This window comes from Methylobacterium sp. 22177, assembly GCF_052045615.1.
GTDB lineage: Bacteria > Pseudomonadota > Alphaproteobacteria > Rhizobiales > Beijerinckiaceae > Methylobacterium > Methylobacterium radiotolerans.
Window position 1 is genome coordinate 1 of the sequence record NZ_JBQEPK010000034.1, and the last position, 54,808, is coordinate 54,808.

Annotated in this window: 52 protein-coding genes and 1 pseudogene (1 of these 53 cut by a window edge); 29 read left to right on the forward strand and 24 right to left on the reverse strand. The window is 73.0% G+C overall.

What is annotated here, in order from left to right:
• Positions 1 to 445 precede the first annotated feature (445 nt).
• From ACTJK8_RS24025 to ACTJK8_RS24045, 5 genes are all read left to right on the forward strand, one after another.
• Entirely contained in the window at positions 446 to 928 is a 483-nt protein-coding gene (locus ACTJK8_RS24025; protein ID WP_012321045.1) for an Hsp20 family protein, read from the forward strand.
• Positions 929 to 1,060: 132 nt separating this feature from the next.
• The gene (locus ACTJK8_RS24030; protein ID WP_043074484.1) at positions 1,061 to 1,579 is read left to right on the forward strand and encodes an Hsp20/alpha crystallin family protein; all 519 of its coding nucleotides are present in this window, start codon (positions 1,061 to 1,063) and stop codon (positions 1,577 to 1,579) included.
• A gap of 151 nt (positions 1,580 to 1,730) precedes the next feature.
• The gene (locus ACTJK8_RS24035) at positions 1,731 to 2,150 is read left to right on the forward strand and encodes a hypothetical protein (RefSeq protein ID WP_029361625.1); all 420 of its coding nucleotides are present in this window, start codon (positions 1,731 to 1,733) and stop codon (positions 2,148 to 2,150) included.
• A 16-nt stretch (positions 2,151 to 2,166) separates the two neighbouring features.
• The gene (locus tag ACTJK8_RS24040) at positions 2,167 to 2,511 is read left to right on the forward strand and encodes a hypothetical protein (protein WP_043074483.1); all 345 of its coding nucleotides are present in this window, start codon (positions 2,167 to 2,169) and stop codon (positions 2,509 to 2,511) included.
• 24 nt (positions 2,512 to 2,535) lie between these two features.
• The gene (locus ACTJK8_RS24045; RefSeq protein WP_440762619.1) at positions 2,536 to 3,213 is read left to right on the forward strand and encodes an NADH dehydrogenase ubiquinone Fe-S protein 4; all 678 of its coding nucleotides are present in this window, start codon (positions 2,536 to 2,538) and stop codon (positions 3,211 to 3,213) included.
• Positions 3,214 to 3,288: 75 nt separating this feature from the next.
• Here ACTJK8_RS24045 and ACTJK8_RS24050 read toward each other — a convergent pair whose 3' ends face one another.
• From ACTJK8_RS24050 to ACTJK8_RS24060, 3 genes are all read right to left on the reverse strand, one after another.
• A complete protein-coding gene (locus ACTJK8_RS24050) occupies positions 3,289 to 4,329 on the reverse strand; it encodes an aldose epimerase family protein (RefSeq protein ID WP_440762620.1) in 1,041 nt (346 codons plus the stop codon).
• A gap of 4 nt (positions 4,330 to 4,333) precedes the next feature.
• Positions 4,334 to 5,605 carry a nuclease gene (locus ACTJK8_RS24055; RefSeq protein ID WP_440762621.1) on the reverse strand — a complete coding sequence of 424 codons (1,272 nt, stop codon included), beginning with the start codon at positions 5,603 to 5,605 and terminating at the stop codon, positions 4,334 to 4,336.
• Between the two features lie 208 nt (positions 5,606 to 5,813).
• Positions 5,814 to 6,689 carry a hypothetical protein gene (locus ACTJK8_RS24060; RefSeq protein ID WP_041372759.1) on the reverse strand — a complete coding sequence of 292 codons (876 nt, stop codon included), beginning with the start codon at positions 6,687 to 6,689 and terminating at the stop codon, positions 5,814 to 5,816.
• A 305-nt stretch (positions 6,690 to 6,994) separates the two neighbouring features.
• Between ACTJK8_RS24060 and ACTJK8_RS24065 the strand changes: the two genes are divergently transcribed.
• The 3 genes from ACTJK8_RS24065 to ACTJK8_RS24075 all read left to right on the forward strand — a co-directional run bounded on the left by ACTJK8_RS24065 (position 6,995) and on the right by ACTJK8_RS24075 (position 9,526).
• Positions 6,995 to 7,948, forward strand: coding sequence for a lipid kinase (locus ACTJK8_RS24065; RefSeq protein WP_012321037.1), 954 nt, complete (start codon positions 6,995 to 6,997; stop codon positions 7,946 to 7,948).
• On the forward strand, positions 7,945 to 8,715 hold the full coding sequence (locus ACTJK8_RS24070; protein ID WP_440762622.1) for a TerC family protein: 771 nt from the start codon (positions 7,945 to 7,947) through the stop codon (positions 8,713 to 8,715). Before ACTJK8_RS24065 ends, ACTJK8_RS24070 begins: the two co-directional genes overlap by 4 nt.
• A 91-nt stretch (positions 8,716 to 8,806) precedes the next feature.
• On the forward strand, positions 8,807 to 9,526 hold the full coding sequence (locus ACTJK8_RS24075) for an ABC transporter substrate-binding protein (protein ID WP_440762623.1): 720 nt from the start codon (positions 8,807 to 8,809) through the stop codon (positions 9,524 to 9,526).
• 231 nt (positions 9,527 to 9,757) lie between these two features.
• Here the strand turns inward: ACTJK8_RS24075 and leuS are convergent, their stop codons facing one another.
• Complete coding sequence (gene leuS, locus ACTJK8_RS24080; protein WP_440762624.1) at positions 9,758 to 12,343, reverse strand: leucine--tRNA ligase; 2,586 nt, start codon at positions 12,341 to 12,343, stop codon at positions 9,758 to 9,760.
• Positions 12,344 to 12,801: 458 nt separating this feature from the next.
• Between leuS and ACTJK8_RS24085 the strand changes: the two genes are divergently transcribed.
• A complete protein-coding gene (locus tag ACTJK8_RS24085; RefSeq protein WP_174805109.1) occupies positions 12,802 to 13,509 on the forward strand; it encodes a YggS family pyridoxal phosphate-dependent enzyme in 708 nt (235 codons plus the stop codon).
• Positions 13,510 to 13,523: 14 nt separating this feature from the next.
• Here the strand turns inward: ACTJK8_RS24085 and ACTJK8_RS24090 are convergent, their stop codons facing one another.
• The gene (locus ACTJK8_RS24090; RefSeq protein WP_012321032.1) at positions 13,524 to 14,081 is read right to left on the reverse strand and encodes a L,D-transpeptidase family protein; all 558 of its coding nucleotides are present in this window, start codon (positions 14,079 to 14,081) and stop codon (positions 13,524 to 13,526) included.
• 378 nt (positions 14,082 to 14,459) lie between these two features.
• On the opposite strand from ACTJK8_RS24090, the gene ACTJK8_RS24095 reads away from it, so the two are divergent.
• From ACTJK8_RS24095 to holA, 9 genes are all read left to right on the forward strand, one after another.
• Positions 14,460 to 15,146: a response regulator transcription factor gene (locus tag ACTJK8_RS24095; protein ID WP_012321031.1), complete on the forward strand. Its 687-nt coding sequence runs from the start codon at positions 14,460 to 14,462 to the stop codon at positions 15,144 to 15,146.
• Positions 15,147 to 15,211: 65 nt separating this feature from the next.
• Positions 15,212 to 15,703, forward strand: coding sequence for a Crp/Fnr family transcriptional regulator (locus ACTJK8_RS24100; protein WP_024828972.1), 492 nt, complete (start codon positions 15,212 to 15,214; stop codon positions 15,701 to 15,703).
• 36 nt (positions 15,704 to 15,739) lie between these two features.
• A complete protein-coding gene (gene dapD / locus ACTJK8_RS24105; RefSeq protein ID WP_012321029.1) occupies positions 15,740 to 16,615 on the forward strand; it encodes a 2,3,4,5-tetrahydropyridine-2,6-dicarboxylate N-succinyltransferase in 876 nt (291 codons plus the stop codon).
• 25 nt (positions 16,616 to 16,640) lie between these two features.
• A complete protein-coding gene (locus ACTJK8_RS24110; RefSeq protein WP_440762625.1) occupies positions 16,641 to 17,495 on the forward strand; it encodes an alpha/beta fold hydrolase in 855 nt (284 codons plus the stop codon).
• Between the two features lie 161 nt (positions 17,496 to 17,656).
• Positions 17,657 to 18,544 (forward strand): acid phosphatase, encoded by an 888-nt coding sequence (locus ACTJK8_RS24115; RefSeq protein ID WP_440762626.1) that lies wholly within the window; start codon positions 17,657 to 17,659, stop codon positions 18,542 to 18,544.
• A 130-nt stretch (positions 18,545 to 18,674) separates the two neighbouring features.
• Positions 18,675 to 20,906, forward strand: a complete 2,232-nt coding sequence (locus tag ACTJK8_RS24120) for a TonB-dependent siderophore receptor (protein WP_440762627.1) — start codon at positions 18,675 to 18,677, stop codon at positions 20,904 to 20,906.
• A 107-nt stretch (positions 20,907 to 21,013) separates the two neighbouring features.
• Complete coding sequence (locus ACTJK8_RS24125) at positions 21,014 to 21,973, forward strand: AEC family transporter (protein ID WP_024828976.1); 960 nt, start codon at positions 21,014 to 21,016, stop codon at positions 21,971 to 21,973.
• 166 nt (positions 21,974 to 22,139) lie between these two features.
• On the forward strand, positions 22,140 to 22,685 hold the full coding sequence (gene lptE, locus ACTJK8_RS24130) for an LPS assembly lipoprotein LptE (protein WP_012321023.1): 546 nt from the start codon (positions 22,140 to 22,142) through the stop codon (positions 22,683 to 22,685).
• 6 nt (positions 22,686 to 22,691) lie between these two features.
• Positions 22,692 to 23,729 carry a DNA polymerase III subunit delta gene (holA, locus tag ACTJK8_RS24135; protein ID WP_024828977.1) on the forward strand — a complete coding sequence of 346 codons (1,038 nt, stop codon included), beginning with the start codon at positions 22,692 to 22,694 and terminating at the stop codon, positions 23,727 to 23,729.
• 6 nt (positions 23,730 to 23,735) lie between these two features.
• Here the strand turns inward: holA and ACTJK8_RS24140 are convergent, their stop codons facing one another.
• The 5 genes from ACTJK8_RS24140 to mnmG all read right to left on the reverse strand — a co-directional run bounded on the left by ACTJK8_RS24140 (position 23,736) and on the right by mnmG (position 28,853).
• A complete protein-coding gene (locus ACTJK8_RS24140; RefSeq protein ID WP_012321021.1) occupies positions 23,736 to 24,470 on the reverse strand; it encodes a class I SAM-dependent methyltransferase in 735 nt (244 codons plus the stop codon).
• Between the two features lie 40 nt (positions 24,471 to 24,510).
• Entirely contained in the window at positions 24,511 to 25,404 is an 894-nt protein-coding gene (locus tag ACTJK8_RS24145; protein WP_440762637.1) for a ParB/RepB/Spo0J family partition protein, read from the reverse strand.
• A 61-nt stretch (positions 25,405 to 25,465) separates the two neighbouring features.
• A complete protein-coding gene (locus ACTJK8_RS24150; protein WP_012321019.1) occupies positions 25,466 to 26,323 on the reverse strand; it encodes a ParA family protein in 858 nt (285 codons plus the stop codon).
• Entirely contained in the window at positions 26,320 to 26,955 is a 636-nt protein-coding gene (gene rsmG / locus ACTJK8_RS24155) for a 16S rRNA (guanine(527)-N(7))-methyltransferase RsmG (RefSeq protein ID WP_012321018.1), read from the reverse strand. The genes ACTJK8_RS24150 and rsmG overlap by 4 nt, the downstream gene beginning before the upstream one ends.
• Positions 26,952 to 28,853: a tRNA uridine-5-carboxymethylaminomethyl(34) synthesis enzyme MnmG gene (mnmG, locus tag ACTJK8_RS24160; protein WP_116656693.1), complete on the reverse strand. Its 1,902-nt coding sequence runs from the start codon at positions 28,851 to 28,853 to the stop codon at positions 26,952 to 26,954. Before mnmG ends, rsmG begins: the two co-directional genes overlap by 4 nt.
• 406 nt (positions 28,854 to 29,259) lie before the next feature.
• On the opposite strand from mnmG, the gene ACTJK8_RS24165 reads away from it, so the two are divergent.
• A complete protein-coding gene (locus ACTJK8_RS24165; RefSeq protein WP_012321016.1) occupies positions 29,260 to 29,409 on the forward strand; it encodes a hypothetical protein in 150 nt (49 codons plus the stop codon).
• A gap of 55 nt (positions 29,410 to 29,464) precedes the next feature.
• On the opposite strand, the gene ACTJK8_RS24170 is transcribed toward ACTJK8_RS24165, so the two are convergent.
• Complete coding sequence (locus ACTJK8_RS24170; protein ID WP_012321015.1) at positions 29,465 to 29,686, reverse strand: heavy-metal-associated domain-containing protein; 222 nt, start codon at positions 29,684 to 29,686, stop codon at positions 29,465 to 29,467.
• Between the two features lie 67 nt (positions 29,687 to 29,753).
• The gene (locus ACTJK8_RS24175) at positions 29,754 to 30,626 is read right to left on the reverse strand and encodes a MipA/OmpV family protein (RefSeq protein ID WP_043074471.1); all 873 of its coding nucleotides are present in this window, start codon (positions 30,624 to 30,626) and stop codon (positions 29,754 to 29,756) included.
• Positions 30,627 to 30,866: 240 nt separating this feature from the next.
• Here ACTJK8_RS24175 and ACTJK8_RS24180 point away from each other — a divergent pair, with 240 nt between their 5' ends.
• Positions 30,867 to 32,396 (forward strand): EAL domain-containing protein, encoded by a 1,530-nt coding sequence (locus ACTJK8_RS24180; RefSeq protein WP_083460973.1) that lies wholly within the window; start codon positions 30,867 to 30,869, stop codon positions 32,394 to 32,396.
• Positions 32,397 to 32,423: 27 nt separating this feature from the next.
• On the opposite strand, the gene ACTJK8_RS24185 is transcribed toward ACTJK8_RS24180, so the two are convergent.
• The 5 genes from ACTJK8_RS24185 to bla all read right to left on the reverse strand — a co-directional run bounded on the left by ACTJK8_RS24185 (position 32,424) and on the right by bla (position 36,585).
• Positions 32,424 to 33,710, reverse strand: a complete 1,287-nt coding sequence (locus ACTJK8_RS24185; protein ID WP_440762628.1) for an OprO/OprP family phosphate-selective porin — start codon at positions 33,708 to 33,710, stop codon at positions 32,424 to 32,426.
• A gap of 117 nt (positions 33,711 to 33,827) precedes the next feature.
• Complete coding sequence (gene panC, locus ACTJK8_RS24190; protein WP_440762629.1) at positions 33,828 to 34,676, reverse strand: pantoate--beta-alanine ligase; 849 nt, start codon at positions 34,674 to 34,676, stop codon at positions 33,828 to 33,830.
• Positions 34,677 to 34,773: 97 nt separating this feature from the next.
• Positions 34,774 to 35,130 carry a hypothetical protein gene (locus tag ACTJK8_RS24195; RefSeq protein ID WP_024828984.1) on the reverse strand — a complete coding sequence of 119 codons (357 nt, stop codon included), beginning with the start codon at positions 35,128 to 35,130 and terminating at the stop codon, positions 34,774 to 34,776.
• A gap of 67 nt (positions 35,131 to 35,197) precedes the next feature.
• Positions 35,198 to 35,695: an aminoacyl-tRNA deacylase gene (locus ACTJK8_RS24200; protein ID WP_063110098.1), complete on the reverse strand. Its 498-nt coding sequence runs from the start codon at positions 35,693 to 35,695 to the stop codon at positions 35,198 to 35,200.
• 11 nt (positions 35,696 to 35,706) lie between these two features.
• A complete protein-coding gene (gene bla / locus ACTJK8_RS24205; RefSeq protein ID WP_440762630.1) occupies positions 35,707 to 36,585 on the reverse strand; it encodes a class A beta-lactamase in 879 nt (292 codons plus the stop codon).
• Positions 36,586 to 36,706: 121 nt separating this feature from the next.
• On the opposite strand from bla, the gene mnmE reads away from it, so the two are divergent.
• Entirely contained in the window at positions 36,707 to 38,032 is a 1,326-nt protein-coding gene (mnmE, locus tag ACTJK8_RS24210) for a tRNA uridine-5-carboxymethylaminomethyl(34) synthesis GTPase MnmE (protein WP_024828986.1), read from the forward strand.
• An 80-nt stretch (positions 38,033 to 38,112) separates the two neighbouring features.
• Here the strand turns inward: mnmE and ACTJK8_RS24215 are convergent, their stop codons facing one another.
• Together ACTJK8_RS24215 and ACTJK8_RS24220 are read right to left on the reverse strand one after the other, a co-directional pair.
• On the reverse strand, positions 38,113 to 38,592 hold the full coding sequence (locus ACTJK8_RS24215) for a hypothetical protein (protein ID WP_012321006.1): 480 nt from the start codon (positions 38,590 to 38,592) through the stop codon (positions 38,113 to 38,115).
• Positions 38,593 to 38,788: 196 nt separating this feature from the next.
• Complete coding sequence (locus ACTJK8_RS24220) at positions 38,789 to 40,411, reverse strand: ABC-F family ATP-binding cassette domain-containing protein (protein WP_012321005.1); 1,623 nt, start codon at positions 40,409 to 40,411, stop codon at positions 38,789 to 38,791.
• Positions 40,412 to 40,605: 194 nt separating this feature from the next.
• Between ACTJK8_RS24220 and ACTJK8_RS24225 the strand changes: the two genes are divergently transcribed.
• A complete protein-coding gene (locus tag ACTJK8_RS24225) occupies positions 40,606 to 40,866 on the forward strand; it encodes a hypothetical protein (protein WP_012321004.1) in 261 nt (86 codons plus the stop codon).
• A gap of 136 nt (positions 40,867 to 41,002) precedes the next feature.
• Here ACTJK8_RS24225 and ypfJ read toward each other — a convergent pair whose 3' ends face one another.
• Both ypfJ and ACTJK8_RS24235 read right to left on the reverse strand, forming a co-directional pair.
• Entirely contained in the window at positions 41,003 to 41,914 is a 912-nt protein-coding gene (gene ypfJ, locus ACTJK8_RS24230; RefSeq protein WP_024828987.1) for a KPN_02809 family neutral zinc metallopeptidase, read from the reverse strand.
• A 155-nt stretch (positions 41,915 to 42,069) separates the two neighbouring features.
• A complete protein-coding gene (locus ACTJK8_RS24235; protein ID WP_440762631.1) occupies positions 42,070 to 42,969 on the reverse strand; it encodes a uracil-DNA glycosylase in 900 nt (299 codons plus the stop codon).
• Between the two features lie 237 nt (positions 42,970 to 43,206).
• On the opposite strand from ACTJK8_RS24235, the gene ACTJK8_RS24240 reads away from it, so the two are divergent.
• The 4 genes from ACTJK8_RS24240 to ACTJK8_RS24255 all read left to right on the forward strand — a co-directional run bounded on the left by ACTJK8_RS24240 (position 43,207) and on the right by ACTJK8_RS24255 (position 50,130).
• Complete coding sequence (locus ACTJK8_RS24240) at positions 43,207 to 44,880, forward strand: electron transfer flavoprotein-ubiquinone oxidoreductase (RefSeq protein ID WP_029360011.1); 1,674 nt, start codon at positions 43,207 to 43,209, stop codon at positions 44,878 to 44,880.
• A gap of 328 nt (positions 44,881 to 45,208) precedes the next feature.
• On the forward strand, positions 45,209 to 47,077 hold the full coding sequence (locus ACTJK8_RS24245) for a tetratricopeptide repeat protein (protein WP_012321000.1): 1,869 nt from the start codon (positions 45,209 to 45,211) through the stop codon (positions 47,075 to 47,077).
• Positions 47,078 to 47,245: 168 nt separating this feature from the next.
• Entirely contained in the window at positions 47,246 to 48,196 is a 951-nt protein-coding gene (locus ACTJK8_RS24250; protein WP_440762632.1) for an OmpA family protein, read from the forward strand.
• Positions 48,197 to 48,456: 260 nt separating this feature from the next.
• Entirely contained in the window at positions 48,457 to 50,130 is a 1,674-nt protein-coding gene (locus ACTJK8_RS24255; protein ID WP_012320998.1) for a formate--tetrahydrofolate ligase, read from the forward strand.
• Positions 50,131 to 50,211: 81 nt separating this feature from the next.
• Here the strand turns inward: ACTJK8_RS24255 and ACTJK8_RS24260 are convergent, their stop codons facing one another.
• Complete coding sequence (locus ACTJK8_RS24260) at positions 50,212 to 51,579, reverse strand: 8-oxoguanine deaminase (RefSeq protein WP_440762633.1); 1,368 nt, start codon at positions 51,577 to 51,579, stop codon at positions 50,212 to 50,214.
• A 216-nt stretch (positions 51,580 to 51,795) separates the two neighbouring features.
• On the opposite strand from ACTJK8_RS24260, the gene ACTJK8_RS24265 reads away from it, so the two are divergent.
• Positions 51,796 to 52,314, forward strand: a complete 519-nt coding sequence (locus tag ACTJK8_RS24265; RefSeq protein ID WP_043074459.1) for a MarR family winged helix-turn-helix transcriptional regulator — start codon at positions 51,796 to 51,798, stop codon at positions 52,312 to 52,314.
• The gene (locus ACTJK8_RS24270; RefSeq protein WP_012320995.1) at positions 52,311 to 53,018 is read left to right on the forward strand and encodes a response regulator; all 708 of its coding nucleotides are present in this window, start codon (positions 52,311 to 52,313) and stop codon (positions 53,016 to 53,018) included. Before ACTJK8_RS24265 ends, ACTJK8_RS24270 begins: the two co-directional genes overlap by 4 nt.
• Before the next feature lie 27 nt (positions 53,019 to 53,045).
• Here ACTJK8_RS24270 and ACTJK8_RS24275 read toward each other — a convergent pair whose 3' ends face one another.
• Positions 53,046 to 53,276, reverse strand: a complete 231-nt coding sequence (locus ACTJK8_RS24275) for a hypothetical protein (protein ID WP_012320994.1) — start codon at positions 53,274 to 53,276, stop codon at positions 53,046 to 53,048.
• A 101-nt stretch (positions 53,277 to 53,377) separates the two neighbouring features.
• On the reverse strand, positions 53,378 to 54,202 hold the full coding sequence (locus ACTJK8_RS24280) for a 2-keto-4-pentenoate hydratase (protein ID WP_440762634.1): 825 nt from the start codon (positions 54,200 to 54,202) through the stop codon (positions 53,378 to 53,380).
• A 407-nt stretch (positions 54,203 to 54,609) separates the two neighbouring features.
• Here ACTJK8_RS24280 and ACTJK8_RS24285 point away from each other — a divergent pair.
• Positions 54,610 to 54,808: pseudogene (locus ACTJK8_RS24285) on the forward strand (TonB-dependent siderophore receptor) (it continues 2,159 nt past the right edge of the window).

A 54,808-nucleotide genomic window follows, 5' to 3' on the forward strand; every position in this document is an offset into this window, starting at 1 on the left:
GAGCGGATGGAGATCGAGGGCATCGTCGGCCCGGCCAACCACGCCGGCAAGCGCGAGATCCTCGTGGAGGAGGCGGTCGGCTGAGAGCGGGGCCTGTCGCGTCCGCGGCGCCCCCCTCCCCTGCCGCCTGGGCAGGTTCGAGGCGCTGTCTGTGACGGAGCGCCCCTCGCCCCGGCGAGGGCGGGGCCACGCTCTCTCGACCTGACGCGCGTGCCGACCGGGACCGCGGGCCTGTGCAGCCCGCAGCTCAGGGGAGAGGCCGCACGGGGCGGGTCGCGGTATTCGACCACGCCTGCCCGACCCGAAAAAATCTCGCCCAGCGCGGAACCGATCGCTCGCCCGCACGTTACGCGCGTGCGAGGCCTGGAGACGGGCTCGCTCTGAGGGCGCCGGACACGGTGTCCGGTGCTGCTTGTAGTCACGTTGCTCGTCGGAGGATGTGGTTATGAGGACGTACGACGTTTCGCCCCTGTTCCGGTCGTCCATCGGGTTCGACCGTCTGTTCGAGCTGCTCAACCAGGCCGACCGCGTCGAGCCGTCGACCGCCTGGCCGCCCTACAACATCGAGAAGGTGGCCGAGGACCAGTACCGCATCACCATGGCGGTCGCGGGCTTCACGCCCGACGAGATCGAGCTGACCCAGCAGGACACCACGCTCCTCGTCTCGGGTCAGAAGGCCGCCCAGGAGGGTGAGAAGCACTACCTCTACCGCGGCATCGCGGCCCGCACCTTCCGCCAGACCTTCAATCTGGCCGAGCACGTGAAGGTCGTGGGCGCGTCCCTGGAGAACGGCCTGCTCACCGTCGCGCTGAAGCGCGAGGTGCCGGAGGCGCTGAAGCCCCGCCGCATCGCCATCGGCGGCACGACGGCCGCGTCCGGCCAGGACAACGCCCCGGCGCAGATCACCCGCGAGGCCAAGGCAGCCTGATCGGCAGCCTGATCCGGTGTCCCGGGCCGCGCGCCCGGCCACCCCCTTATCGACACGGATGACATCCCTCACGGGTCCGCGGACCCGCGGGCCCGTTCCCACGACTGCACCGCATTCGATGGAGCGAGGACCATGAGCGTGAGAGATCTGATTCCCTGGAACCGCACCAGCACCCCGGCGCCGACCGCCCTCGCGCAGGGGTCGGCCAGCCCCTTCCTGACGCTGCACCGGGAGATGAACCGCCTGTTCGACGACGTGTTCGGCGGGTTCGGCAGCGTGCCGAGCCTCGCGGGCCGCGGCTTCGGTTGGCCCCAGGTCGAGCTGGCGGAGGCGGACGGCGCGCTGCGCGTCTCCGCCGAGCTTCCCGGGCTCGACGAGAAGGACGTCGAACTGCTCATCGCGGACGGAGTCCTGACTCTGAGAGGCGAGAAGCGCGCGGAGACCACCGACAAGGACCGCGGCTATTCCGAGCGCAGCTACGGCCGCTTCGAGCGGTCGATCGCCCTGCCCGTGCCGGTGGAGGAGGAGAAGGCCGAGGCGACGTTCCGCAACGGCGTCCTCACCGTGACGCTGCCGCGCGCCGCCGAGGCGCCGGAGCGCCGCCGGCGCATCGCCATCAACGGCGCGGGCGCGCCGGTCGCCAAGCACTGAGCCGGTCCTGGGCCGGTCCTGAGCCGGTCCTGGGCCTGTCCTGGCGGCGGCCGCCCCCGCGGCCGCGGACACGAACGCATGACGCGACGGCCGGCGGCCCCGACCAGGACCGACGGCCGCTCCAGCCTTTGCTCACGATGAGGAGGGTCGCATGCAGCCGATCGATACGAACCACGTCCAACCCGAGATCGCGCGCCTGGGTCCGGTGGCGGCCGCCAGCCTGAGGCCGCAGGCGGTCGAGCCGTTCGAGGCCTTCGTGGCGCCGGGCGACGTCTTCCGGCATCCGCGCGAGGTGCTGCGCTATCCCGGCCTGTCGCGGGCCGAGAAGCGGGCGATCCTGGCCTCCTGGGCCTCGGACGCCCGCGCGGTCGATTCCTGCCCGACGCTGCGCTGCCTGCCGGGCTGCCGGGCCGAGCCCGTGCCGCTGAGCGCGGTCCTGGAGGCGCTCCAGACGCTCGACGCGGGCCCGGCACCGCCCGCAGCCCCGGCGCCGCGCAGGCCGCCCGACCCGGCGGCGTTCATCCGCCGCTGGCGGCGCGGTCCGACCGGACCGGAGCCCCGGCTGAACTGAGCCGGGGAGGCGCGCGATGGCAACCTTCGACCTGTGGGGCGGGCACAGGGGCCTGTCCCGGTCGCGGCGCGGCCGGCGCGGAGGGCAGGTGCGGACCACCGACGGGACCGTGCTGGGCCGCTGGATCCTGTCCGCCGCCCTGTGCGTCGCCCTGGCGGCGCCCTGCCCGGCCCCCGCCCTGCCCTGGGTGCTGGCCGCCCTGCTGAGCCTGTCGGGCTTCGCGTGGCTCGGCCGGGCGCTCACGCAGGCCGGTCCGCCGGCCAACGCCCCGCACCTGACCGCCTGGGACGCGGCCCTGCTGTCCTTCGCGGCGAGCTTCGGCGTGCAAGCGGCGGCGCGGCTCGGCCTCTTCGGCGGCTGAGCGCGCCCCTTTCGGGAGGCAACCATGCAGGATGGGACGATCGGAATCGGACACAACAGCCCGCCCGGCCCGGCCGGCGCGCCGTGGCTCGCCGGTCGCCGGGCGCTGATCCGCCGGCGCGGGCGCTCCGTCGACACGGCGGGGCGCGCCCGGGCCGGGACGTGGCTTCTCACCTTCGAGCGGGAGACGCCGCCGGAGCGGGAGCCGCTGATGGGCTGGACCGGCGGGCGCGACACCCTCGCCGCGGAGGTGGTGCTGACGTTCCCGACGCGGGCGCGGGCGGTGGCCTACGCCGAGCGCCAGGGCCTCACCTACCGGATCGAGCCGGACCCGCCCGACGGCCGCCGGGCGGGGACCCTGCGGGTCTGGGGCGCGCACCGGGTCTCCCGGGCGCCGCCTGCGGGCCTGCCCGACCTGGAGCGCGCCCTGGTCAACCCGGCCGCGGTGTTCGACGCCCCGGCCGCGGTGCGCGATCATCCCCGGCTGCTGCCGAGCTGCAAGCGCGAGATCCTGCGGCGCTGGGCCTGGGACGAGTACCTGAAGGAGGTCGCCGCCGCCGAGGGCATGGCCGAGGGCGAGCCGTCGCGGCTCGACGCCGTGAAGGCCGCCCTCCTGACGCTCGGCGAGGCGTGGCGCCCCGATCCCGCCGCGCCGGCCGCCGCGATCCCGGCGCCGCGGGCGGTCGACCGCGCGGCGGCCTGAGCGCGCGGGGACGACCGGTCCGGCCCTCCGCCGGTGGCGACGCCGCGCCCCCGGAAGGCCCGCGCGGTGCGGCCGTCACACGACCGAGAACCGGAACTCCGTGGCGGCCGCGAAGGTCTCGCCCGGCCGCAGGACCGCGGACGGGAAGCCCGGCTGGTTCGGCGCGTCCGGAAAGCCCTGGGTCTCGAAGCAGACGCCGTCGCCCGAGCGGTAGATCCGCCCGGACGGACCGATCAGCCGCCCGTCGAGGTTGTTGCCGCTGTAGAGCTGCAGCGCCGGCTGCGTGGTCCAGACGTCGAGCCGCCGCCCGCTTCCGGGATCGACGCAGCTGGCGGCCGGCCGCAGCGTCCCGGCGGCCCCGCGCAGCGCGAAGGTGTGGTCGTAGCCCTTGGCGTAGGTGAGCTGCGGGTCTCCGGCGCGGATCCGCGCCTCCAGGGCCCGCGGCGTGCGGAAGTCGAACGGCGTCCCGGCGACCGGCAGGAGCGCGCCGGTGGGGATCTGGGTCGGGTCGGTCGGCGCGAAGGCGTCCGCCTCGACCTGCACGAGTTGGTCGAGGACGCTGCCCGTCCCCTCGCCGGCGAGGTTGAAGTAGCTGTGATTCGTGAGGTTCAGGATCGTGGGCCGGTCGGTCACCGCGGCGTAGTCGACGCGCAGCACGCCGTCCTCGGGCAGGCTGTAGGTGACGCGGACGTCGAGATTGCCGGGAAACCCCTCCTCCCCGTCCGGCGAGCGGCGGACCAGGACGAGGCGCGCCGCGTCGGAGAACTCCGCCCGCCACAGGCGCCGGCCGAAATTCTCCGGGCCCCCGTGGAGGGTGTTGGGGGCCTCGTTCACCGGCAATCGGTAGCCGTGCCCGTCGAGGCTGAAGTGCCCGCCCGCGATGCGGTTCGCGTAGCGGCCGACGATCGCGCCGAAGCTCGGGCTCACGGTCTCGTAGCCCGCCAGGGTGCCGAGGCCGAGCACGACGTTGGCCGGATGGCCGGCGCGGTCGGGCACCTCGATCGCCGTGACGGCCGCACCGTACTCGATGACGGCGACGCGCAGGCTGCCCCGGCTCAGGGTGTGGCGGCTGACCGATCGGCCGTCCGCCGTCGTGCCGAACGGTTCGGCCGGCATCCGGCTAGCGCTTCCAGACGCCGAGCCGCTCGCTCCGGGCGTGGTCCTCGGCCGCGACCAGCTCGGGGCTCGCCTCCGGAGAGGCGCGACCGCCGCCGTTGAACAGCACCACCTCGGAGAGGTCGCGCCCGTCGACGAGGCAGTTCATGTTGGCGCTGCCGGGGGCCGGCTGGCAGGTCACCGGCCGGTTGCCGATGTACCGGGCCAGTTCCTCCGCCTGGCCGCCCCGCACCCACTCGACGCCGAACAGGTGCACGACCTTGCCGCCGACCTTGAGGGTCGCGGTGTCGATCACCTGGGCCTGTCCGGTCACGGCGTTCGGCGGCAGCGGCGCGTCGGGCTCGGACTCGCCGCCGGTCTCGGGGGGCGGCGTCACCGTGTCGGGGGCCGAGGCGGGCGGGTTCGCGGGCCGTGCGTTCGGCGCGGGGGTGCTCGGCGCCTCCGTGCGGGAGCCGGTCGGGGCGGCGGGACGCCCGGGTTCGGGCGCGGAGCGGTCCAGCACGACCCCCGCGGCGAGGACCGCCACCAGCGTGCCGGCGACGGCGCCCAGGAGCAGGCGGCGCTGCCGGCGCGCGCCGTCGTCGGCCCCGTCTCCCCCGAGGCCGAGCCGGTCGCGCAGGTGGCCGAGGCCGCCGCGCAGCGTCTCTCCGAACCGTCCCGGGCCGCTGTTCCAGGCGGCGGTCGGATCCGCGGCCGGGGCGGGCGCGGCCTCCGCGTCGGCGGCCGCGCCCGCCGGGCGGGCGAAGCGGCCGCGCAGGTTCGTCCGCAGGCTGGCGAAGCGGCCGGCGGCGTTCTGCGCGAGCGCGCGGCCCTGCTCGGAGGAGCGCTCCGCCAGGGAGCGCGCCCGCTCGGACTGGGTCCCGACGAAGCGGGCGGTCGCGGCCTTCATCTCGTAGGCACCGCTCAGCAGGGACGAATCGCGGGCCTCCTCGGCGGTCCGCGGGGCCGGTTCGAGCTCGGGCTCCGGCGGCAGGAACAGGGCGGGATGGCGCGCGCGCAGCTCCGCGATCAGGTCCGCGAGGGTCATCGGCTCGGACGTGTCGTCCCGCCGCCGCACGGCCCCCTGGCGGTCGAGGACGCGGAGGCCGGTTCCGCCCTCGTCGGGGGCGCAGGCGGCCTCGGCCAGCAACTCGAGGGTCCGGACCGCGACGGGGCGCGGACGCGCGCGCGCGATCTCGGCCCGGATCGTCTCGCGCAGGGCGAGGCGGCCGGGACTGTCGAGGACCGGCCGGGCCGGCTCCGCCTCCTGTTTCTCCACCACCGTTGAAGACGTCATTCACCCGATCCCGGCATCACCGACGCGCGGCGCGAAGGAGGCCCGACCGCACCTCCTGACGAAGCCCGCCCGCGGGCGCCTCACGGAACGCCCGACCACCGGGACCGATCCCACGACACGCCCCCAGCCCGCTTCCCTGCACGCCCTTCCGCGAGTCCCCCCGCAAGCCCGTGCCCGCCGCGGGGCGGCGGACCGCGATGCGGGGCTCTTACGCCTTGCCGGGCGACGCGGCCAGGGTTCCGGCCTGAATGCTCCGCCGCAGGACGCGGCCGGTCTCGCCGAGGATGTAAGGCCGCGTGCCGGCGAAGCCCACCTCCAGAACCAGTTCGGCCTCGCCGCTGGAGACGGCGCCCCGGCCCGGATTGGCGGTCCGGAAATCCACGAGCGCGCGGATCGTGCAGGTCTCGGCGTCGCAGGCGGCGCGCATCGCCCGCGGCTCGTAGCGCCGCTCGGGCCAGCGCTGGACGAAGCTGCGCTTCTCGGCGACGAGGGCCGCCGTGGTGATCGGCCGCCCGTAGAAGCGCACGCGGGTCGCGTAGTACTGGGTCGCGGCGCCGACCATGGTGTCGCTCGAGCCCGAGACGGTGGCGAGGTAGCGCGTCGTCAGCGCCCGGGCGGCGGCGGCGCGCTCCGCCGACGCACCCGGCGCCGGGGTGACCGCGGCCGGCGTCTCGGCGAGCCGGTGCGGGTGGCGCGCGGCGTGGTGCAGGGGCTCCCGGACCCGCGGGCGCTCCAGGGCGGCCGCCCGCTTCGGGCCCGGCGCGCGCGTCGCCGCCGCCTTCGGCAGGGCATCCTCGCCCGGCTCGGGTCTGGCGGCCTGCCGGACCGGTTCGGCGGCGCGCGCGCCACCGGGCTGCGCCTTCGCGCGGGCGGCGACCGCGTCCTGCCCCCGCGGATCGACGGCCGTCGCCGGCGCCTTCGCCGCTTCCGTCCCCGCAGTCCGCGCCGGACCCTGCGCCGGTGCGGCGGCCCTGGGCGGCGGGTCCACCCAGGCGCTCTGGGCGGCGGCACCGCCCGCGAGGGCGAACGGCAGGAGCGCGCCGAGGGCGAGAACCTGGGGACGGACGGGACGTGTGGCGGACATCGGTGCCTTCCTGGCGGCCGGGGCGGGCATCATGGAGAACGCGCCCGCGTGGGTGAGGGGTTCCACGAAGGGCTCGGGCGCGCCCACATCCTGCCGAACTCTGCGACGTCGGCCAGCCCGGGATTGCGGGGATGATGGGGTTGCGTTCGTGCGTTTGGGTACCAAGTCGGGGACAGTCTTGGCCTCTGGCCGCTTCCGGGTTCCGATACCGCGTTCCAGACCGCCCGCTCCCTGCCGTGCCCCGAGGATCCCTTGTCCCGACCTGAGACCGAGTCGCCCCCCGGCCCGCTTCCCGGGGGCACGCGATGAGCACGCAAAGGCGTCGGGCCCTGCTGCTCTGCAACGCCAAGGCGCGCAACGGCGCCCTGGATCTGGACGAGGTGCGGGGGATCCTGCGGGCGGGCGGCATCGAGCCGGAGGAGCCGCCGCCGGAGGCCGATTGCCGCGACGTGATCCGTGACCGGGCCGGCGCGGTCGACCTCGTGATCCTCGGCGGCGGCGACGGCACCATGAACTACGCCGCGCCCGCCCTGGTGGAGAGCGGTCTGCCCTTCGCGATCCTGCCGCTCGGCACGGCCAACGACCTCGCCCGCTCCCTCAACCTGCCGCTCGACCCCCTGGCGGCGGCCCGCTTCATCCCGACCGCGCAGGCGCGGCCGGTGGATCTCGGCTGGGTCAACGGCCACTACTACTTCAACGTGGCGAGCATCGGCTTCTCGGCGGAGCTCGCCGGCGAGCTGACCGCCGAATCCAAGAAGACCTGGGGCGTGCTCGGCTACGCGGTGGCGGCGGTGCGGGTGCTGCGCCGGGTCCGGCCCTTCACGGTGACGATCGAGCACGACGGGGTGGTCGAGAAGGTCACCACCATCCAGGTCTCGGTGGGCAACGGCCGCCACTACGGCGGTGGCATGACCGTGGAGGAGAGTGCCGCGGTCGACGACGGCAAGCTCGATTTCTACAGCCTGGAGATCAATCACTGGTGGCGTCTCCTCGCGCTGCTGCCCGCCCTGCGGCGGGGAACGCAGGGGCGGGCGGGCGACGTGCGGGCGTTCCACACGCGGGAGATCCGGCTCTCGACCCGCAAGCCGCGGCCGGTGAACACCGACGGCGAGCTGACCACGCACACGCCCGCCCACTTCAAGGTCTTCCCGAAGATCCTGCAGGTCCTGGCCCCCGAACCGGTGCGCGGTCCCACCCCCTTCGACCTCACCGCCCTGGGCAACCGCCTGTTCCCGACCAGCGAGGCGCCCCGCCTGTGACCGACCTGATCGAGCTCGCCAGCCAGCCCGCCGTCTGGGCCGCGCTCGCCACCCTGGTGGTGATGGAGGTGGTGCTCGGTGTCGACAACCTGATCTTCATCTCGATCCTGACCAACAAGCTGCCGGCCGAGCAGCAGACCCGGGCGCGGCGCATCGGGATCGGGCTCGCGCTGATCCTGCGCCTGGGGCTGCTCGGCACCGTGGCGTTCATCGTCCACCTGACCGAGCCGGTCTTCGCGGTGTTCGGCCAGGCCTTCTCCTGGCGCGACCTGATCCTGATCGGGGGCGGCCTGTTCCTGCTCTGGAAGGCCACCAAGGAGATCCACCACACGGTGGATCCGGAGCCCGAGACCGCGGGGGCGACCGGCGGCACGATCGGCTTCGGCGCGGCGATCGGCCAGATCCTGCTGCTCGACCTCGTCTTCTCGATCGACTCGATCATCACGGCGGTCGGCATGACCGAGCACGTGCCGGTGATGATGGTGGCGGTGGTGGTCGCCGTGGTGGTGATGCTGGTCGCCGCCGAGCCGCTCTCGGCCTTCATCGCCCGGAACCCCACCGTGGTGATGCTGGCCCTCGGCTTCCTGATCATGATCGGCATGACGCTGATCGCCGAGGGGTTCGGCGCCCACGTGCCGAAGGGCTACATCTACACCGCGATGGCCTTCTCGGCCGGCGTCGAGGGCCTCAACATGCTGGCCCGCCGGCGCCGCCGTCCCGCCCGGGACGGCGCCTCCCCGTCGACCGGGCCGTCGTGGCGCGCCTGAGGGCGGGACGAGCGTCATGCGGATCCGCGCGGCCCTCCTCCTCCCGCTCCTCCGGCTCCTCCCCACCGCCGCGCACGCGGAGCCGAGACCGATGACGCCCGATCCGACGGTCCTGCACGACCTCGCCCCCACCGGCACGCTCCGGGCGGCGATCAACCTCGGCAACCCGGTCCTGGCCCAGGGCGGCGCCGACGGCCCGGCGGGGGTTTCGGTCGATCTCGCGCGGGCGCTGGCGGCCCGGCTCGGCGTGCCGGTGGCGTTCGTGACCTTCCCGGCGGCGGGCGCGGTCTCGGGCTCGGCGGGCTCCGGGACCTGGGACATCTGCTTCCTGGCGATCGACCCGAAGCGGGCCGAGGGGATCGCCTTCACGGAGCCCTACGTGCTGATCGCCGGCAGCTACCTCGTGCCGGCCGCCTCGCCGATCCGATCCCCGGAGGCGGTGGACCGCGACGGCGTGCGCGTCTCGGTGGGGCGCGGGAGCGCCTACGACCTGTTCCTGAGCCGGGCCCTGACGCGCGCCACCCTGGTGCGGGCCCCGACCTCGGCCGAGGCGGTCACGGCCTTCGCCCGCGACGGGCTCGACGTCGCGGCCGGGGTGCACCAGCCCCTCGCCGCCTACGCGGCGGCGCACCCGGAGGTGCGGCTGCTGCCGGGGCACTTCATGGAGATCCCGCAGGCGATGGGACTGCCGGTCGGGCACCCGGCGGGAGCCGCCTATCTCGCGGATTTCGTCGCGCGGGCGAAGCGCGACGGGCTGGTGCGGCGCGGCCTGGAAGCCAGCGGACAGGATCCGGATCTGGCCGCGCCGTGAGAGGCGAGCCGGATCGTCGAACCGGCCAGCGGTCACGGTGCCTTCACCGGGGGTGAGGATTCGATACGGTGTCGGGGTGAGATCCTCCGGCAGGGCTCACCCGCTCCGTCATCACGCGCGAGGCGAAGTGATCCAGGCCGGCGCGACCTCCCTGTGACCGTCACGCGACCCCGGATCGCTTCGCTCCGCTCGCGAAGACGGCAGGAGCGGAGCGACCGGGCGGATGTCGGATCACACCACCAGGTTCACGATCCGCCCCGGCACCACGATCACCTTCCGCGGTGCCTTGCCCTCCAGCACCTTCTGGACGGCCTCCAGCGCCAGGGTCGCGGCCTCGACGGCCGCGGCGTCGGCGTCGCGCGGCACGGTGACGTCCGCGCGCTTCTTGCCGTTGATCTGGACCGGCAGGGTGATCTCGTCCTCGACCAGCAGCGCGGCCTCGGTCTCCGGCCACGGCGCCTGGGCGACGAGGCCGCCGCGGCCGAGGACGGACCAGCACTCCTCGGCGAGGTGCGGCATCATCGGGGCGATGAGCTGGACCAGGATCCCGGCGGCCTCCTTGGCGGCGGCCGGCGAGACCGGGCCGCGCAGGCCGTCCTCCAGGGCGTTGGCCAGGGTGTAGATGTGGGCGACGCAGCGGTTGAAGCGCAGGCGCTCGATATCGTCCTGCACGGAGGCGAGCGCCCGGTGGGCGGCCTTGCGCAGGGCGAGATCCGCGGCGCCGTCGCCTTTCGCCTGCCCGGCGGCGTTCACCAGGCGCCAGACCTTCTGGACGAACCGGGCCGCGCCCTGCACGCCCTCCTCGGTCCAGATCACGTCGCGCTCCGGCGGCGAGTCGGACAGCATGAACCAGCGCGCCGTGTCGGCCCCGTAGCTCGCGATGATGTCGTCGGGGTCGACCACGTTCTTCTTCGACTTCGACATCTTCTCGATCGGGCCGATCGCGATCGGCGCCTGAGTTTTCACGTGAAACGCGCGGCGCTCGCCCTCCTCGGTGGCGAAGCGGATCTCGGCCGGGGGCACCCAGGCGCCGGCCGCGTCCTTGTAGGTCTCGTGGACCACCATGCCCTGCGTGAACAGGCCGGCGAACGGCTCGGCGACGCCGGCCCAGCCGGTCTCGCGCATCGCACGCATGAAGAACCGGGCGTAGAGCAGGTGCAGGATCGCGTGCTCGATGCCGCCGATATACTGGTCCACGGCCAGCCAGCGATCGACCACGGCCCGGTCGGTGGGGGCGTCCGCCAGCCAGGGCGCGGTGAAGCGGGCGTAGTACCAGGACGAATCGACGAACGTGTCCATCGTGTCGGTCTCGCGCCGGGCCGGCGCGCCGCAATGCGGGCAGGCCACGTTCCGCCACGCGGCGTCCCGCTCCAGCGGGTTGCCGGGCTGGTCGAAGGACACCGCCTCGGGGAGCTTCACCGGCAGGTCGGCCGCCGGCACCGGGACCGGGCCGCAGGACTCGCAGTGGATGATCGGGATCGGGCAGCCCCAGTAGCGCTGCCGGGACACGCCCCAGTCGCGCAGGCGGAACTGGACCTTGCGCCTGGCGACCCCCTCCCCTTCCAGCCGCCGGGCCACGGCCTCGAACGCCTCGCCCGTGCCCATCCCGTCCAGGAAGCGCGAGTTGATCATCCGCCCGTCCTCGACATAGGCGGTGTCGGTGATCACGAACGTCGCCGGGTCCTGCCCTTCCGGGCAGACCACCGGCGTGTTGCCGAGCCCGTACTTGTTGGCGAAGTCGAGGTCGCGCTGGTCGTGCGCCGGGCAGCCGAACACCGCGCCGGTGCCGTACTCCATCAGCACGAAGTTCGCCACGTAGACCGGCAGCTCCCAGGACGGGTCCAGGGGATGGCGCACGGTGAGGCCGGTGTCGAAACCGTGCTTCTCGGCGGTGTCGATCGCGGCCTGGGCGGTGCCGGTGCGGCGGCACTCCTCGATGAAGGTCTGCAGCTCCGGCCTGCCCTCGGCCAGAGCGGCCGCCAGGGGATGGTCGGCCGCGATCGCCAGGAACTTGGCGCCGAACAGGGTGTCGGGCCGGGTCGTGTAGACGGTCACCGTGTCGGGCGCGCCGGCGACCGGCCGGGCGAGGCCGAACTGGACCTCCAGGCCTTCCGAGCGGCCGATCCAGTTCTTCTGCATCAGCCGGACCTTCTCCGGCCAGCGGTCCAGCCCGTCGAGAGCCGTCAGCAGGTCCTCGGCGAAGTCGGTGATCTTGAAGAACCACTGGGTGAGCTCGCGCTGCTCGACCAGGGCGCCGGAACGCCAGCCGCGCCCGTCGATCACCTGCTCGTTGGCCAGCACCGTGTGGTCGACCGGGTCCCAGTTCACCTTGGCGGTGCGGCGGGTGACGAGGCCCTTCTGCAGGAAGTCCAGGAACATGCGCTGCTGGTGCTTGTAGTAGTCGGGATCGCAGGTCGCGATCTCGCGGCTCCAGTCGAGCGACAGCCCCATGGCCTTCAGCTGGTCGCGCATCGACGCGATGTTGGCGTAGGTCCAGTCCCGCGGGTTGACCTTGCGCTCCATGGCGGCGTTCTCGGCCGGCAGGCCGAAGGCGTCCCAGCCCATCGGGTGCAGGACGTTGAAGCCGCGGGCGCGCTTGTAGCGGGCGACCACGTCGCCCATCGCGTAGTTGCGGACGTGGCCCATGTGGATGCGCCCCGACGGGTAGGGGAACATCTCGAGCACGTAGTATTTCGGGCGGGGATCGGAATTGTCGGTCTCGAACAGCCGCTTCTCGGCCCAGGCCTCCTGCCAGCGCGGCTCGGCATCCTTGGCGTTGTAGCGCTCGACGGGCTGGGGGGCGGTGCTGGCGGTCATGGATCCGGCTGGGTCAGGGGCTCGTCGGTCATTCCGAAGGATGACCACGGCACGGTCGCGCCGCGATAGCATATCTGCGCCGCAGCCGGTCAACGCGGCGCGCGATTCGGACTTGCGCGGGACGCGCGAACGCATAGGTCCTTCCGCAGCAGAGACGGTACACGGGAGCGGCCGGCCCTGGGCTGATTCCATCCCTCCCCGCATCCCGCGGTGCCCGCGTCGGCGGGCCTCGAAGGAGGGCTCCAGGGATCGCAGCGGCCGGCTGGAGCGCCCCTTCGCGGCCTCCGCTGCGCTCCGGCACCTCGGGATGAGGGGTCTGAGCTGGACAGCTGGGTCGCCGGGAAGGTGCCGCCGAGGTGTTGTGTACCGTGGGGCGCCTGGTTCGGCGTCCGGCAGCGATAGGACGGCCCGCTATGGACGACGCGATCACCGACCCGAACCCGCCCGCGACGGACGGGATGGGCCAGCGGACCGACAAGCTCCCCGTCGGCCAGGCCGACGTCGCCGCCGGTCTCGCCGAGGTGCGGGCGGCGATCGCCCGCGCCGCCGAGGATTCGGAGCGCGATCCCGCCGAGATCCAGCTCGTCGCGGTCTCCAAGACCGTGCCGGCCGAGGGGATCCTGCCCGCGCTCAAGGCCGGCCATCGGGTCTTCGGCGAGAACTACGTCCAGGAATCCGTGGCGAAGTGGCCGGGTCTCCGGGCCCGGTTCCCGGACGTGGAGCTGCACCTCGTCGGGCCGCTGCAATCCAACAAGGCCCGGGAGGCGGTGGCCCTGTTCGACGTGATCCACTCCCTCGACCGGCTGTCGCTCGCGGCGGCGCTGGCCAAGGAGATCGAGCGGTCCGGCCGGACCCCGAAGCTGCTGATCCAGGTCAACACCGGCGCGGAGCCGCAGAAGGGCGGCGTGCTCCCGGACCAGCTCGCCACCCTCCTGTCGGAGTGCCGGGAGACCCACGGGCTGGCGATCCAGGGCCTGATGTGCATCCCCCCGGCCGAGGACCCGCCCTCGGCCCACTTCGCCCTGCTGGCCCGGCTGGCGAAGGCGCACAACCTGCCGATCCTCTCCATGGGCATGAGCGCCGACTTCCCGGCGGCGATCCAGCTCGGCGCCACCCATGTCCGGGTCGGGACCGCGATCTTCGGGGCCCGGACCCGGAAGGCCTGAGCCGGACGCGCGCCTCAGCCGATCCGCAGGTGCGTCCGCGGCCCGAGGCGGCGGAGCAGGCGCAGCAGGTCGGCCCGGGCCAGGGCGACGCAGCCCTCGGTGGGGCGGTAGCCGTCCCGGGCGATGTGCAGGAAGATCGCCGAGCCCCGCCCCTTCCGGATCGGGGCGCGGTTGTAGTCGAGGTCGATCACCACGTCGTAGAGCCCGTCGTCCCGCCACATCGATTCGGCGCTGACCCCCGGGGCCGGCAGGCGGATCGGCCGATTGTAGCGGCGGTCCCGGCTCTCGTCGCACCAACCGTCGGCGGGGCGGGTCGCCCGCAGGGGCAGCAGCGTGCGCGGCCGGATCGCGAGATGATCGGGCCGGTAGGCGCCGCCGCGCAGGCGGAACCGCCCGCGCGGCGAGCCGCCGTCGCCCTCGCGCTTGTCGCAAACGATGCCGCCCGCCCCGAGGGCGCAGGGAAACACCGCCCGACCGACGAGCAGCTGCCCGCGCCGCCGGTCCCCGACGAGGGCGCGCACGCGGATCTCTCCCAAGGTCAGGCGGATGGGTCCCCCGCTCGGCCGCCGCATGTCCGTCCTCCCGAATCCGTCCGGTCCCGCGGGCCTTATGCCCGGGATCCGTACTTCGAACCGGTGAAAAATTGCGCGCAAGGCAACTTCCGGCCACAAACGGCGCCCTATCTCTCGGCCGAACCCGGGCCGCCGAGCCGGGATTCGGGAGCGCGCCAGCCCTCCGCCTCGCCGCGGGGACCGACGACCTGATCCCGGAGCGGCGTGCCCCGTTCCCGCAGCCCGTTCGCCGGCGCGCTTGTCACGGCGGCGAAAGGATGCGGAAACACAAGCCTGGGTAGGGTCGTCGCGCGATCCTGCCGCGATCTGACATCTTCGCATGCTGCACCCGGCAGGCCGCCCCTCGCCCCTCCCGCAGCACGCACTGGGGCCCGGACGATGCCGAACGCCTACCGCCTGCTGATCTGCGACGACGACGCGATCCTGCGCGACACCCTGACCGAGCAGCTCGATCTCTGCGACGAATTCACGGTCTTCACCGAGGCCAACGCCGCGGACGCGATCCGGCGGGTCGCCGCGGAGCGGATCGACCTCGCCGTGATGGATGTCGGCCTGCCCGACCTCGACGGGCGCGAGGCCGTGCGCCGGATGCGCGCCGGCGGCTTCCGCGGCCCGGTGATCATGCTGACGGCCCAGGATTCCGAGGCGGACCACGTCGAGGGCCTGGAGGCCGGCGCCAACGACTACGTCACCAAGCCGTTCAAGTTCGGCATCCTTCTGGCCCGGATCCGCGCCCACCTGCGCAGCCACGAGGCCTCCGAGGACGCGGTCTTCCAGATCGGCCCCTACACGTTCCGCCCGGGGGCCAAGCTCCTCGTCGGCGAGCGCGGCTCGAAGCTGAAGCTCACCGAGAAGGAGACCGCGATCCTGCGCTTCCTCTACCGGGCGGGCCGGGCCGTGGTGAACCGCGACACCCTGCTGGCCGAGGTCTGGGGCTACAACGCCCAGGTGACCACGCACACGCTGGAGACGCATATCTACCGGCTGCGCCAGAAGATCGAGCCGAACCCCGCCACCGCCGCGATCCTCGTGACCGAGGGTGGCGGATACAAGTTGCTGCCCTGACGAATTGAAGCTTTACGTGTAGGCGATCCGGCGGGTTCGCGTATGCGCAGGGTGGTGAGGCGTTCTTGGGGCTCGACGACGATATCGCGATCCTCGCGGCCGCGCCGCTGTTCGGCTTCCTCGACCGGGACGCCCTGCGCCTGCTGACCTTCGCGGCGGAGCGGCGCGACCTCGCGGACGGCGACCTGCTCTTCGCCCGCGGCGACCCGGCCGATGGCGGCTTCGTCGTCATGGCGGGCACGATCCGGCTGGAGCCCCGGCTCGCGGGGGCCGAGCCGGTGCGGGCCGGGCGCTCGGCCCTGATCGGCCAGCTCGCCCTGTTCGTGCGCGGGACGCGCCCGACCGAGGCCCGGGCCGAGGGGAGCGCCGCGGTGATGCGGATCACCCCGATGCTGATGCGCCGCGTGCTGGAGGAGTTTCCCGCCGCCGCGCAGGCCGTCCACGACACCCTGGCGGACGACCTCGCCGATCTGGTGACCGATCTCGATCAGGTGCGCGAACTGCTCGAGATCATCGACGGCATCTCCTCAGGTGACAGCTCCGGTGACCGCTTGTAAGCACGGGCTCCCGCCGCAAGAGTTCTGATCCGTTCCATGTCCCAGGCCGGCAAGCCCCATTCCGATCTCGCCCATTCCGATCTCGCCCAGACCATCGAAGCCGCCTGGGAAGACCGCGCCAACGTGTCGACTGCCACCAAGGGCGCGGTGCGCGAGGCGGTCGAGGCGGCCCTGGAGCTGCTCGATTCGGGCAAGGCCCGCGTCGCCGAGAAGTCCGGCAACCGCGACTGGGTGGTGAACCAGTGGCTGAAGAAGGCGGTGCTGCTCTCCTTCCGCCTCAACGACATGGCGACGATCGAGGGCGGCCCCGGCGGCGCGCCCTGGTGGGACAAGGTCGCGTCGAAATTCGCCGGCTGGGGCGAGGCCGAGTTCCGCGCCGCGGGCCTGCGCGCCGTCCCGGGCTGCTTCGTCCGCCGGGGCTCCTACATCGCCCCCGGCGCCGTGCTGATGCCGAGCTTCGTCAATCTCGGCGCGCATGTCGGCGAGGGCACGATGGTCGACACCTGGGTGACGATCGGCTCCTGCGCGCAGGTGGGGAAGAACTGCCACATCTCGGGCGGTGCCGGCATCGCGGGCGTCCTGGAGCCGCTGCAGGCGAACCCGGTGATCATCGAGGACGACTGCTTCATCGGCGCCCGCGCCGAGGTGGCGGAGGGCGTCATCGTCGGCCAGGGCAGCGTCCTGTCCATGGGCGTCTATATCGGCGCCTCCACCAAGATCGTCGACCGGACCACCGGCGAGGTCATGTACGGCCGGGTGCCGCCCTACTCGGTGGTCGTCTCGGGCACGATGCCCGGCAAGGCGCTGCCGGACGGCACGCCGGGCCCGGGCCTCTACTGCGCGGTGATCGTCAAGCGCGTCGACGCCGGCACGCGGTCCAAGACCGCCATCAACGAGCTGCTGCGCACCTGAACATCCGGAAGCTGGCGGGAGCGCGATGGAGACGTCGGAGCTGACCCTCACGGTGGCGGGCCGGACGGTGCCGACCCCCTGCGACCGGATCGGGGCGGGGCCGGACGCGCTCCTGCTCCCGGCCCTGTCGACCATCTCGGCGCGGGCCGAGATGCGCGGCCTCGCCGGCCTGCTGGGGACGCAGTACCGCTGCCACATCCCCGACTGGCCGGGCTTCGGCGCCCGGCCGCGGGCGCGGGTCCCCCTCGCCCCGGCAACCTTCCACGCCTTCCTGGGCGCCCTGCTGGCCGCCGCGCCCGGCCCCTACGCCCTCGGCGTCGCGGCCGGCCACGCCGCCGGCTACCTGGTCGCGGCGGCGCGGCGCCATCCGCGGGCCTTCGAGCGGCTGGTCCTGGTGGCACCGACCTGGCGGGGGCCGCTGCCCACCGCGATGCCGGGCCGGGCGCACTGGTTCCCGCGCATCCGCCGGGCCGTGGAGGCCCCGGTCCTCGGCGAGGCGCTCTACCGGATCAACATCAGCCCGCCGATCATCGGCCGGATGATGCGCGCCCACGTCTACGCCGACGCGGCCCGGGTCACGCCGGCGGTGATCCGCGACAAGCACGCCATCACCCGTCAGCGCAACGGCCGCTTCGGCACCGCGGCCTTCGTCACCGGGGGCCTCGACCCGGTCGGCAGCCGCGACGCCTTCCTGGCCCTGTTCGGCGACGGCCTGCCGCCGACCCTGGTGCTGCGGCCCGCGGGCGCCCCCCGGCGCTCGGGCGCCGAGATGGACGCCCTCATCGCCGACGGTCGCGTGACCGGCGCCGCGATCCCCGGTGCCCTGAGCCCGCACGAGGAGCACCCGGACGCCGTGGCCGCCGCGATCCGGGCGGCGTGAGCGCGGTGCGCGGCCCGGTGCGGGTGACAGGCGGCCCGGATCGCCGCCGCCTCGCCCTGGACAGGCGTGTGTGCCTGTGCAGGGACTGAACGGGCCGGCTGAGCCGTTCGTCCGGCAGCGGGCGCGCCCCGCAGATTCCATCCGAGAGAGCCCCGGATCCGATGCTGCGCACGCCGTCCCTGCCCCTCCTCGCCCCGGCCGCCCTCGCCCTCCTCCTGGCCGTCGCGGCCCGCGCCGAGGATTCCCCGCGCCCGGCCCCCGCGGCCCCCTCGGCAACACCCGCGGCCCCGTCCCTCGGCGCCGACACGCTGAAGCCCGGCAAGCCGGCCGTGAAGCCCTACCTGGCCGAAGGAGCGGTGCCGGACGCCGTCCAGTTCCTGCCCTCCCCGCCGGCCCACGACGCGCCCCTCGACAAGGCCGACCGGGCGGCCTTCAGCAGCACCCGCGCCCTCAAGGGGACGCCCCGCTGGGAGCTCGCCGCCAACGACGTGTCCGAGGGCGCCGCCGCCGTGCTGGAGAATTTCGCCTGCGTGCTCGGCACCCGGATCGATCAGGCGCGGGTGCCGGCAGTGATCAACCTCCTCGAGCGCGCCCGGCTCGATCTCGCGCGGGCGACGCGGGGACCCAAGGTCCATTACCGCCGCCTGCGCCCGTTCGTCGGCAACGAGGCGCCGATCTGCGTGCAGCGCAGCCAGGCCCTGGCCGACAGCTTCAGCTACCCCTCGGGCCACGCCACGCAGGGCTGGGCCTACGCGCTGATCCTCGCGTCCCTGGTGCCCGAGAAGGCGACCCCGATCCTGGCCCGCGGCCGGGCCTACGGCGAGAGCCGGATCGTGTGCGGCGTGCACTGGCTCAGCGACGTGGCGGCGGGGCGCCTGACCGGCACCGCGGTCTTCGCCGCCCTGATGGGCGACGCGACCTTCCGGGCCGATCTCGACAGGGCCCGCGCCGAGCTTCGCGCCGCCCTCGCGGCCCCCGGGACGGTTCCCGATCAGGCCGCCTGCACCCGGGAGGCCACCGCCCTGCGGGAGCCGCCGCTCGAGTTCTAGGCTCGAACCGCTCCAGATTTGAACGCTTCTAAGTGTGTGATTTGCAACACGTTTTCGGCTTGATCAAGAGACCGTGAGTAATGGTACCTGAGCTCCAGGCGCCGTCTGTAGGCGTGTTTCTGGGTCTCCGATGTCGCTTCGTTCCGCTCAGTCCGGCCTCCTCCTCGCCACCACCGCTCTGACCACCGTCGCCTTCGTTCGGGCCGCCGCCGCGCAGGACGCCGCCGTCCAGCTCAACGAGATCTCCGTGGAGGCCACCCGGCCGGCCATCGCGGCCCCCGCGGGATCCGGCATCGGCGGCGGCAACGTCAGCGGCGGCGACGGCGGCAGCGCGGCCACCAGCGGCGGCGGCGGCGGACCCTCCGGCGTCACCGGCTACGTGGCGCGCGTGAGCCCCACGGCGACGAAGACCAACACGCCCCTGATCGAGACCCCGCAATCGGTCTCGGTGGTCACCCGCGAGCAGCTCAACGACCGCAACGTGCAGGATCTGGCCCAGGCGATTGCCTACACGCCGGGCGTGTCGAGCAGCGTGTTCGGCTTCGACCCGCGCTACGATGCCTTCTACATCCGCGGCTTCAGCGCGACCTACAACGGCATCTTCCGCGACGGCCTGCGCCTCAACGCCGTCGGCCTGACGATCCCGCGCAGCGAGCCCTACGGGCTGGAGGCGGTCACCATCCTGAGAGGGCCGGCCTCGGGACTCTACGGTCTCGGCTCGCCCGGCGGCATCGTCGACTCGACCTCGAAGCGCCCGGTCTTCGTGCCCTTCGGCGAGGTGCAGTTTCAGGCCGGCAACTACGACCGCTTCCAGGGCAATTTCGACATCGGCGGCCCGGTGGAGGGCACCGACGGGACGTTGGCCTACCGCGTGACCGGGGTGAAGCGCCAGTCCAACACCTACCTGCCCGGCGGAGACGACGACCGCACCTTCATCGCCCCGTCCTTCACGTGGCGACCGGATTCCGACACCAGCTTCACGTTCCTCAGCGAGTATTTCGAGTCGCGCCTGCCGGGAACGTCGTTCTTCTACAACGATCCGGGCTTCCGGGTGACCAATTTCTACTCCGGTGACCCGGCGTTCAATCAGTACAAGCAGCAGCAATATCGCATCGGCTACGCTTTCGAGCACAAATTCTCGCCGGATCTGATCTTTCGTCAGAACTTTCGCTACTATGATGTCCGCGCGGATTACGATTACACGTCGATCACGGGACTCAATCCTGCCCGAACCCTGGGCTCGCGGACGGCCGGCGCCTATCTGGACACGCTGAGCCAGATCTCCCTCGACAACCAACTCGAAGGCCACTTCACCACCGGTCCGATCCAGCACACCCTGATCGGCGGGGTCGATTACGCCCATTACGACTACACGCGCGCCTTCGGCTTCGGTGCCGCGCCGGATCTCAACCTCCTGACCTTGAACTACGGGCAGCAGGTCATCGCCCGGCCGCGTTACACGAACTTCCAGAGCCAAGCGCAGGATCAGATCGGTGCCTACTTGCAGGAACAGGCCAAGCTCGGGCGCTTCGTCCTGACCCTCACCGGCCGGCACGACTGGGTCTTCCAGAACACGAGCGACCAGACGGCCGGAACGGTCGCCAACCAGACCGACCGGGCCTTCTCGGGCCGTATCGGGCTGAATTACCTGCTCACCGATTTCCTGGTGCCCTACGCCAGCTACGCCACGACCTTCACGCCGCAGGTCGGCATCGACGTGAACGGGAACCCGTTCAAGGCCGCGACCGGCGACCAGATCGAGGCCGGCGTGAAGGTGGCCATCCCGAACACCAACATCACGACGTCGTTCTCAGGATTCGACATCGTGCAATCGTCGCTCCTGCGGCAGGATCCCAATAACATCGCCAATCAGGTCGCGACCGGGTCGGTGGAGTCCAAGGGATTCGAGGCCGAACTGACGGCCAATTTCGCGCCGGGAACCAACCTGACGCTGTCCTACACCCATCTCGATCTTCGCTATCTGCGCCAGACCTCCCTGGTCACGGGTCGGCCGACCGACGGCAACGCCCTCTCGGGCATCCCGGGCGACAGCTTCACCGCCTTCGGAACCTATCTGTTCGCGCCCTCCTCGCCGCTGGCCGGCCTGCAACTGGGCGGCGGTATCCGCTACGCCGGGACGAGTTTCGCCGACGACGAGAACACCGTCCGCAACCCGACCGTGACCCTGTTCGACGCGCTGGTCGCCTACGATTTCGCGGCCCTCGACCCGAAATACAGGGGCTTCCGCGCGCAGATCAACGCCACCAACATCTTCGACCGCAGCTACACGACCTGCCAGGCCGGCTTCTGCTATCGCGGCGCGCCCGCGACAGTCATCGGCAGCCTGATCTACCGCTGGTAGTTTGCGGGAGCGGGGGCCGCGGCATGGCAGGTCCCCGTCCGCGGCACTGGAGCTGGGATCGGAAACCGTCCTAAGGCCGGAGCATCGTCCTCCGACCCGGACCCGCCATGCTCTCGACCCTGCTGGTCGTGCTGCCGATCTTCGCGCTGATCTTCGCCGGCTGGCTGACGCGGCGGATCGGGGTGCTCGGGGCCGCCGCCACCACCGAGCTCAACCGGTTCGTGGTCTTCCTGGCCCTGCCGGCGCTCCTGTTCGACGTGACCGCGCACGCCCACTGGAGCGCCATCTGGAAGCCCGGCTTCATCGGCGCCTTCGGGCTCAGCAGCCTCGCGGTCTTCGGCCTCACCGTGATGATCCGGCGCGGGGCGGGGCGGCCGCTGGCCGACGCCGCGGTCGACGGCCTCAACGCCGGCTACGCCAATACCGGCTTCATGGGCTTCCCGCTGGCGCTGGTCGCCTTCGGGCCGGAGGCGCTCGCGCCCACCACGGTGGCGGCGATCCTCACGGTCTGCGGCGTGTTCGCGGTGGCGATCGTGCTGATTGAGACCGGTCTGCGGCGCGAGGCGGCCGCCACGGGCCGCGGCGGCGGGGCCCGCCGGCCGGTCTGGTGGACGGTTATCCGCTCCCTCGTGCGCAACCCGCTGCTGGTGGCGCCGGCGCTGGGCGCCCTGGTGCCGAGCGCCGGGCTGACCGTGCCGGAGGCGGTGGCCACGTTCCTGAAGCTCCTCGGCGGCGCGGCGGCGCCCTGCGCCCTGGTGGCGCTCGGCCTGTTCCTGGCCCAGGCCCGCCACACCGGGGGCGGGCAGGGGCGCACCGCCGCGCTGCTCGTCGGCCTGAAGCTCGCGCTCCACCCGCTCCTGGCCTACGGCCTCGGCCGCTACCTGTTCGACCTGCCCCCGCTCCTGCTCCACACCGCCGTGCTCATGGCCGCCCTCCCCACCGGCACCGGGCCGTTCATGCTGGCCGAGTTCTACCGGCGCGAGGCCGACCTGACCGCCACCGTGGTGCTGGCCTCCACCGTGCTGGCCATCGTCACGGTCTCGGCCTACCTCGCGGCGATCGCCTAGGCGTCGCCACCCCCCGGCGCTCCGGCGCTCCGCGGCCTCACGGTCGGAAACGGGACGATCACGCTCTTGCCGCAGAGGAATCGTAACGTTTGCCCCGTAGCGTCGTGGCGCGGCACGCCGTGTCCGCGCTAGAACGATCCGACAGGCAGGGGCGGAACGACGGCGGATGGTGGGTTCGGGAGTTTCCATCGCGGGGCGTATCGCACGCCTCGCCTGCGCGACGGGCCTGGCGCTGAGCCTCTCGGCCTGCTTCCGGCCGCTCTACGGGCCGACCGCCTCGGGAGAATCCGTCCAGGCGCTGCTCGCCTCGGTGCAGGTCGACGACGTGGCGATGGCCCAGGGCCAGGAGCGCCTCGGCCACTACCTGCGCAGCGAGCTGGTCTTCGACCTCGACGGGTCCGGCCATCCGGCGACCAAGCGCTACCGGCTCAAGCTCTCGGGCTCCGAGATCGTGCAGACCCCGATCGTCTCGTCCACCACCGGCCGCGCCGAGGCCGGCACCCTGGTGGCCAACATCAAGTACAGCCTGGAGGACATGGCCGGCACCAAGGTCTACACCGAGGGTGTCGCCACCTCGACCGCGACCTACGACCGCTCGGTCCAGCGCTTCGCCAGCCAGCGGGCGGCGCGGGACGCCGAGATCCGGCTGGCGAGCGTGCTGTCCGATCAGATCAAGAGCCGCCTCGCGGCCGTGCTCTCGACAAAGCCGTAACCCGACGTGACGGCAGTCAAGGCCGGCGAGATCGAGGGGCTGATCCGGCGCGGGCCCGATCCGCGCATCCCCGTCATCCTGGTCTTCGGGCCCGATACCGGTCTGGTGACCGAGCGGGCCCGGAAGCTCGCCGAGGATTTCGTCGACGATCCGGCCGATCCCTTCGCGCTGGTGCGGATCGACGGCGACGCCCTGGCCGCCGATCCGGGCCGGCTGTGCGACGAGGCCGGGACGATGGGCCTGTTCGGCGGCCGCCGGTCGATCTGGGTCCGGCCCGGCACGCGCAACTACGCGCCCGCCGTCGAGGCGGTGCTGGGCGCGACCGTCGCCGACGCCCGCATCGTGGTGGAGGCCGGCGACCTCGCCAAGAACAACCCGCTCCGCACCCTCTGCGAGCGCTCGCCGAAGGCGCTCGCGATCCCCTGCTACGCCGACGACGAGCGGACCCTCTCGGACCTGATCGAGCGCACCCTCCAGGAGCGCGGCCTGCGCATCGACCGCGCCGCCCGGGAGGTCCTGGCCCGCAGCCTCGGCGGCGACCGTCGCGCGAGCCTGATGGAGATCGAGAAGCTCGCCCTCTACGCCGCGGGGGAGGGGGACAAGACCGTGACCCTCGAGCACGTCGAGGCCGTCACCAGCGACGTCGCGGCGAGCGTGCTCAACACCCTGATCGACGCCGCCTTCGACGGCCGCCGCGAGGCGGTGGAGCGCGACTACCGCCGCTTCCGGCACGAGGGCCTCGATCCGGGCGTGGTGCTGGGCTCGGCGCTGCGGCACGCCCTGACACTGCTCACCACCCGCCTCGACAATCCCGAGAAGACGCCCGCTATGATGGCCGCGACCTGGCGGGGCCTGCATTTCAAGCGCAAGGCCAGCATCGAGGGCCAGCTCGGCGCGTGGCCGCCCGGCACCCTCCGCCAGGCCGTCGCGGCCCTGCAGGAGGCCGTCCTCGCCTGCCGGCGGGCCGAGCCCGACCTGGCCCACGCGCTGGCCTCGGCGGCCCTCCTGCGGGTCGCGGAGGCGGGGGCACGGCGGCGGCGCTAGCCGGGCTCAGGCGCCGTCCGCGCCCCCGGCACGGCGGCGCGCGAGCCACGCGCCCCAGAACAGGCTGGAGAAGAAGCGGGTCGGCGTCCCGAAGCCGGCGGCATCCAGCAGGTCCGCGACGGCCTCCTCGGAGTGGGGCGGGTCGGCGCCCTGCAGGATCTTCCCGCGCCGGGCCTCGATCTCGTCGGCGCCGGCGCCCTGCTGGCGCCAGCGCTCGCCCCAGGCCGCCAGGAGCAGGGGCTGGCTCGCGTAGGCGTAGTGGTTGCCGGCGAGCACCAGGGGCGCCCCCGGCCTCAGGTGTCCGGCGATGGCGTGCAGGATCGCCCGCTTCTCCGCGTCGCCCGGCAGATGGTGGAGCACGCCGATCAGGGTCGCGGCGTCGTAGGTCGCGTCGCGGGGGAGGGCCTCCACCGGGCCGCGGACGATCTCGGTCCGGTCGGCGAGTCCGTCCCGCTCCAGCCGCGCGACCGTCAGGTCCATCATGGCGCTGGAGGGGTCGACGGCGGTGAAGCGCCAGGCCGGCTCGAGGGCCGCCGCGGTGACGATCTCCGTGCCGCCCCCGCCCGCGCCGACGACCAGCAGCCGCGCGGGCGCGCCGCGACCCAGGGCGGCGGCGAGCATGCAGGCGGCGAGCTCGTGGCAGGCGTCGTAGCCCGCCAGGGCGATCCGGCTCTGCTGCGCGTACGCCCCGGCCCGGTCGGCGTCGAACTTCCGCGCCGCCGCGCCGCCCTGCTCGGCCAAGCTCCGCTCCTCCGCTCTACGGGGCGCCGACGGCGCCGCCTCAGGCGTCCGAGACCTTGAACCGGTTGAGCAGGGCCTGCAGCTCGTCCTGGGTCTCGTAGCGGATGCGGATCTCGCCCGAATCGGCGTCCTTCGGCTTGTAGGAGACCGGGACGCCGAGCGCCCGGTGGATCCGCAGCTCCAGGTCGCGCACCGTCGCGGGGCGCTCGGCCGAGAGGCGCGGGCGCCCCGGGCGCGGCGTCTCGGCCGGGGCGGCCTCCGCGGAGGCGATGGCCTCCACGTCCCGGACCGACAGGCTCTCGGCCACGACGCGGCGCGCCGTCGCCTCGGGATCGCGCACGGCCAGCAGCGCGCGGGCGTGGCCGGCGGTCAGCTCGCCGGCGGTGACCCGCTCCTGCACGGACAGCGGCAGGTTGAGCAGCCGGAGCGTGTTGGCGAGGTGGCTGCGGCTCTTGCCCAGGATCTCGGCCAGCTCCTTCTGGGTGTACGAGAAATCTTTCATCAGGCGCTCGTACCCGGACGCCTCCTCGATCGCGTTGAGGTCGGTGCGCTGGACGTTCTCCAGGATGGCGAATTCCAGCGAGCCGCGGTCGTCGATCTCGACCACCACCACCGGCACCTCGTCGAGGCCGGCGCGCTGGGCGGCCCGCCAGCGCCGCTCGCCGGCCACGATCTCGTAGGTCCCGGGCACGTCGGCGATCGGGCGGACCACGATCGGCTGGATGATGCCCCGCTGACCGATCGAGGCCGCCAGCTCGGACAGCTCCGTCTCGGCGAAGCTCCGGCGCGGGTTGCGCGGGTTGGCGCGCAGGAACTCGATCTGGACCCTGCGCTGCTCCTCGGCCTTGGCCGAGGCGCGGCCGGCCTCGTTGAAGTCACCGATCAGCGCCGCGAGCCCGCGCCCCAGTCGAGGCTTCGCCCCCTCCTCCGCCATGATCGCCACCCGTGTCACGCTCCACACTCGCCCCTCGTACCGGGAGGGGGACTCAAATCCGTCAGGCCGCGGCCGGAACCCGGCCCTCGCGCTGGATCACCTCCGAGGCGAGGCGCAGGTAGGCCTGACTGCCGGCGCATTTCAGGTCGTACAGCAGCGCCGGCTTGCCGTGCGAGGGCGCCTCGGAGATCCGGACATTGCGGGGGATCACGGTCTCGTAGACCTTGTCGCCCATGAACCCGCGCACGTCCGCCACCACCTGGGCGGAGAGGTTGTTGCGCGGGTCGAACATCGTCAGCACGATGCCCTGGATCGTCAGCTTCGGGTTCAGGGCGCCGCGGACCTGCTCGACGGTGCGCAGCAGCTGGCTGAGGCCCTCCAGGGCGAAGAACTCGCACTGCAGCGGCACCAGCACCGCGTCGGCGGCCGCCAGCGCGTTGATGGTCAGCAGGTTGAGCGAGGGCGGGCAGTCGATCAGGACGTAGCTGATCCGGCTCAGGCTCGGCGCCTGGGTCAGGCTCTTCAGGACGCCGCGCAGCCGGTGCGCCCGGTCGGGGAGGGTGGCCAGCTCCAGCTCCAGGCCGAGGAGGTCCATGGTCGAGGGCGCCAGCGACAGCCGCGGCACGGCGGTGGGGACCACGGCCTGCGCCAGGGAGGCCTCGCCGGCCATGACCTCGTAGGTCGAGACCCGGCGCTTGGCGCGGTCGATCCCGAGGCCCGTGGAGGCGTTGCCCTGCGGGTCGAGGTCGATCACCAGCACGTCCTCGCCGATCGCCGCCAGGGCGGTGCCGAGGTTGATCGCCGTCGTGGTCTTGCCGACGCCGCCCTTCTGGTTGGCGAGCGCCAGCACGCGCAGAGGGCGTCGCATGGATGAATCCATGGACCGGTCGGCGGGATCGCCGAGGATCGCTTCGCTCATCGGTGGCTCGGGGCGGCGAGGGCAGTGACGCGCACGATCCGGGCTTCGGAATCGGTCCGGCTCGGCACGAGGTCGTTAACGACTCTCCACTGCGCGCCGGCCTGGGTCAATTCGGCTTGTACGTCCCGCCCCTTCGGAAACAGGCCGGTGGTGCCCGTTTTCAACAGAGGCTCGGTCCAGGCGAGGAGCTGCGTCATCGGGGCGAGGGCGCGGGCGCAGACCACGTCGGTCCCGCCGTACTCACCGATCACCGCCTCGATCCGCGCGTTGCGCACCCGGGCCGGGGCCTCGGTCAGCCGGGCGGTCTCGGTGAGGAAGGCGCATTTGCGCGCGTTGCTCTCCACGAGGTCGACCCGGACGCCGCGCTCCCGGCCGGCGATGGCCAGGATCAGGCCCGGGATGCCCGCCCCGGAGCCGAGATCGAGCCACGTGCGGGCCTCCGGCGCGAGGTCGAGCAGTTGCAGCGCGTCGTCGATATGGCGGCTCCAGACCTCCGTCAGGGTCGCGGGGCCGACGAGGTTCTTGATGGGCTGCCAGCGTCGCAGCTGCGCCACGTAGAGGTCGAGCCGCTCCGCTGTTTCACGTGAAACACCGGCAGCCGCCAGGACACGGGCGCGATCCGGATCGCTCATGCCGGGTGCCGGTCCACGGGGGCCGACGGCGCGCGCGCGCCGCGCCTTGCGTGGGCGGCCAGGAGGGTGAGGGCCGCCGGGGTGACGCCCTCGATCCGGGCCGCCTGCCCCAGGGTCCCGGGGCGCACGGTCTCGAGCTTCACCCGCATCTCGTTCGAGAGGCCGCTGATCGCCGCGTAGTCGAGCCCCGGCGGCAGGCGCACCGCCTCGTCCCGGCGGAAGGCCGCGATGTCGGCGTTCTGGCGGTCGAGGTAGACCGCGTAGGTCGCGTCGGTCTTCATCCGGTCGGCGATCCGCGGGGGGACCTCCGCCAGGTCCGGCCACACCGCCGCCAAGTCCGCCCATCCGATCTCCGGGTACGCGAGCAGCTGGAAGCCGGTGCGGCGGATGCCGTCGCGGTTGAGGCTGATCCCGTGGGGCGCGGCCTGGCTGGGCGTCAGGCTCACCGCGTCGAGGCGGGCGCGGGCCGCGCCGAGCGCCGCCTGGCCGGCCGCGAACTGGGTCGCCCGGTGTCCCCCGACGCAGCCGAGCGCGATCCCGCGCGGCGTCAGCCGGGCGTCGGCGTTGTCGACCCGCAGGGACAGCCGGTACTCCGAGCGCGAGGTGAACATCCGGTACGGCTCGCTGACCCCCTGGGTCACGAGGTCGTCGATCATCACGCCGAGATACGACTCGGCCCGGTCGAAGCCCGCGATGCCGAGGCCGCCCGCGTGCCGGGCGGCATTGAGGCCGGCCACCAGGCCCTGGCCGGCGGCCTCCTCGTAGCCCGTGGTCCCGTTGATCTGGCCGGCCAGGAACAGGCCCGGCAGGCGCTTCACCTGGAGGCCGAGATCGAGCTCCCGGGGATCGACGTAGTCGTACTCGATGGCGTAGCCCGGCCGCAGGATCTCGACCCGCTCCAGGCCCGGGATCAGCCGCACGAGGTCGCGTTGCACCGCCTCCGGCAGCGCCGTCGAGATGCCGTTCGGGTAGATGGTGGGATCGTCGAGCCCTTCAGGTTCCAGGAAAATCTGGTGGCCCTCCCGGTCGCCGAAGCGCACCACCTTGTCCTCGATCGACGGGCAGTAGCGCGGGCCCCGGCTGGCGATGCCGCCGGAATACATCGGCGAGCGGTGCAGGTTGGCGCGGATCAGGTCGTGGACGGCCCGGGTGGTCCGGGTGATGCCGCAGCGGATCTGCGGGTTGGTGATCCGCTCGGTCAGCGTCGAGAACGGCACCGGCTCGGCGTCGGCCTCCTGCATCTCCAGGCCGGACCAGTCGATGGTCCGCCCGTCGAGGCGCGGGGGCGTGCCGGTCTTCAGGCGCCCGAGGCGGAGGCCGAGGCGTTCGAGGGTCTGGGCCAGCCCGACCGCCGGCGCCTCGCCGACGCGGCCCGCCGGGATCTGCCGCTCGCCGATATGGATCAGGCCGCGCAGGAAGGTGCCGGTGGTCAGCACCACCGCGCCGCAGGCGAGGGTCCGCCCGTCCGCCAGGACGAGGCCGCAGAGGCGGCCCTCGGCGTCGAAGGCCAGATCCTCGCACGCGCCCGCGACCACGGTGAGGCCGGCGGTCTCGGCCACGGCGGTCTGCATGGCGGCCGCGTAGAGCTTGCGGTCGGCCTGGGTGCGCGGACCGCGCACCGCCGGTCCCTTGCGGCGGTTGAGCAGGCGGAACTGGATGCCGGCCGCGTCGGCGACCCGGCCCATCAGCCCGTCCAGGGCATCGACCTCGCGGACGAGGTGGCCCTTGCCGAGGCCGCCGATCGCCGGGTTGCAGGACATCGCGCCGATCGTCGCGGGATCGTGGGTGACCAGCGCGGTGCGCGCGCCGCAGCGCGCGGCGGCGGCGGCGGCCTCGACGCCGGCATGGCCGCCGCCGACGACCGCGACGTCGAACCGTGCGGAGGAGGTGGTGAGCATCGGGTACCGAGCAGCCTTTCGCAGATATTCCGCCGCGGGTGCGGGCGGCGCGCGCGCCGTGCACGGCCCGCGCGCGCGGGGACCGGCGGATCTGCCGGGAGGTCTAAGCGCGCCCGGGCGCGGCGGTCAACGCGTCCGGATCCCGCGCGCCCGGGACGGCGCCCCGCACGGCAGGACTCATCTGAATGCGGTATTCAACACCCGAGCCGCGGAAAGATCTGTTGTTCCCGCGGGCGTTGCTGGAGAAGGCTCTGCGATGACTTGCCTGCAATCTCTTGCCAGCCGCTCCGGGCCGTGCAAATCTTGCGCCGTGACGCGATCCTGAGCGGACAACGCCGTTCGCCAGGCCCACGAGAGGGACCGGTTTCGCCGCGCCGCGGAGCGACGCGCGAGGAGGAGACTCAAGATGTCGTCGCTGACAATCGGCCTGGGCGCCGCCTGTTGCGCGGCCGGCGCCGCCGCCCATTTCCTCGACCGCACCAAGCGCAAGGAAGGCCTGTTCGGCCTCGCGGGCTTCGCCCTGTTGCTGACCGGGATGTTCCTGAGCCGCTCCTGAGAGGGGGCCGCGCACGGGGCCTCCGGCGTCCGCGGCCTCGGGAGGCCGCGGCGGCTCAGCCGGTCATGGCCGTCGCGGTGTAGCCGGCCTTGGTCAGGGCTTCGGCGATGGTCAGCGCCTGCGCGTCGGTGCGGATCGCCACGCGCGCGGCGTCCCGGTCGACCCGCACGTCGGCGGCGGGATCGACCCGCTTCACCGTGCGGGTCACCGCGGCGGCGCAGCCGTCGCAGGTCATGCCCTCGACTCGCATCAGCAGGTCGGCGCGCGTCTCGTCCATCCGGGCCTCCATGGCGTGTCCCCGGAATGTCGGGACCCGGCGGGGCCGGCGCAAGCCGGGGCGCGGCTCAGAACAGCGCCGGCATGCGGAAGGCGTAATCGACGCGCAGGCCGAACTGGTACTGGTTGGGGTTGCCGAACGGGCGCCGCACCAGCGGGCTGTCGCCGGAGGCGCCCAGGATCCGGGTGTAGCCGGCATAGGCCGTGTAGGACCAAGTCTCGCTCTGGGTGTAGGTCACGCCGCCGAGCACGCCCGCCGAGTAGAAGCTGCGCGGATCGTAGGGGGTGACGCGCCCGTTCAGCGCCGCCTCGATCGGCGAGACGCCGAAGTATTTCCGGGCGTAGCTGGCGTCGCCGACGTTCAGGCGCGGCCCGACGGAGAACAGGAACTTCTCCGCCGGGATCAGGTAGTCGGCCGCCACCGAGCCGACCGTGCCGTGGTGGCCGTAGAGGCCCTGGCGCACCTCGACGCGGGTCCGGATGAACGAGACCGGGTAGAACTCCGCGAACACGCCCGGCTCCACGGCGAAGCGGGCGTCGCGGAAGCCGTACAGGTGGCGCCTGTCGTCGCCGTAGTAGCGCCCCGGCACGAAGCGCGCGGTCGGGCCGATCCGGAACGACTCGGTGTCGAACAGCGACAGGCTGAACCCGTCATCCGGCGTCGAGAAGCGGCGCGGCTCGCCCACCCGGCGGACATCGATCGAGGGATAGCCGACGGCCGTATAGTCGCTGGCGCCCGGATAGCGCGGCACGGCCTGGATCGAGCCGCTCAGCGTGACGATCCAAGTGTTGGGATCGACCATCGCGAAGGTCGGCGTGGTGCGCGGAAGATCCGCGTTGAGATCGGCGGCCCGCGGCGCCGTCGTGCCGAAGGCCGCGACGAGCGCGCCGGCGCCGAGAACGGCGCGATATCGGGGAGTACGCGGGGGGACGGGCGTCATGGCCACGCTTTATGATCCTTTTTCATCCCGTCCGCATTCGCAAGCCGCGCAACCCTCCCCGGATCGCCCCGCAATCGGGTCCGCCGTGATGAATCCGCAACGTTCCAGCGGGCGCCGGCGTCACACCGCCCGGAATTAACAGGCGGTGGCGCTCCATCGCGGTCCCGGAGCCTTGCCGGGCAGGGTGCGGGTGGCCAATGATCCTGCGATTCGGTTCGCGCCCGGTGGGGATCGCTCGGGATGTCCCCCGGCGACCGGCGCGCGTTCCTGGCAGGTGTTCAGACGATGGTCCCGGTCCTCGGCCGGTACGCGGGGCTGCTGACGGTCGGCCTTCTCGGGCTCGTCGTGTTCGGGCCGCTCGCGGTGTTCCTGCCGCTCTGGAGTGCCCTGACGCTCGGCGCCGCGGCCGCCGCGGCGGGCGGTCTCGCCCTCACCCGTATCGCCACCCTCAAGGCGCGCTGCGAGAAGCTGTCCGGCGAGGTCGACCTGCTGTCCCGGCGCCTGCTCAAGGTCGAGACGGCGGCCGCGACCGCGGCGGCCCAGCCGCGGCCCGAGGCCGCGGAGGCCGCCCTGCGGGCGCAGATCGAGGAACTGACCGTCGAGTTCGGGCTCCTCAGCGGGATCGTCCGCGACCTCACCACGGTCGTGAGCGCCCAGGATGCCGAGATCGCGGGCCTCAAGGCGCGGCCGGCGATCGGGCCCGGAATCGCGCCCGCCGAGGCGCCCCGGCCGCAGACCGCGGCGGCGCCCGCCGCTGCCCTTCCGGACGCCGCCGCCCCGTCGCTGCCGCAGCCGAGGGGCCCGGCCGCCCCGCTCGAGCGGGTCCCGCCCGGGCCGCAGCCGGCTCCGGCCGACCGGCAGCCCGCCCCGGACCCGACCCCGGCCGTCCCGGCGCGGCCGATCCCGCCGCGGCCGATCCCGCCCCGGCCCGCGGCCGCGCCCGCCGACGAGGGCGCGATCGTCGCGGCCTTCGAGGGCGACGGCCTGGAGATCCACCTGCAGCCGGTCGTCACCCTGCCGCAGCGCAAGGTGGTGGCCTACGAGGCGCTGGCCCGGCTGCGGATCGGCGGCCCCGGCGCGCCGCCGGCCGAGCCCGAGGTGTTCCTGCCGGTGCTGGAGCGCTACGGGCGCACCACCGAACTCGACCGCCGGATGCTCCAACGGGCCACCATCGTGGCGCGCCACCTCGCCCGGCGCGGCAGCGAGACCCTGCTGACCTACGGGCTGTCGCCGCTGTCGCTGTTCGAGCCCGGCCTGCTGCGCGAGCTGGCGCGCACGGCCGCGGACGATCCGGCCCTGGCCGGCCTCACCATCGCGCTGCCGCAGGAGAGCTGGCGCCGTCTCGACGCCGGCCAGCGGGGCCTGCTGGCGCCCCTGCAGGGTCGGATCGGGTTCAGCCTCGACCGCCCGGACGACCTCCGCTTCGACGCGGCCGAGCTGGCGGCGCTCGGCATCGGGCAGGTCAAGGTGCCGGCCGAGATGCTGCTCCGGCCCGGCACGAGTCGCGGCAGCCTGTCGGACATCGCCCTCGAGGACACCGCGCCGGCCCTGGCCCGGGCCGGGATCCGCGTCGTCGCCACGGGCGTCGCCGACGAGGCCGACGTCCCGGACCTGATCGATCTCGACGTGCCGTTCGCGCAGGGGACGGCTTTCGCGGCCCCGCGGCCGGTGCGCGCGGAGGTCCTGGCGGCCCCGCCCGCCGAGGAGCCGACGCCCCCGCCGGAGCCCGAGCGGCGCCCGTTCCGGTCGGTCCTGCGCCGGGCCGTGTGAGGGCTTCGGGCCGCCCGCCGAGCCGCGTCACCAGTAGATCTGCAGGCGCGCGATCACCGTGTCGACCGAGAACGGGCGGGTGCCGAGGGTGTCGGACTGGGCCTCCCCCGGCCGCACGCGCCCGTGGACGACGTTCCCGATCAGCCGCAGATTGGGCTCGGGATACCAGCTCAGGCCGAGGGTCACGTCCTGCTCCATGCCCCCGCGGAAACCGCGGGCGTCCAGGTCGACGGCGCTGTAGCGCGCCGCCAGCTCGAACACGCCGATCCCGCCCCGGGAGAGCCGCTGCGCCTCCGGAACCGTCACGCCCCGGAAGGTCGCGTAGGTCGTGCCGCTCTGCGGCGTCAGCGCGTAGGCGCGGCCCTCGCCGTTGAGCACCAGGGCCGCCTCGACATAGCCGCCCTGGAAATCCAGCGCGGCGCCGGGCTGGCCGGGACCGGGGAACGGCTGCAGCTCGGCCCGGATGTACTCGGCCTGCACCAGGAGCGGGCCGCGGCGATAGGCCAGCTCGGCGCCGAGGCGCGACACGCTGGCGGCGTCGGGGAGATCGCCGGTATCCACCAGGGGGCGCTCGAACAGGAAGGCGCCGGCGGGGCTGGAGAAGCCGAAGGCGCCGTCCGACCGCGACCGGGTGCGGAAGACCCCGGCGAGCCCGAGATGCAGGGTCTCGTCCCCGGTCATGATCGGCGCGACGGTGGCGCGGGCCGCCACCGCGACGCCGTCCCCGTCGATGCCGCTGCTGGCGGCGTTGCCGAACACGCCGGCCACAGCGGTCCAGTTCTTCCCGTGATGTCCGGCCGCGAAACCGAAGCGGCGCTCCGGCACGAGGGCGTTGGCCACCGAGCGCTCGGCGAACAGCGTGTCGTTGTTGCTCTGCAGCCATTCCAGGCTGAAGGGCTCCTTCATGTTGCCGAGGGTCAGGATCGTGTCCGGCACCCCCTTCCAGGCGACCAGCGCGTCGTTGATCGGCAGCATCGGGTCGGCGAAATCGTACTGGAAGGCGATCACCCAGTCGCGGCCGATGGTCAGCGTCGGCTCGATCCAGGCCCGGCGCACGGCGACGTTGTCGGGGAAGGCCTCGGGCAGGTCCGGCCGGCTGAAGCCCGCCGCGCCGCCGTCGATGTGCAGCCGGCCGCCGATCTGGAGCTTCACGTCGGGTTCGGGAAAGGTGAGGGTCAGCCCCTTCGCGTCGTAGCGCAGGCGCTCGCCGGAGGGGCCGGCCATCCCCTCGAACGCGTCCTCGCCGGCGCCGGCGGGACCCGCCAGGGCGAGGGACACGGCCAGGACGGCCGGTGCGGTGCGCGTTCCGATCACGGGAGCAGCAGAAAACAGGTCGGCCGGGCGGCGCCAATCACTTGGCGCACTCAAAGCCGGAAATCCGCGCATCGTGGCCCGGCGGCCACGACCGCCGGCGGCCGGACCGGCGCCGGCCTAGACGGCGCGATTGTCGATCAGCCGGGTCCGGCCCAGGAAGGCCGCGGCGATCACGCGGGCCGGGCCGTCGACCCGCTCCACCGGGACCAGGGTCCGGGCGTCGCAGACCGCGAGGTACTGGACGCGGAACCCCGCCGCCTCCAGCGCCGCCCGCCCGGCGGCGATCCGGCCGGCCACGGGGGTGCCGCTGCGGGACGCGGAGGCGATCTCCGACAAGACGGCGTGGAGCTTCGGGGCGACGGCCCGCTCCTCGGCCGAGAGGTAGCGGTTGCGCGACGACAGCGCGAGGCCGTCGGGCTCGCGCACGGTCGGTACGCCGCGGATCTCCACCGGGAGGTCGAGATCCGCCGCCACCTGCTGGAGCACGCGGAGCTGCTGGAAGTCCTTCTCGCCGAACAGGGCGACGTCCGGCCGGACCTGGTTGAGGAGCTTGGTCACCACCGTGGCGACGCCGGCGAAGTGGCCGGGCCGGAACGGCCCGCACAGGCCGTCGGTCAGGCCGGCGACCTCGATCCGGGTGGCGAAGCCCGGCGGGTACATGGTCTCGACGCTGGGCGTCCAGGCGGCGTCCGCGCCGGCTTGCGCCAGCAGGGCCAGGTCCGCGTCGAGGTCGCGGGGGTAGCGGGCGAAATCCTCGTTCGGGCCGAACTGGGTCGGATTGACGAAGATGCTGGCGACGGTCCGGCGGCCGATCCGCCGCGCCTCGGCCACGAGGGCGAGGTGCCCGTCGTGCAGGGCCCCCATGGTGGGGATCAGGACGACGCGCTCGCCCGCCGCGCGCCACGCCGCCACGCATCCGCGCAGGGCGGCGAGGTCGCGGAAGGACTGGAAGGTCGACTCGGACACGGCACGGGCTCCGGGGGAGGGTGGGGCCGGTCTAGAGCATGATGGGGAGCGGTGGAATCCGGCAGTCCGGTCACGGTCCGCGCGGTCCCGGTCGGCGTCAGGGGCAGTAGGGCAGGAGTGAGCGTCCGAACGGGTCGTCCACGCCGGGCGGCGGCGTGAAGCCGTAGTAGCTCGGATGCCCCAGGCCGTACTCGGAGCCGACATAGCTCGGATCGTCCGGGGCGTTGGTGGGCACGGGCGCCCGCCGGGGCGTGCAGCCCATCGGCGCGGGACGGGACCGGAGGGCGTAGACCGGCCGACGATCGAGGCCGTCGTTGCGCGGGAAGAAGCGGGGGCTGCCACCCGCGCCCGTCTCGACGCCGCCGCGGATGTCGAGGTCGGCCGCGCGGCCCGATCCGGCGAGCAGCAGGACGAATCCGAGCGCCGTCACCGCCCTGCGCGTCGTCGCCCGCATGCCGCCTCCATCCCAGCCGGAAGGCGGCACCGTGCGACGGCAGGGTAAACGGACGCTTACCGCGGGATCACGCGAGCGGCACGACGAGGGCGTTCAGCACGCCGACGAGGTCGCCCTCGGTCAGCCGGATCTGCAAGCCCCGGCCGCCGCCGTTGACGTGGATCTCGGCCGCCGGGTCGGTCAGGGATCCGGCGTCGATCGCGGTCGGGAAGGACCGCTTCTGACCGAGCGGGCTGATCCCACCGACATGGTAGCCGGTCAGCCGCTCGGCGTCGGCCGGCTTGAGCATGGACGCGGCCTTGCCCGAGAAGGCGGCGGCGACCCGCTTCATCGACACCTCCTTGTCGGAGGCCACGAGCAGGCAGACCGTCCGTCCGTCCACCGACGCCATCAGGGTCTTCAGCACGCGTCCCGGGTCCACACCGAGCGCCTCCGCGGCCTGCAGGCCGATGCGCGGGGCGTCCGGATCGTACGCGTAGACGTGGAGGCCGTGGCGGATGCCGGCCTTGTCGAGGGCGAGCGTGGCGCGGGTCGTCTTGGCAGATGTCCTGGTGGGTGTCTTCATGGCTCGTTCGGTCAGGTGGACTGGGCGCGCGCGGCGATGAGGCGGGCGATCTCCGCGTAGGCCGCCGCGCAGGCGTCGGGGGAGGCCGTCGATCCCGTGACGTAGACCGCCACGAGGATCGGCGCACGCCCCGGCGGCCGCAGGATCGCCACGTCGTTGACGGTGCCGTTGTCGCCGCTCCCGGTCTTGTCGCCCGCGCTCCAATCCGGCGGCAGGCCGGCCCGCAGGCGTTTCCGGCCGGTCTCGCAGGCGACCATCCAGGCCTCCAGCCGGTCGCGCGAGGCCGGCGACAGGGTCGTCCCGAGGAGGATCCGACCCAGGGTCGCCCGCATGGCGTCCGGCGTGGTCGTGTCGCGCGGGTCGCCGGGCAGGGCGGTGTTGAGGGTCGGCTCGGTCCGGTCGAGGCGGGTGACGGGATCGCCGGTCGTCCGCAGCCACGCGGTCAGCGCTGCGGGGCCGCCGAGATCCGCCAGGAGCAGGTTGGCGGCCGCGTTGTCGCTCCAGACCAGCGTCGCCGCGCACAGGTCGGCGACGCTCATCCGCCCGGTCCCGCCGCCGGCCTCCAGCGCCTTCCGGGTGACCGGGGCGTAGCTCAGGAGATCGCCGGGACCGTAGGTGACGATCCGGCCGAGGGTCTCGCGGCCGGCATCGACCCGCGCCAGCACCGCCGCGGCCGCCAGGACCTTGAAGGTGCTGCACATCGGGAAGCGCGCGTCGGCGCGGTAGGCGGCGAGGACGCGGTCCGCCGAGGCGACCGCGATCCCGAGGCGGCCACCGAGTCGGCGCTCGATCGCGGTCCAGTCCGGCTCCGCCTCGACGGCGCGCGCGGGGAGGGCGAAGGGCGCGGCGAGCAGGCCGAGGCCGACGGCGCGGCGGGTCCAGACGATCATGGCATCCCCGTTCGAGATCGCGGCCGCGCGCCCGGGCGCGTCACCGCGACGCCGGGATGGTATAGGGCGGCCGCGCGTGTTTCACGTGAAACTCCGCCCCTCCGCGCGGCCCTGTGGGACCATGAACGAGACCGACACGCTCTTCGCCCCGGCCAGCGGCTTCGGCCGGGCCGCCGTCGCGGTCATCCGCATCAGCGGCCCGGCCGCGGGCGGCGTGCTCGCCACCCTGGGCGGCCGCCTGCCGACCCCGCGGCGGCTGTCCCTGCGGAGCCTCAGGGATCCGCGGGACGGCACCGAGCTCGACCGGGCGCTGGTGGCGTGGTTTCCCGGGCCGGACACCTACAGCGGCGAGGATATGGCGGAGCTGCACCTCCACGGCGGCGCGGCCGTGCGGATGCGCGTCCTCGCGACCCTCGCCCGCCTTCCCGGATGCCGGGCGGCCGAGCCCGGGGCGTTCACGCGGCGGGCGGTCCTCAACGGCCGGATGGATCTCGCCGAGGCGGAGGCCGTCGCCGACCTGATCGACGCCGAGACCGAGGGCCAGCGCCGGCAGGCCCTGCGCCAGCTCGACGGCGCGCTCAGCCGGCAGGTGGCCGCGTGGCGCGCGGAGGCGATCGACTGCCTCGCCGCCGCGGAGGCCGCGCTCGACTTCGCCGACGAGGGGGACGTGGACGATGCCGGGCTCGACGCCGCGCTGTTCGACCGCGCCGCGCGCCTGCGGGACGCGGTCGCCGCGACGCTGCGCGACGGCCACCGCGGCGAGCGCCTGCGCGAAGGATTCACGGTGGTGCTGGCGGGGGCGCCCAACAGCGGGAAGTCGACGCTGCTGAACGCCCTGAGCCGGCGGGACGTCGCCATCGTGTCGGACAGCCCGGGGACGACCCGGGACGCCATCGAGGTGCGGCTCGACCTCGGCGGCCTGCCGGTCCTCCTGGTCGACACGGCCGGGCTCCGCGAGACCGCGGAGCCGATCGAGGCGCAGGGCATCGTGCGGACCCGGGCGCGGATCGACACGGCCGATCTGGTGGTCGCCCTCGTGCCCCCCGGCGGTGCTGTCCCGGATCTCGGGCCGGGATGCCGTCCGATCCTGATCGTCCGCACGAAGGCCGATCTTTTTGCCGGCTCACAGCCCGCCGGCGACTCGGCCGACGTGACGGTCTCGGCCCATACCGGCGCCGGCATGGACGCCCTGCTCGACGCGATCCAGGCCGCGGCCGAGGACGGTCTCGGCACCGGCGACGCGCTGATCACCCGCGCCCGTCACAGGGCCGCGCTCGAGGCCTGCGTGGCCCATCTCGACCGCGTCTCCGGGAGCGCCGGCGGTCTGCCGGAGCTGGCCGCGGAGGACCTGCGGCTCGCGGTCCGGGCGCTGGGCGAGGTGGCCGGCCATGTCGGCGTCGAGGACGTCCTCGACCGGCTGTTCAGCGGCTTCTGCATCGGGAAGTAGATCTGTAGCTGGCAACCCATCGGGCGGAAACCGGCCCGGCCGGGCGCCGTCGCCGGCTCCCGCAGCCCTGCGCGGCGGCGCTACCGGGGAATCCGCAGGATCCGCGGCCGCCAGATCCCGAGCGCGACGTTCGCGGTCGCGACCGCCAGCAGGACCCACAGGGTGCCGCGCTCGCCGGTCAGCGAGACGGCCAGCGCCGCTGGATCGACGAGGCCCGCGAGCGCGCGGGCGCTCCGCTCCGCCTCCTGCTTCATCGGGCCCTGCACGTAGACCAGCCCGCCCTCGAACATCAGGACCCCGGTGGCGAGCTTCAGCCAGGCCCACCCGGCATTGAGGAAGGCGCGGTTCAGCGCCATCGCCAGCAGGCCGGACATCAGCGTCACCGCCAGGGCGGGCAGGAAGATCCAGGTGGCGACGGCGCCCATGGCGCCCCGCGTCGCCGCGTAGCCCGCCAGGGCGGACGGCGCGGGCGACAGGCTCAGCATGACGACCAGGGACGCCATGGCCCCCAGCAGCCCCGCGGACCCCATCGTGTGGAGGAACTTCAGCAGGCGTCGCACGGCGTCTCACCCGGGCCGTTTCGGCGCAGCCTAGCGCGGGGCATCGGGGGGCGATAGCGGCGCGCCGGTCGCAGGGCTTCCGGCCGAATCCCCCGCCGTCCCCGCGAGCGGAGCGACGCCGTCCAGCCGCGCCACGCTGATCGAGGTCGCGCTGCCCTGGGGCGCCTCGCTGCGCTCGCGACGACGGCGTGGCCCCTCAGCTGCGCAGGCCGGGCGCCTCCTGGCCGGTGCGGGCCACGTACTCGGTGTAGCCGCCGCCGTACTGGTGGATGCCCTCCGGGGTCACCTCCAGCACCCGGTTCGACAGCGCGGCCAGGAAGTGCCGGTCGTGGGACACGAACAGCATCGTCCCCTCGTAGTTGGCCAGCGCCTCGATCAGCATCTCCTTGGTGCCCATGTCGAGGTGGTTGGTCGGCTCGTCGAGCACCAGGAAGTTCGGCGGGTCGTAGAGCATCAGCGCCATGACCAGCCGGGCCTTCTCGCCGCCCGAGAGCACCCGGCAGCGCTTCTCGACGTCGTCGCCCGAGAAGCCGAAGCAGCCGGCCAGCGCCCGCAGGGACCCCTGGCCGGCCTGCGGGAAGGCATCCTCCAGGGTCTGGAACACGGTGCGGTCGCCCTCGAGCAGGTCCATGGCGTGCTGGGCGAAGTAGCCGAGCTTCACGCTGCCGCCGACCGTGACCGAGCCGTCGTCGGGCGCGGTGGTGCCGGTGACGAGCTTCAGCAGCGTCGACTTGCCGGCGCCGTTGATGCCCATCACGCACCAGCGCTCCTTGCGCCGCACCGAGAAGTCGAGCCCCTCGTAGATCGTGCGGCTGCCGTAGCGCTTGTTCACGCCCTTGAGCATCACGACGTCGTCGCCCGAGCGCGGCGCCGGCTGGAACTCGAACGCCACCGATTGCCGCCGCCGGGGCGGCTCGACCCGCTCGATCTTGTCGAGCTTCTTCACCCGGCTCTGCACCTGGGCGGCGTGGGAGGCCCGGGCCTTGAACCGCTCGATGAAGGCGATCTCCTTCGCCAGCATGGCCTGCTGGCGCTCGTACTGCGCCTGGGCCTGCGCCTCGTTGAGCTTCCGCTGGCCCTCGTAGAAGGCGTAGTCGCCCGAGTAGGTGGTGAGCGCGCCGGCGTCGATCTCGATGATCTTGGTGACGATGCGGTTCATGAACTCGCGGTCGTGCGAGGTCATCAGCAGGGCGCCGTCGTAGCCCTTCAGGAACGATTCGAGCCAGATCAGGCTCTCGATGTCGAGGTGGTTCGACGGCTCGTCGAGGAGCATCACGTCCGGGCGCATCAGCAGGATGCGGGCGAGGGCGACGCGCATCTTCCAGCCGCCCGAGAGGGCGCCGACGTCGCCGTCCATCATCTCCTGGCTGAAGCTCAGCCCGTCGAGCACCTCGCGGGCCCGGCCCTCCAGGGCGTAGCCGTCGAGCTCCTCGAACCGGGCCTGGACCTCGCCGTAGCGCTCGACCAGGGCGTCCATCTCGTCGGCGCGGTCCGGGTCGGCGAGCGCCGCGCCGAGCTCGGCGAGCTCGGCCGCGACCGCGCTCACCGGGCCGGCGCCGTCCATCACCTCGGTGACGACGCTGCGCCCCGACATCTCGCCGACATCCTGACTGAAATAGCCGATGGTGATGCCCCGGTCGGCGGCGACCTGCCCCTCGTCGGGCTGCTCCTGGCCGATGATCATCCGGAACAGGGTGGTCTTGCCGGCCCCGTTCGGGCCGACCAGGCCGACCTTCTCGCCCCGCTGCAGGGCGGCCGAGGCCTCGATGAAGACGAGCTGCCGCCCGTTCTGCTTGGTGATCTTGTCCAGGCGTATCATGGGGCGGGCGCTGTCCGGGAGGTCGCTGTCCGGAAGGTGTCCGGGAGTATCCCGGCCGCTTACGGCATCGGCCGACGCGGCGCAAAGGCAGGGTGCCGCAGTGCGGGATAACGCTTGCGTCCGGCGCAGGCCTGGGCGCATCCCGGGACCCAGGATCAGGCTCGGCCGTTGCCCTGGGCAACAAGAGGATCGCGATGCTGTTCGGTTGGTGGATGACGGGCCTGGACATGGCCATGCTGGGGCTGGAGGCGCAGGGCGTCATCGCGCAGCGCATGGCGATGTTCGCCCTCGGCGGCCCGGCGGCCCAGGCCGAGGCGCAGCTCATGGTGACCGAGAAGATGCTGGCCGCCGGCGAGGCGGCGCTCATGCTCGCCGCGGGCGCCTCGAACGGCAAGGTGATCCGCAGCTACCGGCGGAAGGTCCAGGCCAACGCCCGGCGGCTGAGCCGGGGCTGAGGCGCGTGCCCGCCGGGTTTGATCGCGAACGCGGCGCGGCGATCCAGCGGCGCCGCAGCGGACGACGGCGTGCTGCCCCGGGCCGCGTCGCTCCGCTCGCGACGACGGAGCCAGCTCGCGCAGCCGCGAGCCGGCCTCAGTTGTTGGCCGTCCGGAACGTGTCGCAGGACTTGGTCTGGCCGCTCTTGTAGCCGGCCATGAACCAGCGCTGGCGCTGGGCCGAGGAGCCGTGGGTGAAGGAATCCGGCACCACGTAGCCCCGCGAGCGCTGCTGGAGCGCGTCGTCGCCGATCTGCGCGGCGGCGTTCAGCGCCTCGTCGATGTCGCCCTTGTCGAGCTCGGCGTACTTGTCGTTGGAGTTCTTGGCCCAGACGCCGGCGAGGCAGTCGGCCATCAGCTCGATCCGCACCGAGAGGGCGTTCGCCTCGGTCTTGCTGGAGGCCTGCTGCTGGCGGGCCTGGACCTTGCCGAGGATGCCGAGCACGTCCTGGACGTGGTGGCCGACCTCGTGGGCGATCACGTACGCGTAGGCGAAGTCGCCCTTCACGCCGAACTTCGAGGCCATCTCCTTGAAGAAGCCGGTGTCCAGATAGACCTTCTTGTCGAGCGGGCAGTAGAACGGGCCCATGGCGGCCTGGGCCGAGCCGCAGCCGGAGCGGGTGCCGCCGGTGTAGAGCACCAGCGTCGTCGGGGTGTACTGCTTGCCGGTCTGCTGCGGCAGGATCTGGCTCCACACGTCCTCGGTGTTGCCGAGGATCTTCGAGGCGAACCGGCCGCTCTCGTCGGTGGGCGCCTGGCGCCGCTTGGCCTGGGTCTGCGGGTCGACCTGCTCCTGCTGGCTGCGGCCGCCGCCGCCGATCTGCTGGGCCCCGCCGATCAGGATCGCCGGGTTAATGCCCGTGAAGTAGCTGATGATCAGCAGCACCACGATGGTGCCGATGCCGAGCCCGCCGGCGCCGCCGCCGGGAAAGCCCATGCCGCCCCCGCCGCCGCCTTCACCGCGCCGATCCTCGACGTTGTCCGAGCTGCGTAGATCTTCCCAGCGCATGGTTGGGTCCCGCCATCGATGCTGCGCCGGCCGCCCCGGGCAGCCCACGATTTGCTGTGCGTCGTCGTGTCCGGCCGCCGGGGCACCGGCAGCGGGAACGAAGCTCTAATGGCGGGAGGGGAGAGCCGGTTCCGTCACCCCGGTCAAGCTCGCGGTCACGCTTTCCCGTCGAGGAGGGCGCGCAGGGACCGGAAATCCCGCCACGCCAGCCGCTTCTGGACCGGCTGGCGCAGCAGGAAGGCGGGGTGGAGGGTGGCGAGCAGCTTCACCTCGCGGTTCGGCAGCTTGTACGGGAACAGCCGGCCGCGGGTCCGCAGGATGCCGTCCTTGGTGCCGGTCAGCGTCTGGGTCGCGGGCGCGCCGAGGCAGACGATGATGTCCGGGTCGACGAGCTCGATCTGGCGCTCCACGAAGGGCCGGCAGACCGCCACCTCCTGGGGGGTCGGGTTGCGGTTGCCCGGCGGCCGCCAGGGCACGATGTTGCCGATATAGGCGCTCGTCCGGTCGAGCCCGACCGCCTTCATCATCTTGTCGAGGAGCTGGCCCGAGCGGCCCATGAACGGCTTGCCGATCCGGTCCTCGTCGGCGCCGGGCGCCTCGCCGAGAAACATCACCCGCGCCGCGGGATTGCCGTCGGCGAAGACGAGGTTCTTCGCCGTGAAGCGCAGCGGGCAGGCGTCGAAATCCGCGAGAATCCGCTCGAGCTCGTCGAGGGACTTGGCCTGCCGCGCCCGGGCGCGGGCGTCGCTCGCGGCCTCGTCGGGCTGGGCGCTGGCGGCGCGGCCGAAGGTGCGCGGCGCCGCGGCCGGCGGGGCCGGCGGGGCCGAGCCCGGGGGCGGCACGAGCGTGTTGGCGACGGGGCTGACGGGCGGCTCGGCGGCCCGGGGCGCTGCACGGCGCGGCGCGCGTAGGGTCGGGGCCGGCGTGTCGGCCTCGTTGAAGCGGTCGTGCGGGTGCTCGTCGAGCGCCGCGTCGGCACCGGCCTCCACGTGGAAGTCGAGATAGGCGATCAGGTCGGCTTGCGCGTCGGTGGAGCTCGGCATGGGACTCAGCATGTGGGATCGCCGGGGCCTGTGGACAACTCGCCGAATCGCGCCGGGTGGCAAGGACTTGCGTGACCGAACAGCGCGGCGCGGCACAGCGCTGTGACGCCGTTCCCCGCGGCAAAGGGAACTTTGCCTCGAGCTTGAGCGTCGGCAACTTGCCTTTCTAGCTTGGAATCGCTTGAGACGGCATCAGGAAGGCCGGCCCGGCGACGAACCGGGCGCCGGAACAAGAAAAGGAACCCGAGGATGGCGCTGCCCGAACGCGAGAGCATGGATTTCGACGTGGTCGTGGTGGGCGCCGGCCCGGCCGGCCTCGCCACCGCGATCCGCCTGAAGCAGCGCGCCGCCGAGATCGGCGAGGAGATCTCGGTCGTCGTCGTCGAGAAGGGCTCGGAGGTCGGCGCCCACATCCTGTCGGGGGCGGTGATCGACCCGATCGGCCTGGATCGCCTGCTGCCCGAGTGGCGCACCGACCCGGAGCGTCCGCTGAAGACCGAGGTCCAGCGCGACGAGTTCATGATGCTCACCAAGAACAGCGGCATCACCCTGCCGAACGTGTTCTTCCCCAAGCTGATGTCGAACCACGGCAACTTCGTCGGCTCGCTGTCCAACACCTGCAAGTATCTCGGCGTGCAGGCCGAGGCGCTCGGCGTCGAGATCTATCCGGGCTTCCCGGCCTCCGAGGTGCTGTTCGACGCGAACGGCGCCGTGGCGGGCATCGCCACGGGCGATCTCGGCATCGGCAAATCCGGCGAGCCGCGCGACGACTACACCCGCGGCATGGAGCTGCGCGGCAAGTACACGGTGTTCGGCGAGGGCGCCCGGGGCAACCTGACCAAGGGGCTGATCCGGCGCTTCGAGCTCAACCGGCACAGCGACCACTTCAAGTACGGGCTCGGCGTGAAGGAGCTCTGGCAGCTCGCCCCCGGCAAGTTCGAGCCCGGCCTCGTGCAGCACACGATGGGCTGGCCGCTGCCCAACAGGGCCGGCGGCGGCTCATGGCTCTATCACTTCGACGACCACCTGCTCTCGGTCGGCTTCGTCACGCACCTGAACTACGAGAACCCGACCCTGTCGCCGTTCGAGGAGTTCCAGCGCTTCAAGACCCACCCGATGATCGCCGAGACCTTCGAGGGCGCCAAGCGCATCGGCTACGGCGCGCGGGCCATCATGGAGGGCGGCTGGCAGTCCGTGCCGAAGCTGGTCTTCCCGGGCGGGTGCCTCGTCGGCTGCTCGGCGGGCTTCGTGAACGTGCCGCGGATCAAGGGCTCGCACAACGCGATCCTGTCCGGCATGCAGGCGGCCGACGCCATCGCGGACGCCCTGAAGGCGGGCCGCGCCGGCGACGAGCTCACCGCCTACGAGGCCGGCTGGCGCGACAGCCCGATCGGGCAGGACCTGAAGGCGGTGCGCAACGTCAAGCCGCTCTGGTCCAAGTACGGCACGCTGGTCGGCGTGGGGCTCGGCGGGATCGACATGTGGGCGACCAGCATCCTCGGCGCCTCGCCGTTCGGCACGCTCTCGCACGGCAAGCCGGATCACGCCTGCCTCAAGCCGCTCTCGGAGGTGACGCCGATCGTCTACCCGAAGCCGGACGGCAAGCTGACCTTCGACCGGCTCTCCTCGGTCTACCTGTCGAACACCAACCACGAGGAGGACCAGCCGCCCCACCTGAAGGTCCGCGACCTGGAGCTGCAGAAGCGCTCCGAGCACGACGTCTACGGCGGGCCCTCGGGCCGCTACTGCCCGGCCGGCGTCTACGAGTGGGTGGAGGATGCCTCCGCCAGCGACGGGGTGCGCTACCAGATCAACGCGCAGAACTGCGTCCACTGCAAGACCTGCGACATCAAGGATCCGAACCAGAACATCGACTGGGTGACGCCGGAGGGCCCGGGCGGGCCGAACTACCCGAACATGTGAGGCGGAGCTTCGCCGGAGCTTCGCCGGAGCTTCGTCGGAGCGCCTCGGGCGCTCGGTCGTCCTCGCGCGCGGAGCGATCCGGCGGCGCCCCGCTTGCCGCGGTCGCGCATCTCTGGGTCGCTTCGCTTCGCCCGCGATGACGGAGGCGTGACCCGGGGCGGGGACGGGTCACCGAGCCCCGGCGCTTCCCGATCGGGAGGCGCGCCATCCTTTCGCCTTGCGGGGCTGGCGGGATGGGTTCAGTGTCCCCAACGTTTTTTCGGGGATGCCCCGCCATTCTCGCGCCCGGCCCTCTCGTGAGCCGGCGCCCAGGAGCCGCGATCGGTTCATGATGATGACACGCGCCCGCCGGAGCGTTTCGGCGCTCGCCCTGCTGCTCGCCGCCGGGCTTCCGCAGACCGTGCTCGCGGCGCAGCCGAAGGAATCGACCCCGGTGCTCGACTACGAGCCCGCGGACTCGCTCGAGGGCAACTTCCTCTCCGCCTACATCGCGGGCGCGTCGCGGGACACGGCGGCGGCGGCGACCTTCTACCGCGAGGCGGTGAAGGCCGACCCGCGCAACGCGGAACTCGTCGAGCGCGCCTTCATCTCGCTGCTGGCCGACGGTGCCCTGCCGGACGCGTTCCGCACCGCCGAGAAGCTGATCGCCCGCGATCCGACCAACGGCCTCGCCAACCTCTCCCTCGGGGTGCGCCAGATCAAGGCCGGCCAGTGGGCCGCCGCCCGCCAGAACTTCTCCCGGAGCGGCCGGGGTGCTGCGACCGACCTGACCGCGACGCTGCTGACCGCGTGGTCCTACGCGGGCGCGGGCGACGGCAAGAAGGCGCTGGAGACGGTCAACAAGCTCCGGGGCGAGCGCTACTACAACACCTTCCGCGACTACCACGCCGGCCTGATCGCCTCGGTGACCGGCGACAACGCCGAGGCCGAGCGCCGGCTCAAGGCCGCCTACGACGCCGACCACAACACCCTGCGCATCGTCGACGCCTACGCCCGGATGGAGGCCAGCCTCGGCCGCACCGACCTGGCGATCCAGGCCTATTCCGACTTCGACCAGCTCTCGCCGCGCCACCCGCTCGTGCGCGACGCCCTCGAGAAGCTGAAGGAGGGCAAGCCGCTCACCCGGCTGATCGGTACCGCCCAGGAGGGCGCCGCCGAGGTGCTGTACGGGCTCGGCTCGGCCGGCTCGACCCAGGGCGACGAGCTGCCCGCGGTGATCTACCTGCGGCTGGCGCTCTACCTCGCCCCCGACCACGCCCTCGCGCGGCTGACGCTCGCCGACACGCTGGACCGGATGAAGCAGCCCGAGCGCGCCAACGAGGCCTACGCGCAGATCCCGGCCAACTCCCCGCTCAAGCTCAACGCCGACATCCAGATCGGCCTGAACCTGGAGCAGATGGGCAAGGGCGACGAGGCGCTCGCCCATCTCGACGCGGCGATGAAAGCCCACCCGGACGACATCGACGTCATCACGGCGCTCGGCAACGTCCAGCGCGCCCGCAAGAAGTACGAGGAGGCGGCGGCCACCTACACCCGCGCCATCGACCTGATCGGCGACCGGCCGCAATCCAACTACTGGACGACCTACTATTTCCGCGGCACCGCCTACGAGCGCGCCAAGCAGTGGCCGAAGGCCGAGGCCGACCTGAAGAAGGCCCTGTCGCTGGTGCCCGCCAACCAGCCCGCCGCCAAGGCGCAGGTGATGAACTACCTCGGCTATTCCTGGGTCGACCAGAACATCAACATCGACGAGGCGTTCAAGCTGCTGCAGCAGGCCGCCGACGCGAGCCCCCGGGACGGCATGATCGTCGACAGCCTCGGCTGGGCCTATTACCGCCTCGGCCGCTGGGACGACGCGGTGCGCGAGCTGGAGAAGGCGGTCGAGCTGAAGCCCGGCGATCCGACCATCAACGACCACCTCGGCGACGCCTACTGGCGCTCGGGCCGGCGCCTCGAGGGCAAGTTCCAGTGGCAGCACGCCAAGGACCTGAACCCCGAGCCGGACGACCTCGCGCAGATCAACGCGAAGCTGAAGGACGGGCTGCCCGACATCGAGAAGCCGACCGCCACCGCCGAGACGGTGCCGGCCCCGGTCGCCGCCCCGCACAACGCCGAGAACCCGGAGCTGCCGAAGGGCGCGCCCCAGCCGCACGAGGCGCCGGGCTCGGCCGACAAGGCCAAGAAGTCGGGGGGCTAGGGCTCCCGCCCGATCCCGCCTCGGGGCGGTGCGGCTGCCGCGCCGTCCCGACGATCGTCCGCCGGCCCGTCGCGGCTTCGGGCGCCCGGGGCCGTAGGTCGTGAGACCTAATTGCCTCCCGATTGGCCCCCGCTATCGTCGCGCCTCCGCAACGTGCCGGAGTGCGACGTGAGAGCGCTGAAGCCTGTCCGGATCCTGCTGACCCTCGCCTGCGCGGCGTCCGGGATCGGGGCCGCACCCGCGCGCGCGCAGGACGCGCCGGCGGCCTTCGCGATCGATGCGGTGCCCGTCTCGGACGCGCCGCTCGGCCGCTTCCCCTACTTCGCGCTGCCCGACGGCTACCAGCCGCTGAACCCGCCCGAGACGCGCGCGTTCGGGCATTTCCCGTTCTGGACCGGGACGGCGCTGCACGACGTCGAGGGCCGGGTCTTCCTGTCCCTGATCGGCCCCAGGGAGGGCAAGACCTACGCCTCCTACGAGCTGAGGAAGAACATCGAGGCCGTGCTGACCCAGGCCGGCGGCCGGAAGATCGCCGACGGCCGGATCCCCGGCTCCGTGACCGAGACGCTGCCGGAGGACATCCGGGTCGGGATGTACGAGGGCCTGGGCAACGTCTACGGCGCGCCGGTGCAGACCTGGGTGATCCGCCGCCCGGACCGGCAGATCTGGGTGCATTTCGTGCCCGACAGCAACGGCGCGGCCTGGACGATCCTCGAGACGAAGCCGTTCGTCCAGACCGCCGCCCTCCTGCCCGCCGAGCGGCTGAAGCAGGATCTCGACAAGACCGGGAAGGCGGTGATCCAGGTCAACTTCGCCACCGACAGGACCGAGATCCTGCCGGCCTCCGCCCCGCAGATCGACGCGGTGGCGGCCCTGCTGCGGACGGATCCCGGCCTGCGGCTCGCCATCAACGGCTACACGGACGGGACCGGGGCCGCCGCGCACAACCAAGCCCTGTCCGACGGCCGCGCCAAGGCGGTCGTGGCGAGGCTCGTCGGCGCCGGCATCGCGAAGGACCGGCTGAGGGCCGAGGGCTTCGGGGCCGCCAGCCCGGTCGCCTCCAAAGACAGCGCGGCGGGGCGGGCGCAGAACCGGCGCGTCGAGCTGGTCAAGTTCTGACGGGCGCGGATGGCGGGCGCCGCTCGACGCCGGTCTCGGACGGCCGATCCGGGCCCGCTCCGGCGCCTGAGCAGGGGACAGCGCGATCGACAAGAGTATTTTGTCCGCCAGCTCATAAAAATCGACGCGCATTTTCGCGGGCTTTGACGCACAGTGCGTGGCCGTTCGCGGGCGGCCATGCCGCAGCCCGCACGGCAGGAGATTCGCACGGCAAGAGCCGGCGGGCGGGCAGCGTGCCCGCGACCCAGGGAGGAAGGCCCATGCCGTCAGACATCGAGATTGCCCGCGCCGCGACCCTGAAGCCGATCGCGCAGGTCGCCGAGAAGCTCGGCATCCCGGATGACGCGCTCCACAATTACGGCAAGCACATCGCCAAGATCGACCACGGCTACATCGCCGGGCTGGAGAGCCGGAAGCCCGGCAAGCTCGTGCTGGTGACGGCGATCTCCCCGACCCCGGCCGGCGAGGGCAAGACCACCACCACGGTGGGCCTCGGCGACGCGCTGAACCGCATCGGCGAGAAGACCATGATCTGCCTGCGCGAGCCCTCGCTCGGGCCGTGCTTCGGCATGAAAGGGGGCGCTGCCGGCGGCGGCAAGGCGCAGGTCGTGCCGATGGAGCAGATCAACCTGCACTTCACCGGCGACTTCCACGCCATCACGTCGGCCCACAGCCTCGCGGCCGCGCTGATCGACAACCACGTCTACTGGGCGAACGAGCTCAACATCGACGTCCGCCGCATCCACTGGCGCCGGGTCGTCGACATGAACGACCGCGCGCTGCGCGCGATCACCCAGTCGCTGGGCGGCGTCGCCAACGGCTTCCCCCGCGAGGACGGGTTCGACATCACGGTGGCCTCCGAGGTGATGGCGGTGTTCTGCCTCGCCAAGGACCTCGCCGACCTGGAGGAGCGCCTCGGCCGGATCGTCATCGCCGAGACCCGCGACCGCAAGCTCGTCACCCTCAAGGACGTGAAGGCGACCGGCGCCATGACGGTGCTGCTCAAGGACGCCCTGCAGCCGAACCTCGTGCAGACGCTCGAGGGCAACCCGGCGCTGATCCACGGCGGCCCCTTCGCCAACATCGCCCACGGATGCAACTCGGTGATCGCCACGCGGGCCGGCCTGCGGCTCGCCGACTACACCGTGACGGAGGCCGGCTTCGGCGCCGATCTCGGCGCCGAGAAGTTCCTGGACATCAAGTGCCGGCAGGCGGGGCTGACCCCGTCGGCCGTGGTGGTGGTGGCGACGATCCGCGCCCTCAAGATGCACGGCGGCGTCGACAAGAAGAACCTCGGGGCCGAGAACATCGACGCCCTGGAGAAGGGCTTCGCCAACCTCGCCCGGCACGTCACCAACCTGCGCGGCTTCGGCCTGCCGGTGGTGGTCGGCGTCAACCACTTCCACGCCGACACTGAGGCCGAGCACGCCAAGCTCAAGGAACTGTGCCGCGAGCGGCTCGACGTCGAGGCGATCACCTGCCGCCACTGGGCCGAGGGCGGCGCCGGGGCCGAGGAGCTCGCCCGCGCGGTGGTGAAGCTCAGCCAGGCCGAGCCGGCGCCGATCCGCCACGCCTACGAGACCGAGAGCCGCCTCACCGACAAGATCCGGGCGATCGCCACCAAGCTGTACGGCGCCGCCGACATCCAGATCGAGACGAAGGCCGCCGGCAAGCTCGCCACCTTCGAGAAGGACGGCTACGGCCACCTGCCGATCTGCATGGCCAAGACCCAGTACTCGTTCTCCACCGACCCGACCCTGATGGGCGCCCCCGAGGGCCACATCGTCGGCGTGCGCGACGTCCGCCTCTCGGCCGGTGCCGGCTTCGTGGTGGCGATCTGCGGGGAGATCATGACCATGCCGGGCCTGCCCCGGGTGCCGGCCGCCGACACGATCCGGCTGGACGCCAACGGCCAGATCGACGGGCTGTTCTGAGGATCGCGCGCGGGGCCCGCCCACGGGCGGGCCCCGCCGTTCGTCTTCGCGAGCGGAGCGGGCCGGATCGGGGGCCGCGCGCTACGCGGTCCCGAACAGCTCCACCGCCAGCCGGGAATGGGCCTCGCGGAGCGCGCCGAGATCGACCCCGAGCGGCTGCCCGTCGATCACCCGCCACTGACCCGCAACCATCACCCGGTCGGCCCGGGTGGCGCCGCACAGGACCAGGGCCGCCAGCGGGTCGTGGGCGCCGGAGAAGCGCAGCTCGTCCAGGGTGAACAGCGCGAGGTCGGCCTCGCGACCCGGCGCGATCCGGCCGATGTCGGAGCGGCCGAGGCAGGCGGCCGAGCCCTCGGTCGCCCAGCGCAGGGCGTCCAGGTGCGTCACGGCCTCCGCCCCGTAGCTGAGCCGGTTGATCAGCAGGGCGTGGCGCACGCCCTCCATCAGGTTCGAGCTGTCGTTCGAGGCCGAGCCGTCGACGCCGAGGCCCACGGGCGCGCCCGCCGCCTCCAGCTCGCAGGTGCGGCATCTGCCCGAGGCCAGGGTCATGTTCGAGGTCGGGCAGTGGCAGACGCCCACGCCGGCCCTGCCGAGCCGCGCGACCTCGGCATCGTCGAAGTGGATGCCGTGGGCGAGCCAGACCCGGTCGCTCAGCCAGCCGACCTCTTCGAGGTACTCCACCGGGCGGCAGCCGAACATCTGCTGGCAGTAGGCGTCCTCAGCCTGCGTCTCGCCGAGATGGGTGTGCAGCCGGCACCCGTGCCGGGCCGCGAGCGCCGCGCTCTCGCGCATCAGGCGCCCGGTCACCGCGAAGGGCGAGCAGGGGGCGAGCGCGACCTGCACCATCGCGCCGGGGCCGGGGTCGTGGAACAGGTTCAGCACCCGCTCGCAATCGGCGAGGATCGCGTCGTCGTCCTGGGTGAGGCTCTCGGGCGGCAGACCGCCCTCGCGGTCGGACAGGCTCATGGAGCCGCGGGTGATCGCGGCCCGGACCCCGAGGCTCCGCGCCTCCGCGACCTGGATGTCCATCGACGCTTCCAGGCCCTTCGGGAACAGGTAGTGGTGGTCGCCCGCCGTGGTGCAACCCGAGAGCAGCAGTTCGGTGAAGGCGACCCGGGTGGCGAGCCGGAACGCCTCGGGGGTGATCCGCCCCCAGACGGTGTAGAGCGCCTTCAGCCAGGGGAAGAGCGGCTTGTTGATCGCCAGCGGATGGGCGCGGGTCAGCGTCTGGAAGGCGTGGTGGTGGGTGTTGATGAGCCCCGGGATGACCACGTGGCGCGACGCGTCGAAGACCGCGTCGACGGGCGCGGCGGGCCGCGCGCCCGCCGGCACGCACTCGACGATCCGGGTGCCCGCCACGACGATCCCGCCGCCGGCGCCCTCGGCCAGGACGGCGCGCGGATCGCGGATCCAGAGGCGGTCCGGTCCCGGTTCAGCTGCCTCGGCCATGCGCGTCCGCTCCCGTCGCCCGAGGGGCCTGCGTAGCGGAGGTGCCGGACCGGCGGCAATCCCGCGGGATCGCGCTTGGGGATCCGCGTCGGTCGGCGCCCCGGCCGCCCCGGCCAGGGTTGACGGGCCCGGGCCGCCTTGAGAAACGTCATGGGGACTGACCTATCACCCGTTGGGAGCGGCCGCGCCGTGACACGGACAGCCCCGCGCGAGGAGATGTTCGCGCCGAAACCCGTCCCGGGCGCCGCCCTCGGCAGCGACGACCTGATCGAGCTCCTGTTCTTCGCCTACCGGGACTTCGTCGGCGATCCGGACCGGATCCTGGCCGCCTACGGCTTCGGCCGCGCCCACCACCGGGTGCTGCACTTCGTCGACCGCTACCCGGGCCTCACGATCGCCGAGCTCCTCGACATCCTGCGCATCACCAAGCAGAGCCTGAACCGGGTGCTCAAGGACCTGATCGGGCAGGGCTACGTCGCGCAGAAGCCCGGTTCCAGCGACCGCCGCCAGCGCCTCCTCTACTGCACCGAGGCCGGGGCCGGGCTCGCGGCCGACCTCACCCGGGTCCAGGCCCGCCGCCTCGCCCGGGCGCTCGCGGCGCCGGATGCCCGGGGCTCCCCGGAGGACTTCCTGATGGCGATGATCGAGCCGGAGGACCGGCCGGCGGTCCAGCGCCTGATGGCGCGGCGCGGGGGCGGGGCCGAGGGGCGCCTCGGCGCGGAGGAGCCCGCGTGAGCCACGCTGCCCGGTCCGACCTGCCCGACGAGGCACCCCACGTCCTCGTGGTCGACGACGACCGCCGCCTGCGCGAGCTGCTCGCCCGCTACCTCACCGACCAGGGCTTCCGGGTCACCGCGGCGGCGAGCGCCGCGGAGGCGCGGGCCCGGGCCCAGAGCGTCGTGTTCGACGCCATGGTGCTCGACGTGATGATGCCCGGCGAGAACGGCTTCGACTACGCGCGCAGCGTGCGCGAGACCTCCCGGGTGCCGATCCTGATGCTCACGGCGCGCTCCAACCCGAACGACCGGGTGATGGGGCTGGAGATCGGCGCGGACGATTACCTGCCGAAGCCGTTCGAGCCGCGGGAGCTGACGCTGCGGCTCAACAACATCATCAAGCGCAGCGCGCGGCCCCGCCCGGCCTCCGCCGAGGCGGTCACCTTCGGGCCATTCGCGTTCCGGATCGACCGGGGCGAGCTGCGCCGGGACGACGAGCTGATCCGCATCACCGAGCGCGAGCGCGAGATCCTGACGATCCTGGCGGCGGCGGGCGGCGCCAATGTCGAGCGCGAGCAGCTCGCCGGGCCAGGGGGCGCCGCGGCGGAGCGGACCGTCGACGTGCAGATCAACCGCCTGCGCCGCAAGACCGAGGTCGACCCCGCCAACCCGGTCTTCCTGCAGACCGTGCGGGGCGTCGGCTACCGGCTCGCGGTCGACTGAGCCGCGCGCGGGCCGGCGCCGGGCGGCTCAGACCACCCGCGGCGCGTCGGGCTTCAGCTTGAGGGCCTTGGCGATCCGGGTGGACAGGCTGCCTACGATGGCGAGGCTGGCCGACGGGGCGGCGAGGGCGCGGACGGCCTCCAGCGCCTCCTCGGCGCTGGGCTTCATCACCGCGTAGACCGTGGCGCCGGGCGCCGCGCCCTCCGCGGTGACGGAGACGAGGAAGGTCGTGTGGCGTCGCCGCAGGCGTCCAGGCATGGTCCAGCATTTGGCATGTCGGCTAACCATCACCAATGCCCGAGTCCCGGAGCCGGCCGGGAAACTGCACGAACCCGGCACGATAACGCGTGCCGGGCCTTTCAGCTCAGGGCAAGGTCGATGCCGGGAAGCGGCAGCCCGTCGAGGCGCGTGCGCCAGCGCTGACCGGAGGCGACGGGCAGCGCGTCCGTCAGCGTGCCCGTCGTGACGACGGTCCCGGCCGCGAGCGGTGGGGCCACAGGATCGTTAGCCAGCGCATCGACGAGGTGGGCCAGGGCCGCGAGCGGCCCCGTCCCGAGCACGCAGCGGCCGCCGCCCCGGTCCGCGACGGCCTCGTCCCGGAGCAGGTCGACGGTGAAGCCCGCGAGGTCGCCGATCCAGGCCGATCGCGCGTCCGGGGAGATCCGCACCCGCTCGCCCACCACCAGCAGCCCGTGCAGGCCGAAGGCCGCGACCGTGTCGGGCGCCGCGAAGCGCCAGCCGGGGTAGAGCGACTGCACGATCTCGAAGCCGCTCGCCGCCCAGTCGAGGCAGGCGATCAGCGCCTCGGCACTCATGCCGGGCTCGGGCGCGCGCGCCAGCCCGAACACGATCTCAGGCTCGATCCGCGGCTCGACGAAGGCGGCGAGCGGGACCGGCCCGGTCAGCGCGGCCCGGTCGCGCAGGGTCGTGTCGTAGACGTGCCCCCAGATCGGCGCCCGGACGCCGTAGCGCTCCCACAGGGTCGTGTTGGTGAAGCCGATCTTGTAGCCGACGGGCCGCTCGCCGCGCTCCCCGCGCAGGACCCGGACCGCCTCGGCGACCCGGTAGGCCGCCGGCAGGTCGAGGGTCGGATCCCAGTCGGTCAGCGGCGCGATCGGGCGGCGATGCTCGTGCGCGGCCAGGATCGTGCGGGCATGGGCCGCGGCGGAGATCGGCTCGGTCATCGGCGAACGGCGTGAGGGCCGACGGGGTGACATCCGCGCCGGGCCGCCTCGATCGCGGCGCCGCCGATCTTACGCAGGGCCGTCACCGCCGTGAACGCGCGATTTGTCCCCGCCTCGCCGGCCGCCGGTGCCCTCAAACCTGCGGCGGCCGCGGACGGCGCTGCCGAGGCGGCGCGCGTTGCCCGATCATCCTGGACGTTCCGGACCGACACGGCCGCGGCGTGTCGGAGGACCGGGTCGCGGTCGGCCGATGTCCGGAATGCCGGCCCGGCCGCATATTCTCATTAGATAAATACCAAACTACGTTTCTGGAACATGTGTCTTCGGGGGCACATTCCGTTCACGGATCCGTGATAGCTGGAACTCGGCGCCTATTCGCCCAGTATTTGTAGTTTAGAGTCGGTGTAATGTCGAGATCTGTTGGCGGGCTGACCGCGTCGCGCGCGTACGATCATGCGGAGAGGCTGCTCCGGATCGGGTTTGTATCGTCGACATCTCTGCTCGCCCTCGGAACGGCCGCGATCGCCCAGCCCGCGCCCGTCCCGCCCGCGCCCGCCACGGACATCGAACTGTCCGAACTGAGCGTGATGGGCGAGGCGCGCGGGC

Excerpts from the sequence above, each read along its gene's own strand:
- ACTJK8_RS24175 (WP_043074471.1), bottom strand. The coding sequence starts at position 30,626 with ATGACGCCCGTCCCCCCGCGTACTCCCCGATATCGCGCCGTTCTCGGC.
- ACTJK8_RS24115 (WP_440762626.1), top strand. The coding sequence starts at position 17,657 with ATGCTGCGCACGCCGTCCCTGCCCCTCCTCGCCCCGGCCGCCCTCGCC.
- ACTJK8_RS24245 (WP_012321000.1), top strand. The coding sequence starts at position 45,209 with ATGATGATGACACGCGCCCGCCGGAGCGTTTCGGCGCTCGCCCTGCTG.
- leuS (WP_440762624.1), bottom strand. The coding sequence starts at position 12,343 with ATGACCGCCAGCACCGCCCCCCAGCCCGTCGAGCGCTACAACGCCAAG.
- ACTJK8_RS24030 (WP_043074484.1), top strand. The coding sequence starts at position 1,061 with ATGAGCGTGAGAGATCTGATTCCCTGGAACCGCACCAGCACCCCGGCG.
- ACTJK8_RS24040 (WP_043074483.1), top strand. The coding sequence starts at position 2,167 with ATGGCAACCTTCGACCTGTGGGGCGGGCACAGGGGCCTGTCCCGGTCG.
- ACTJK8_RS24200 (WP_063110098.1), bottom strand. The coding sequence starts at position 35,695 with ATGAAGACACCCACCAGGACATCTGCCAAGACGACCCGCGCCACGCTC.
- ACTJK8_RS24050 (WP_440762620.1), bottom strand. The coding sequence starts at position 4,329 with ATGCCGGCCGAACCGTTCGGCACGACGGCGGACGGCCGATCGGTCAGC.
- ACTJK8_RS24075 (WP_440762623.1), top strand. The coding sequence starts at position 8,807 with ATGACGCCCGATCCGACGGTCCTGCACGACCTCGCCCCCACCGGCACG.
- ACTJK8_RS24255 (WP_012320998.1), top strand. The coding sequence starts at position 48,457 with ATGCCGTCAGACATCGAGATTGCCCGCGCCGCGACCCTGAAGCCGATC.
- ACTJK8_RS24150 (WP_012321019.1), bottom strand. The coding sequence starts at position 26,323 with ATGAGCGAAGCGATCCTCGGCGATCCCGCCGACCGGTCCATGGATTCA.
- ACTJK8_RS24275 (WP_012320994.1), bottom strand. The coding sequence starts at position 53,276 with ATGCCTGGACGCCTGCGGCGACGCCACACGACCTTCCTCGTCTCCGTC.
- ACTJK8_RS24220 (WP_012321005.1), bottom strand. The coding sequence starts at position 40,411 with ATGATACGCCTGGACAAGATCACCAAGCAGAACGGGCGGCAGCTCGTC.
- ACTJK8_RS24260 (WP_440762633.1), bottom strand. The coding sequence starts at position 51,579 with ATGGCCGAGGCAGCTGAACCGGGACCGGACCGCCTCTGGATCCGCGAT.
- ACTJK8_RS24095 (WP_012321031.1), top strand. The coding sequence starts at position 14,460 with ATGCCGAACGCCTACCGCCTGCTGATCTGCGACGACGACGCGATCCTG.
- ACTJK8_RS24145 (WP_440762637.1), bottom strand. The coding sequence starts at position 25,404 with ATGGCGGAGGAGGGGGCGAAGCCTCGACTGGGGCGCGGGCTCGCGGCG.
- ACTJK8_RS24280 (WP_440762634.1), bottom strand. The coding sequence starts at position 54,202 with ATGACCGAGCCGATCTCCGCCGCGGCCCATGCCCGCACGATCCTGGCC.
- ypfJ (WP_024828987.1), bottom strand. The coding sequence starts at position 41,914 with ATGCGCTGGGAAGATCTACGCAGCTCGGACAACGTCGAGGATCGGCGC.
- ACTJK8_RS24225 (WP_012321004.1), top strand. The coding sequence starts at position 40,606 with ATGCTGTTCGGTTGGTGGATGACGGGCCTGGACATGGCCATGCTGGGG.
- ACTJK8_RS24065 (WP_012321037.1), top strand. The coding sequence starts at position 6,995 with ATGAGCACGCAAAGGCGTCGGGCCCTGCTGCTCTGCAACGCCAAGGCG.
- ACTJK8_RS24170 (WP_012321015.1), bottom strand. The coding sequence starts at position 29,686 with ATGGACGAGACGCGCGCCGACCTGCTGATGCGAGTCGAGGGCATGACC.
- ACTJK8_RS24045 (WP_440762619.1), top strand. The coding sequence starts at position 2,536 with ATGCAGGATGGGACGATCGGAATCGGACACAACAGCCCGCCCGGCCCG.
- lptE (WP_012321023.1), top strand. The coding sequence starts at position 22,140 with ATGGTGGGTTCGGGAGTTTCCATCGCGGGGCGTATCGCACGCCTCGCC.
- dapD (WP_012321029.1), top strand. The coding sequence starts at position 15,740 with ATGTCCCAGGCCGGCAAGCCCCATTCCGATCTCGCCCATTCCGATCTC.
- ACTJK8_RS24085 (WP_174805109.1), top strand. The coding sequence starts at position 12,802 with ATGGGCCAGCGGACCGACAAGCTCCCCGTCGGCCAGGCCGACGTCGCC.
- ACTJK8_RS24055 (WP_440762621.1), bottom strand. The coding sequence starts at position 5,605 with ATGACGTCTTCAACGGTGGTGGAGAAACAGGAGGCGGAGCCGGCCCGG.
- ACTJK8_RS24195 (WP_024828984.1), bottom strand. The coding sequence starts at position 35,130 with ATGCGGGCGACGACGCGCAGGGCGGTGACGGCGCTCGGATTCGTCCTG.
- ACTJK8_RS24035 (WP_029361625.1), top strand. The coding sequence starts at position 1,731 with ATGCAGCCGATCGATACGAACCACGTCCAACCCGAGATCGCGCGCCTG.
- ACTJK8_RS24110 (WP_440762625.1), top strand. The coding sequence starts at position 16,641 with ATGGAGACGTCGGAGCTGACCCTCACGGTGGCGGGCCGGACGGTGCCG.
- rsmG (WP_012321018.1), bottom strand. The coding sequence starts at position 26,955 with ATGAGCGATCCGGATCGCGCCCGTGTCCTGGCGGCTGCCGGTGTTTCA.
- ACTJK8_RS24060 (WP_041372759.1), bottom strand. The coding sequence starts at position 6,689 with ATGTCCGCCACACGTCCCGTCCGTCCCCAGGTTCTCGCCCTCGGCGCG.
- ACTJK8_RS24120 (WP_440762627.1), top strand. The coding sequence starts at position 18,675 with ATGTCGCTTCGTTCCGCTCAGTCCGGCCTCCTCCTCGCCACCACCGCT.
- ACTJK8_RS24090 (WP_012321032.1), bottom strand. The coding sequence starts at position 14,081 with ATGCGGCGGCCGAGCGGGGGACCCATCCGCCTGACCTTGGGAGAGATC.
- ACTJK8_RS24125 (WP_024828976.1), top strand. The coding sequence starts at position 21,014 with ATGCTCTCGACCCTGCTGGTCGTGCTGCCGATCTTCGCGCTGATCTTC.
- ACTJK8_RS24025 (WP_012321045.1), top strand. The coding sequence starts at position 446 with ATGAGGACGTACGACGTTTCGCCCCTGTTCCGGTCGTCCATCGGGTTC.
- ACTJK8_RS24165 (WP_012321016.1), top strand. The coding sequence starts at position 29,260 with ATGTCGTCGCTGACAATCGGCCTGGGCGCCGCCTGTTGCGCGGCCGGC.
- ACTJK8_RS24235 (WP_440762631.1), bottom strand. The coding sequence starts at position 42,969 with ATGCTGAGTCCCATGCCGAGCTCCACCGACGCGCAAGCCGACCTGATC.
- mnmG (WP_116656693.1), bottom strand. The coding sequence starts at position 28,853 with ATGCTCACCACCTCCTCCGCACGGTTCGACGTCGCGGTCGTCGGCGGC.
- ACTJK8_RS24265 (WP_043074459.1), top strand. The coding sequence starts at position 51,796 with ATGTTCGCGCCGAAACCCGTCCCGGGCGCCGCCCTCGGCAGCGACGAC.
- mnmE (WP_024828986.1), top strand. The coding sequence starts at position 36,707 with ATGAACGAGACCGACACGCTCTTCGCCCCGGCCAGCGGCTTCGGCCGG.
- ACTJK8_RS24180 (WP_083460973.1), top strand. The coding sequence starts at position 30,867 with ATGTCCCCCGGCGACCGGCGCGCGTTCCTGGCAGGTGTTCAGACGATG.
- bla (WP_440762630.1), bottom strand. The coding sequence starts at position 36,585 with ATGATCGTCTGGACCCGCCGCGCCGTCGGCCTCGGCCTGCTCGCCGCG.
- ACTJK8_RS24240 (WP_029360011.1), top strand. The coding sequence starts at position 43,207 with ATGGCGCTGCCCGAACGCGAGAGCATGGATTTCGACGTGGTCGTGGTG.